Source organism: Streptomyces sp. NPDC054794 (genome assembly GCF_053611585.1).
Genome location: NZ_JBSHAQ010000017.1, coordinates 110,806 through 167,477 on the forward strand (window position 1 = coordinate 110,806; position 56,672 = coordinate 167,477).

The 56,672-nt window shown below is 69.2% G+C and carries 49 protein-coding genes and 7 pseudogenes (1 of these 56 running past the window's edge); 31 read left to right on the forward strand and 25 right to left on the reverse strand.

The annotated features are described in order from the left end of the window. Positions 1-281: 281 nt before the first annotated feature. Positions 282-533: pseudogene (locus ACWGKT_RS19925) on the forward strand (protein-L-isoaspartate(D-aspartate) O-methyltransferase); the annotation flags it as partial. A 184-nt stretch (positions 534-717) separates the two neighbouring features. Here the strand turns inward: ACWGKT_RS19925 and ACWGKT_RS19930 are convergent. After that, positions 718-1,170 (reverse strand): YbhB/YbcL family Raf kinase inhibitor-like protein, encoded by a 453-nt coding sequence (locus ACWGKT_RS19930; RefSeq protein ID WP_453274710.1) that lies wholly within the window; start codon positions 1,168-1,170, stop codon positions 718-720. Between the two features lie 110 nt (positions 1,171-1,280). On the opposite strand from ACWGKT_RS19930, the gene ACWGKT_RS19935 reads away from it, so the two are divergent. From ACWGKT_RS19935 to ACWGKT_RS19945, 3 genes are all read left to right on the forward strand, one after another. Next, a complete protein-coding gene (locus tag ACWGKT_RS19935; RefSeq protein WP_453274711.1) occupies positions 1,281-1,841 on the forward strand; it encodes a nucleoside-triphosphatase in 561 nt (186 codons plus the stop codon). A 499-nt stretch (positions 1,842-2,340) separates the two neighbouring features. Further along, entirely contained in the window at positions 2,341-2,592 is a 252-nt protein-coding gene (locus ACWGKT_RS19940) for a YlcI/YnfO family protein (RefSeq protein ID WP_453274712.1), read from the forward strand. 3 nt (positions 2,593-2,595) lie between these two features. Then, positions 2,596-2,967 (forward strand): toxin Doc, encoded by a 372-nt coding sequence (locus ACWGKT_RS19945; RefSeq protein WP_453274713.1) that lies wholly within the window; start codon positions 2,596-2,598, stop codon positions 2,965-2,967. 188 nt (positions 2,968-3,155) lie between these two features. Here the strand turns inward: ACWGKT_RS19945 and ACWGKT_RS19950 are convergent, their stop codons facing one another. Further along, positions 3,156-3,344, reverse strand: a complete 189-nt coding sequence (locus tag ACWGKT_RS19950; RefSeq protein ID WP_453274714.1) for a hypothetical protein — start codon at positions 3,342-3,344, stop codon at positions 3,156-3,158. A gap of 64 nt (positions 3,345-3,408) precedes the next feature. Between ACWGKT_RS19950 and ACWGKT_RS19955 the strand changes: the two genes are divergently transcribed. Continuing rightward, on the forward strand, positions 3,409-3,627 hold the full coding sequence (locus ACWGKT_RS19955) for a LexA family protein (RefSeq protein ID WP_453274715.1): 219 nt from the start codon (positions 3,409-3,411) through the stop codon (positions 3,625-3,627). After that, positions 3,624-3,833, forward strand: a complete 210-nt coding sequence (locus ACWGKT_RS19960) for a hypothetical protein (protein ID WP_453274716.1) — start codon at positions 3,624-3,626, stop codon at positions 3,831-3,833. Before ACWGKT_RS19955 ends, ACWGKT_RS19960 begins: the two co-directional genes overlap by 4 nt. 341 nt (positions 3,834-4,174) lie before the next feature. Here ACWGKT_RS19960 and ACWGKT_RS19965 read toward each other — a convergent pair. The 9 genes and pseudogenes from ACWGKT_RS19965 to ACWGKT_RS20005 form a co-directional block, all read right to left on the reverse strand. Further along, positions 4,175-5,627, reverse strand: a pseudogene (locus ACWGKT_RS19965) (IS4 family transposase). Between the two features lie 223 nt (positions 5,628-5,850). Further along, on the reverse strand, positions 5,851-6,114 hold the full coding sequence (locus ACWGKT_RS19970) for a hypothetical protein (RefSeq protein ID WP_453274717.1): 264 nt from the start codon (positions 6,112-6,114) through the stop codon (positions 5,851-5,853). A gap of 44 nt (positions 6,115-6,158) precedes the next feature. Further along, positions 6,159-6,356, reverse strand: a pseudogene (locus tag ACWGKT_RS19975) (1,3-beta-glucanase); the annotation flags it as partial. Between the two features lie 200 nt (positions 6,357-6,556). Continuing rightward, complete coding sequence (locus ACWGKT_RS19980) at positions 6,557-8,083, reverse strand: glycoside hydrolase family 64 protein (protein ID WP_453274718.1); 1,527 nt, start codon at positions 8,081-8,083, stop codon at positions 6,557-6,559. Positions 8,084-8,098: 15 nt separating this feature from the next. Next, positions 8,099-9,526: a glycoside hydrolase family 16 protein gene (locus ACWGKT_RS19985; RefSeq protein ID WP_453274719.1), complete on the reverse strand. Its 1,428-nt coding sequence runs from the start codon at positions 9,524-9,526 to the stop codon at positions 8,099-8,101. Between the two features lie 133 nt (positions 9,527-9,659). Beyond that, a pseudogene (locus ACWGKT_RS19990) lies at positions 9,660-9,882 on the reverse strand (hypothetical protein); the annotation flags it as partial. A gap of 63 nt (positions 9,883-9,945) precedes the next feature. Further along, positions 9,946-10,239, reverse strand: coding sequence for a hypothetical protein (locus tag ACWGKT_RS19995; protein ID WP_453274720.1), 294 nt, complete (start codon positions 10,237-10,239; stop codon positions 9,946-9,948). Positions 10,240-10,439: 200 nt separating this feature from the next. After that, on the reverse strand, positions 10,440-11,087 hold the full coding sequence (locus ACWGKT_RS20000) for a hypothetical protein (RefSeq protein WP_453274721.1): 648 nt from the start codon (positions 11,085-11,087) through the stop codon (positions 10,440-10,442). Beyond that, positions 11,087-12,244: a serpin family protein gene (locus ACWGKT_RS20005; RefSeq protein ID WP_453274722.1), complete on the reverse strand. Its 1,158-nt coding sequence runs from the start codon at positions 12,242-12,244 to the stop codon at positions 11,087-11,089. Before ACWGKT_RS20005 ends, ACWGKT_RS20000 begins: the two co-directional genes overlap by 1 nt. Here ACWGKT_RS20005 and ACWGKT_RS20010 point away from each other — a divergent pair. From ACWGKT_RS20010 to ACWGKT_RS20045, 8 genes are all read left to right on the forward strand, one after another. Continuing rightward, positions 12,218-12,754 (forward strand): helix-turn-helix domain-containing protein, encoded by a 537-nt coding sequence (locus tag ACWGKT_RS20010; RefSeq protein ID WP_453274723.1) that lies wholly within the window; start codon positions 12,218-12,220, stop codon positions 12,752-12,754. The two genes, ACWGKT_RS20005 and ACWGKT_RS20010, sit on opposite strands and share 27 nt — an antisense overlap. A 475-nt stretch (positions 12,755-13,229) precedes the next feature. Next, entirely contained in the window at positions 13,230-16,997 is a 3,768-nt protein-coding gene (locus ACWGKT_RS20015; RefSeq protein ID WP_453274724.1) for a HAMP domain-containing protein, read from the forward strand. Between the two features lie 173 nt (positions 16,998-17,170). Then, positions 17,171-19,495 (forward strand): SpoIIE family protein phosphatase, encoded by a 2,325-nt coding sequence (locus tag ACWGKT_RS20020; RefSeq protein ID WP_453274725.1) that lies wholly within the window; start codon positions 17,171-17,173, stop codon positions 19,493-19,495. Positions 19,496-19,763: 268 nt separating this feature from the next. Next, a complete protein-coding gene (locus ACWGKT_RS20025) occupies positions 19,764-19,967 on the forward strand; it encodes a hypothetical protein (RefSeq protein ID WP_453274726.1) in 204 nt (67 codons plus the stop codon). 835 nt (positions 19,968-20,802) lie between these two features. Continuing rightward, complete coding sequence (locus tag ACWGKT_RS20030) at positions 20,803-21,282, forward strand: hypothetical protein (protein ID WP_453274727.1); 480 nt, start codon at positions 20,803-20,805, stop codon at positions 21,280-21,282. Then, positions 21,279-21,602 (forward strand): transcriptional regulator, encoded by a 324-nt coding sequence (locus tag ACWGKT_RS20035; protein WP_356158754.1) that lies wholly within the window; start codon positions 21,279-21,281, stop codon positions 21,600-21,602. The genes ACWGKT_RS20030 and ACWGKT_RS20035 overlap by 4 nt, the downstream gene beginning before the upstream one ends. Positions 21,603-21,859: 257 nt before the next feature. After that, positions 21,860-22,267, forward strand: a complete 408-nt coding sequence (locus tag ACWGKT_RS20040) for a transposase (RefSeq protein ID WP_453274764.1) — start codon at positions 21,860-21,862, stop codon at positions 22,265-22,267. Then, on the forward strand, positions 22,231-22,671 hold the full coding sequence (locus tag ACWGKT_RS20045) for a transposase (RefSeq protein ID WP_453274765.1): 441 nt from the start codon (positions 22,231-22,233) through the stop codon (positions 22,669-22,671). The genes ACWGKT_RS20040 and ACWGKT_RS20045 overlap by 37 nt, the downstream gene beginning before the upstream one ends. A 555-nt stretch (positions 22,672-23,226) precedes the next feature. Here the strand turns inward: ACWGKT_RS20045 and ACWGKT_RS20050 are convergent. Then, positions 23,227-23,400, reverse strand: coding sequence for a hypothetical protein (locus tag ACWGKT_RS20050; RefSeq protein ID WP_356158769.1), 174 nt, complete (start codon positions 23,398-23,400; stop codon positions 23,227-23,229). A gap of 811 nt (positions 23,401-24,211) precedes the next feature. Between ACWGKT_RS20050 and ACWGKT_RS20055 the strand changes: the two are divergent. Next, positions 24,212-24,367: pseudogene (locus ACWGKT_RS20055) on the forward strand (DUF1918 domain-containing protein); the annotation flags it as partial. Between the two features lie 12 nt (positions 24,368-24,379). Then, entirely contained in the window at positions 24,380-24,622 is a 243-nt protein-coding gene (locus tag ACWGKT_RS20060; protein ID WP_453274728.1) for a hypothetical protein, read from the forward strand. 177 nt (positions 24,623-24,799) lie between these two features. On the opposite strand, the gene ACWGKT_RS20065 is transcribed toward ACWGKT_RS20060, so the two are convergent. Together ACWGKT_RS20065 and ACWGKT_RS20070 are read right to left on the reverse strand one after the other, a co-directional pair. Beyond that, complete coding sequence (locus ACWGKT_RS20065) at positions 24,800-24,988, reverse strand: hypothetical protein (protein ID WP_453274729.1); 189 nt, start codon at positions 24,986-24,988, stop codon at positions 24,800-24,802. A gap of 75 nt (positions 24,989-25,063) precedes the next feature. Continuing rightward, on the reverse strand, positions 25,064-26,176 hold the full coding sequence (locus ACWGKT_RS20070) for a S8 family peptidase (protein WP_453274730.1): 1,113 nt from the start codon (positions 26,174-26,176) through the stop codon (positions 25,064-25,066). A 647-nt stretch (positions 26,177-26,823) separates the two neighbouring features. Between ACWGKT_RS20070 and pknB the strand changes: the two genes are divergently transcribed. The 5 genes and pseudogenes from pknB to ACWGKT_RS20095 all read left to right on the forward strand — a co-directional run bounded on the left by pknB (position 26,824) and on the right by ACWGKT_RS20095 (position 30,794). Beyond that, entirely contained in the window at positions 26,824-28,770 is a 1,947-nt protein-coding gene (pknB, locus tag ACWGKT_RS20075; protein ID WP_453274731.1) for a Stk1 family PASTA domain-containing Ser/Thr kinase, read from the forward strand. 685 nt (positions 28,771-29,455) lie between these two features. After that, positions 29,456-29,851 (forward strand): hypothetical protein, encoded by a 396-nt coding sequence (locus tag ACWGKT_RS20080; RefSeq protein ID WP_453274732.1) that lies wholly within the window; start codon positions 29,456-29,458, stop codon positions 29,849-29,851. A gap of 55 nt (positions 29,852-29,906) precedes the next feature. Continuing rightward, positions 29,907-30,374: a hypothetical protein gene (locus ACWGKT_RS20085; RefSeq protein ID WP_453274768.1), complete on the forward strand. Its 468-nt coding sequence runs from the start codon at positions 29,907-29,909 to the stop codon at positions 30,372-30,374. A gap of 38 nt (positions 30,375-30,412) precedes the next feature. Further along, positions 30,413-30,499 (forward strand): annotated as a pseudogene (locus tag ACWGKT_RS20090) (hypothetical protein); the annotation flags it as partial. Positions 30,500-30,617: 118 nt separating this feature from the next. Then, a complete protein-coding gene (locus tag ACWGKT_RS20095; RefSeq protein WP_453274769.1) occupies positions 30,618-30,794 on the forward strand; it encodes a hypothetical protein in 177 nt (58 codons plus the stop codon). Positions 30,795-30,840: 46 nt separating this feature from the next. Here the strand turns inward: ACWGKT_RS20095 and ACWGKT_RS20100 are convergent, their stop codons facing one another. From ACWGKT_RS20100 to ACWGKT_RS20120, 5 genes are all read right to left on the reverse strand, one after another. Further along, complete coding sequence (locus ACWGKT_RS20100) at positions 30,841-33,240, reverse strand: caspase family protein (RefSeq protein WP_453274733.1); 2,400 nt, start codon at positions 33,238-33,240, stop codon at positions 30,841-30,843. 3 nt (positions 33,241-33,243) lie between these two features. Continuing rightward, complete coding sequence (locus ACWGKT_RS20105; protein ID WP_453274734.1) at positions 33,244-33,603, reverse strand: effector-associated constant component EACC1; 360 nt, start codon at positions 33,601-33,603, stop codon at positions 33,244-33,246. Between the two features lie 104 nt (positions 33,604-33,707). After that, positions 33,708-34,130, reverse strand: a complete 423-nt coding sequence (locus ACWGKT_RS20110; RefSeq protein ID WP_453274766.1) for a transposase — start codon at positions 34,128-34,130, stop codon at positions 33,708-33,710. A gap of 12 nt (positions 34,131-34,142) precedes the next feature. Continuing rightward, positions 34,143-35,384 (reverse strand): IS110 family transposase, encoded by a 1,242-nt coding sequence (locus ACWGKT_RS20115; RefSeq protein WP_453274735.1) that lies wholly within the window; start codon positions 35,382-35,384, stop codon positions 34,143-34,145. Between the two features lie 336 nt (positions 35,385-35,720). Then, positions 35,721-36,098, reverse strand: a complete 378-nt coding sequence (locus tag ACWGKT_RS20120) for a transposase (protein WP_453274736.1) — start codon at positions 36,096-36,098, stop codon at positions 35,721-35,723. Positions 36,099-36,372: 274 nt separating this feature from the next. On the opposite strand from ACWGKT_RS20120, the pseudogene ACWGKT_RS20125 reads away from it, so the two are divergent. From ACWGKT_RS20125 to ACWGKT_RS20140, 4 genes and pseudogenes are all read left to right on the forward strand, one after another. Further along, positions 36,373-36,534 (forward strand): annotated as a pseudogene (locus ACWGKT_RS20125) (CU044_2847 family protein); the annotation flags it as partial. 70 nt (positions 36,535-36,604) lie between these two features. Next, positions 36,605-40,738 carry an nSTAND1 domain-containing NTPase gene (locus tag ACWGKT_RS20130; RefSeq protein WP_453274737.1) on the forward strand — a complete coding sequence of 1,378 codons (4,134 nt, stop codon included), beginning with the start codon at positions 36,605-36,607 and terminating at the stop codon, positions 40,736-40,738. Between the two features lie 67 nt (positions 40,739-40,805). Beyond that, complete coding sequence (locus tag ACWGKT_RS20135) at positions 40,806-41,078, forward strand: DUF6193 family natural product biosynthesis protein (RefSeq protein WP_453274767.1); 273 nt, start codon at positions 40,806-40,808, stop codon at positions 41,076-41,078. 637 nt (positions 41,079-41,715) lie between these two features. Continuing rightward, positions 41,716-43,824: a HEAT repeat domain-containing protein gene (locus tag ACWGKT_RS20140; protein ID WP_453274738.1), complete on the forward strand. Its 2,109-nt coding sequence runs from the start codon at positions 41,716-41,718 to the stop codon at positions 43,822-43,824. A 237-nt stretch (positions 43,825-44,061) separates the two neighbouring features. Here ACWGKT_RS20140 and ACWGKT_RS20145 read toward each other — a convergent pair whose 3' ends face one another. After that, positions 44,062-44,442 (reverse strand): hypothetical protein, encoded by a 381-nt coding sequence (locus ACWGKT_RS20145; protein WP_453274739.1) that lies wholly within the window; start codon positions 44,440-44,442, stop codon positions 44,062-44,064. 41 nt (positions 44,443-44,483) lie between these two features. After that, positions 44,484-45,566 (reverse strand): protein kinase family protein, encoded by a 1,083-nt coding sequence (locus tag ACWGKT_RS20150; RefSeq protein WP_453274740.1) that lies wholly within the window; start codon positions 45,564-45,566, stop codon positions 44,484-44,486. Between the two features lie 992 nt (positions 45,567-46,558). Between ACWGKT_RS20150 and ACWGKT_RS20155 the strand changes: the two genes are divergently transcribed. From ACWGKT_RS20155 to ACWGKT_RS20175, 5 genes are all read left to right on the forward strand, one after another. Beyond that, positions 46,559-47,992 carry a sensor histidine kinase gene (locus tag ACWGKT_RS20155; RefSeq protein ID WP_453274741.1) on the forward strand — a complete coding sequence of 478 codons (1,434 nt, stop codon included), beginning with the start codon at positions 46,559-46,561 and terminating at the stop codon, positions 47,990-47,992. A 74-nt stretch (positions 47,993-48,066) separates the two neighbouring features. Then, the gene (locus ACWGKT_RS20160; RefSeq protein WP_106960650.1) at positions 48,067-48,459 is read left to right on the forward strand and encodes a roadblock/LC7 domain-containing protein; all 393 of its coding nucleotides are present in this window, start codon (positions 48,067-48,069) and stop codon (positions 48,457-48,459) included. A 3-nt stretch (positions 48,460-48,462) separates the two neighbouring features. Continuing rightward, on the forward strand, positions 48,463-48,849 hold the full coding sequence (locus ACWGKT_RS20165; RefSeq protein ID WP_350838696.1) for a DUF742 domain-containing protein: 387 nt from the start codon (positions 48,463-48,465) through the stop codon (positions 48,847-48,849). Beyond that, a complete protein-coding gene (locus ACWGKT_RS20170) occupies positions 48,827-49,450 on the forward strand; it encodes a GTP-binding protein (protein WP_453274742.1) in 624 nt (207 codons plus the stop codon). The genes ACWGKT_RS20165 and ACWGKT_RS20170 overlap by 23 nt, the downstream gene beginning before the upstream one ends. Further along, the gene (locus tag ACWGKT_RS20175) at positions 49,413-50,027 is read left to right on the forward strand and encodes a GAF domain-containing protein (protein ID WP_235458098.1); all 615 of its coding nucleotides are present in this window, start codon (positions 49,413-49,415) and stop codon (positions 50,025-50,027) included. The genes ACWGKT_RS20170 and ACWGKT_RS20175 overlap by 38 nt, the downstream gene beginning before the upstream one ends. Positions 50,028-51,502: 1,475 nt before the next feature. Here ACWGKT_RS20175 and ACWGKT_RS20180 read toward each other — a convergent pair. Then, the gene (locus tag ACWGKT_RS20180) at positions 51,503-51,865 is read right to left on the reverse strand and encodes a hypothetical protein (RefSeq protein ID WP_453274743.1); all 363 of its coding nucleotides are present in this window, start codon (positions 51,863-51,865) and stop codon (positions 51,503-51,505) included. 445 nt (positions 51,866-52,310) lie between these two features. Then, a complete protein-coding gene (locus ACWGKT_RS20185; RefSeq protein ID WP_453274744.1) occupies positions 52,311-52,913 on the reverse strand; it encodes a TetR/AcrR family transcriptional regulator in 603 nt (200 codons plus the stop codon). 193 nt (positions 52,914-53,106) lie between these two features. Here ACWGKT_RS20185 and ACWGKT_RS20190 point away from each other — a divergent pair, with 193 nt between their 5' ends. Beyond that, a complete protein-coding gene (locus tag ACWGKT_RS20190; protein ID WP_453274745.1) occupies positions 53,107-54,915 on the forward strand; it encodes a protein kinase domain-containing protein in 1,809 nt (602 codons plus the stop codon). Positions 54,916-55,392: 477 nt separating this feature from the next. Here ACWGKT_RS20190 and ACWGKT_RS20195 read toward each other — a convergent pair whose 3' ends face one another. Beyond that, complete coding sequence (locus ACWGKT_RS20195; RefSeq protein ID WP_453274746.1) at positions 55,393-55,725, reverse strand: putative quinol monooxygenase; 333 nt, start codon at positions 55,723-55,725, stop codon at positions 55,393-55,395. 807 nt (positions 55,726-56,532) lie between these two features. After that, a protein-coding gene (locus ACWGKT_RS20200; protein ID WP_062039671.1) for a helix-turn-helix domain-containing protein crosses the window boundary here: on the reverse strand, positions 56,533-56,672 show its 3' portion. It continues 82 nt past the right edge of the window; 140 of the gene's 222 nt are visible here — the last part of the coding sequence; its start codon lies off the right edge, out of view; the stop codon is at positions 56,533-56,535.

The window sequence follows — 56,672 nt, forward strand, 5'->3', positions numbered from 1 at the left end:
ACACCGGGCGGGAGCGGCAGCGCGGCGTTTGAGCGGCGGATGGGGCCCATGGACAGTACGGCCGAGATCAGCAACACGCCGACGTCGAAGGGGATCGTGGTCAGACTGGAACGCACCATGACCGGGGCGCTGGCGCCACCGCCACGGCCCCGTGGTCCGACGGCCCATGAAGGGACCCCCGAGTACCTGGTCCGCGCGGCCCACGCCGTGGGCGTGGCCGACGCCGTCTCCTGGAGGCCGTACGGAGCATCCCCCGGGCGGAATTCGTTCCCGCGGACGAGGTGGCATCCGTACCGGGACACGCCCGTTCCGCTTCCCCACGGGCAGGTGCCCACCCAGCCCTCGCTGATCGCCATGATGGTCTCCGCTCTCGGCCTCACCGAGACGAACACGTCCTGGAGGTCGGGACCGGATACGGCTGGCAGACCGCGCTGCTGGCCCGCCTGGCCGCGTACGTCGCCGGCGTCGAGCGCTGGCCCGACCTGGTCGACGAGGCCCGCTTGTGGCTGGCCGGGCAGGGCGTCGGCAATGCCGAGGTCGTACTCGGCGACGGGACCCTCGGGATGCCGACCCGCGCCCCGTACGACGCCGTAGGGCGGGCAGGCGCGCGTCGAGCTGACGAGCGGCGGGCCCACAACTGGTGCACCGCAGGACGGTCACCGCGGCCCGGTTCGTCCGGCTGTACGGCGCCCATGGCTACGACCAGCGGTGACGCGCTCAGCGCTGATAGGTCCCGACCAGGGTGCCGGAGGCCAGCTCCCTACCCTTCAGAGCACGGTGCACGTCCTCGGCGCCCGGGTGGTCGTGCAGCGGCAGCGGCTCGGCCAGGGCGTACAGGCGGAAGAAGTAGCGGTGCGGCCCGTGCCCCGGTGGAGGCATCGGCCCTCCCCAGCCCACGCGGCCGAAGCCGTTGGGCCACGGCAGGCCCCCCTGGGGCTTCTGGCCCTCCGCCGCCCCGGTGGTCCCCGGATCGATGCCGGTCACCAGCCAGTGCAGGAAGGTCGTCCCCGGCGCGTCCGGGTCCTCGCACAGGAGCACCAGCTCCGTGGCCTCGTGGGGCACCCCCGACCAGGTCAGGGGCGGTGAGATGTTCTCACCTTCCCCGCTGTACCGACGGGGGATCAGCGTCTTGTCGTCGAACGCGGTGCTGCTGAGTTCAATTCCGCTCATGCGCGCCGCCATACCCGCAACGGCGGCACCGGCACCGGTCCGTATCCCAAAACCCCCGTTCGGCCGAGCTCACCCGGGCCCCATCCGCAAGCAGGGGCGAAGATGGCAGTGTGCCGACAAGGATCCTGCTCGAGGGCCGCCCTGGCGCGGGCAAGACGACCGCCCTGCGTCGGCTGGCCGCGCTGCTGCCCACCCACGCGGCCACCGGCTTCACCACGGAGGAGATCCGGCAATCCGGCGCCCGCGTCGGTTTCGCCCTGGAGACCCTGGCAGGCCGACGGGAAGTGCTCGCCCATATCGACCTGCCCGGTCCGCCACGGGTAGGGAAATACGGTGTCGACCCGGGCGTGATGGAACGACTGGCGCTGCCGTCGCTTCGGCCGGCAGCAACCGAGGAGGCAACAGGGCGGCTGGTGCTCATCGACGAGCTGGGGCGGATGGAACTGGCGTGCACGGCGTTCCGGCACGCGGTCGACGCGCTGTTCGTCGCGGAGGTCGACGTCGTCGCCACCGTCCACACGCACCGCGATCCGATCACCGACGCCCTCAAGCAGCGCGCCGACGTCGAGGTCGTCCAGCTCACCCCGGCAAACCGGGACGTCCTGCCGGGGAAGCTCGCGGCCCGGCTGCAGCAGCCCCGGACGCACGCAAGGCCTCCCTCTCACGGATGAGAGACCGGCCTCCGACCTGCTGAAAGCAGTGTCGACAGGACGTGAAGTCGTCCGGTCGGTGCGACCGGCGGCGCCCACTACCAAGGCTCAGTGCCTGCCCACCGAGAACGCGGCCGTCATCGCCTGCACCACCCGGTTCGGCGCCCGCCCCTCCCCGGCCGCCCTGCTGTGCCGCCCGTCACCCCCGGAGGCATAGGGGGCGTCTCAAGGACGGCGGCGATGCCCTGCCTCAGGTATGGGATCCGGTGCGCGGAGAGTCGTGGCGAGCAAACTCTCCGGATGCTGCCTAACGGCACAGGCATCGTCATCTGGTCGGCGGCAACGGCGCCCCTCACCGTGCAACAGACCGTAGCGCTCCGTAGTGGACGCTGGCAGGCGAATGCCATGTTCCGCGTGTTTCTGGACGTCTGCAGCCTCAACACGGATCAGATACACATTGCCCGTCTTCAACTTCGTCGCCCCCACTCCAGTGCTGTACACCATGCTGTACGGTCGGAACATGTCGAAGTCAGTGACGATCCGGGTCCCCGAAGAACTTCACGCCCAACTGCAGGAGCGTGCCGAAGCTGAGGGCACCACGGTCACCGCACTCATCACCGAGGCCGCGCGCAACGCGGTCCGCGATCCCCGCCTGGACGGCGCCGCAGAGGTCTTCCGTACGTTCATTGCCGACAACGCGGCTGCGTTCGACGAGGCATTCCCCGACGACGCTCCCGCCCGCTTGGACGCGTCTGGACGGGCTGCTGCCTGACCCATGGAGCTCCACATCGACATCCGCTGGCTGCTGGAGCGCCAGGCGGAAGTGCTGCCCAAGCAGCCCTCGGTCCACGACTTCTCCAACCTGGTGGCGGCCGTCGCCCGCCACCGCGTCAACACCCCCCAGGTCGGCGTCACCGTCGACAGTGCCTGGCGCGCGGCAGCCCTGATGCACGCCATCATCCGGCTGCGCCCCCTCCCGGCCCGCAACGCGCTGTACGGCGCCGCGATCGTCACGGCGTACATGAACGCCGCGGGCGAGACCGTCGACCCGCCGTACGGCGCGCTGATCGACCTCGCCCGCGACATCGACGCCGGACGCACCGACGGGTACGACGCAGCTGACCGCATCCGCTCCTGGCGCATCTGAACTCACCTCGTGCGGCAACGCCCTGGACATCCGTTGTCGGGGGCGTTGCTGCTGGTGCTGCTCGGCTGCAGAGAGCTGTGCAGCGGGGTGCTGCACGGGTAGCGGGCCCGTTGCTGCTCGGTGCGGCTGCAGGTAGTACGCGCTAAGTCGCAGCGCGCCCGGTACGCCATTGTCCAGGCCGTACTGGATCAGCCGGCCTGGATTGCAGAGGCGGTCGGTGTCCTCCCTGCGGCCGCTCGCCCCGGTCTCGACGACGGCCGCTCCTCGTCGGCGATCCGGCCGTCGATGACGGCCGGCTGCCGGGCGGCCTGCTGCTCGACGACCCGGCGGGCGAAGCGCAGCGCGTCGAGACGCGAGAGCGGCTGCCCACCACTCATGATCTTCGCCCCTTGCCGTGTTTTCCACTAGCCCAAGAAATCGAACACATACTCTAATCGACGTATGCATCGCGTGGACCACCTCACCGACACCCAGGAGCGCATCCTGCGCTTCATCCGTGAGCACATCGCCGATTCCGGTGAGGCGCCGACGGTGGAGCAGATCCGGGCGGCTGTCGGCATGCGCAGCAGGGCCTCCGTGCACTACCAGCTGGGCGAGCTGGAGGCCAAGGCAGCGATCGTCCGCGAGCCGGGGCGGTGGAGAGGGATCCACCTCGCATGACCAGCCCCGGCCGCTATCACCTGCTGCTCGACACGGGTGGCCGACCGGTGCAGCACGGCTGGTGGGGCTGCGAGGACACCGCCCGCAGGAAGTTCCGCAACTGGGTCGGTGAGTACGGCAGCGTGCGCGGCTCCCGTGTCATCGTCACCGACGAGGGCACCGGCGACGTACTGGCCACGTGGCCCGACCAGCCTGTCGGCCACTGAAGGACGGTGCTGCCGGGGCGGGGCGTGCGGGGAGGGCGAGACCAGGAGTAGGAGCACCTGCGCCGTCAAAAAGAGGAGGCGCAGGCCGGGCGGAAAAGCTGGGAGCTGGTTCTCCCGGTTCCGTACCCGGTAGGCGGTGGGGTGGGACTGGGTCGAGCCCGGATGCGGCACCTGGCCCCGGGCGTGAACCTGGGGCCACCATCCCGCCCGAGCACGATCCTCCGGGCGTGACTGCACTGAGGTTCCCCCGAGATGCGGGGAGGGTGACAGAGGGTCAGATAGGTCTCGTGAGAGGAGACCAGAGGATGCCTGCGCCGAGGAAGTACCCCAAGACCACGGAGTTATGGCCGGTCCGCGGCTGTCAACAGGGCCGGGGCAAGGGCTGGTGGGGGTCGGGGGTAGTCCACTCGGGTTCGAGGGCGTAGAGGCCCCGCCCTGTGCGGCGGAGGATTCCTTCGCGGACCCAGCGTCCCGGTTCCGCGCGTAGTCCTTGGACGTCGTCCAGTCCGATGCCGCGGGCGATTTCGCATGCGCGCCAGGTGCGGAGGGGATCGGTGCGCAGGAGTTGCAGCGTGCCGTCACGGCGTCCGTCGGGGCCGGGCCCGGCGGCCGGGTGCACGGCGACATTGATGCTGGTGATCCTGGAGGCGCCCAGGACTTGTGCCTGGTCGGGCAGGCGCGGTCCGGGTCCGTGCCGGGAAGCGTCTCGACGGCCTCGGCCATCGCCTGGCGCAGTGTCTGGTAGACGGTCAGGTGGGCCCAGAGCTCCTGCTGGACCCCGGTCGCGTCCTGGGAGCGCAGTACCAGGCCGCGTTGCAGGGTGTGGCGGAGCGAGTAGAAGGCCGACTCGATCTCCCATCGTTCGTGGTAGAGCTCCACCAGCTCGGCGGCGGGGTAGCGACGGTGGTCGGTCAGCGTGGTGGCCAGCCGGTAGTGGTCTTCCAGCCGCAGCCCCTTGGCGGTCGTCACCGTGATGTGCGCGTCGATGATCCTCAGCCGGGTCCCGTTGATCCTGGTCAGGAACGACCCGTCCGGCAATAGTGCCCAGCGGGCGGGTGTCCGGGTTCCCTTGAGGCGTACCAGCAGCTGTGCCCCGGTGGCCGCGGCCTTCGCGAGGAAGCCGTCGGAGTCGAAGCCCCGGTCGTTGAGCAGCAGCATTGTGTCGTCCAGCAGCGGGAGCAGTTGCTCTGCGTACCCGGTCTCCTTCTCGGGCGTCGGCCCGAAGACCGCGCCGAGCAGCGCCCGTGTCCCGGTCTCGCACAGCACCATGACCTTCAGCATCGGATATCCGTCTGTGCCGCAACGGTGTTTGTGTTTACCCAGCCAAGCACAGACTCGCGGCCGGTCAGGGGCCTTGGTGGAGCTGCATCCGTCGAAGGCGACCGTGCGCCAGCACCGGTAGCGCACCCCGGGTGTGACCGGCTGCGCCACGGGGCCGGCCAGCGTCTCGAACAGCAATCGCAGCGGCGCGACACCCAGCCGTCGGCGTACCTCTCGCAGTGCCTTCTCCGACGGATGCTGTGGAAGGAGCCCGCGCAGCCCGGCGGCCAGCTCGTCCCACACACGCACGTACCCCAGCTGCGGAAAGAGAGCCAGTGCCAGGATGAAGTACACACCCACCCTCGACGGCAGCAGCCGCAGCCTCCGCTGAGTGCCGCCGGTACGTTTCAGCACGTCATCGACCAATTCAAAAGGCAACTGCCGGGTCCGTTCGCCCAGATGCCCCGGAGCGAAGACGCCGTCGGCGACAGTGACGGACGACGTGAGGGTGACGGTGGGACACTGAACGGGCAACGGGGCTCCTTCAAGCAGGAAGACCTTGGTCGGCTTCCTCGCTCTACCAGGAGCCCCGTTGCCGTGACCGGCACTTCCCCTGACTTCCTCGGCCCTGTTGACAGCCGCGGACCGGCCATAACTCCGTGGTCTTGGAGTACTTTCTGGGGGCAGCCATGGTCGATGTTCCTCTCATGAGTCCCATCTGACCCGCTGTCAGCTTCCTCCGCATCTCGGGGGAACCTCAGGTGGCGTCCTTGGCGAGTTCGCGGCGGAGCCGCTCCAACAGGCTGGGACCGGCTTTGATCTTGTGGAGGTCGACCACATTGCCGCGGGTGTTGAGGATCCGGCGGAAACGGTCTTCGTCGAGAAGACGACGGCAGGTGTGAGGCGGGCCGTTCTGCCACTCCGCGCGGACGGCCTCGAAGTCGGATCCGGTGAGCCGGACACGCGTGCGGTAGCGGCCGTGGCGCAGGTGGATGCGCTGGTCTTCGATGTGCCACTGCACGGGAACGCCTGAGGTTTCCAACTGCTCGTAGGCCCACCGCTTTAGTTGGCGGTGTCGACCCCGGAGCCTGCGGAGCCGTTGAAGTCGTCGAGGAGGACCTGGGTCCAGCCCGACGGGGGCGTGGGAGCCGTGGCGCCGGCGGGCAGGGTGGCGGCCGTCGCCAGTACGGCGGCCAGACCGAACGTGGCGAGGACGGCGACGAGGGCCCGTCGTCGTCGGGGTATACCGGAGGTTTCGCTCATGGGGGTGCCTCTCGGGTACGGGGGGATGCGCGGGTGTCTTCGAGGGCGTCTGAGAGCGCTCCCAATGCGCTCTCTGCTCCTCCGGTCGTCAAGAGTTGAAACAAGGAAAGTCCTTGTTTCCCGACGGAGTTCATCCGGCGAAGCCGCCGCGTGCCGAGGGGGCGGGCATCGAGGCCCGCCCCCTCTTCAGTGCCTGTGGCTCACCAGCCGATGCCGAGTGTCAGCCCGGTCGGCGGATTCGCGTTGCCCAGGATCTGCACCGACGACTGGTCGTTGATGTCGTCGTAGGGGAAGGCGTAGGCACGCTTGTCGAGACCGACGGTGTGCAGGAACGCGGCGTAGTCGTTCTTGATGCCTCCGGTGTAGTAGGCGGACGGGGTGTACCAGGCCGAGGTGTCGAGGGCCACGCCCCGGTTGAACGCGGCGCACAACTCGGCGCCGAGCTGCTTCTCCGGATCGCTGCCCGTGGCCAGCGCGCCCGCGCAGGCCACGACGTCCGGGGAGGACGGCTTCGCGAGGGTGTAGGGACCGGCGCCGTTCTTGGTGAACGTGAGGGTGTTCCCGGAGACCTGTCCCGAGAAGGTCTCGCCGAGCCGGGTGAGCCTGAAGGGGTGGGCGGCGTAGTAGGACCAGGTCTGATCGATGTACGCCTGGAGGTAGTTCGCCTGGGAACCTCCCGCGAGGAAGAGGCCGGAGGAGCGCGGGGCGACGATGCGGTACGTGTTCTGCAGCGGTTTGAAGGCGGCGCCCACCGACGCGGCGTACTGCGACATGACCTGGGCACGGGTCAGCGTGATGCCCCGCGTGGTGTCGTAGCCGCTGGAGGTCTGCGTCAGCCGCGAGGTCATCGGGAAGCCGAACTGGTCGACCTGAGTGGTGTTGCCGCCGAAGGACACCTGTCCGAAGACATACGTGTACTCGTACCAGTCGTAGTAGACGTCGGTGTTGGGGTCGTTCGGATTGCGCAGGTCGGGGCCGCCCCAGCCCTGGTCGTCCGGGGAGACCGGGATGTACAGCGGGGAGCCCAGGGAGACGTAGATCCGTCCGCCGCGGATGGATGTGGGAGACGGCACCGAGCCGCCCGCCTGGGCCAGTGTGAACGACATGTTGGGGTAGTTCACGCCGTTCTTGGTCAGGTGTCCGGGCGCGGTGGCGTCCAGGTGGTCGATGTGCGTCATGGTCCCGTCGGACTTCATGTACGACCACTGACCGGGCGTCACCTGGCCGAGCACGGTGACGTAGATCTGCGAATCCGCATACGTGCCACGGGTGTTGTTCTGGAACGAGATCGGGAAGCTGCCGGTGCCGCCTCCGCCGCCACCTCCGCCTCCGCTGCCGACGGTGTAGCTGAAGTGCGGGGTGTCGTGGAGCGGGCCGCTCTTCTCGTATGTGAACCAGTACTCCAGGGTGAAGCCGCCGGGCAGGCCGCTGACGCTCTGCTGCCAGGTGTCCGCGTTGTTCGTCATCCGGAAGTTCTGCTGGCCGGCGGCCGGTGACAGGTAGTGCACATCGACCAGGGACGCGGGCGTGGCCGGCCTGAACCAGATCCGGACCGAGCCGGTGCCGGTCGGGGTGACCCCTTGGGTGTAGTCGGCGGCGGCCCTCGCGGGCGCCGCCTCGGCCAGGCCGAGCGCCAGCACCGTGAGGAGGGCGGTCAGGACGGCCGTCACCAGCCGCCCGGCCCCGTGGCCGGGCGCTCCGGACCTGGCCGGGGAGTGTGTGGTCATCGGTCGGCTCCCTCGTCAGTGGCCGAAGTCGAACCAGTTGACGTTCACGAAGTCGGCCGGCTGGCCACTGGTGAAGGTCAGGTAGACGTCGTGCGTCCCGATGACGGAGCTGATGTTCGCGGGTACCGTCCGCCAGGCCTGCCAGCCGCCGGTGTCCGCCACCGCGAAGCTGCCGATCGGCGCGCTCGTACGGCTGTCGAGGCGCACCTCGACCAGTCCGCTGACACCGCCCGCCGCGCCGCTCGCGACCCGGCCGTAGAACTGCCTGGCCGCCGTGGAACCGAAGTCGACGCCCTTGTACAGCGCGTAGTCGCCGTTCGCGAGCGTGCTGATGTTCTGGCCGCCGCCCGTGTCGGTGGTGGTCTCGGTGCCGACGCCTGCCTGGCCGTCGTACGACTCGGCCTGGATCGCGCTGTACGCGTCACGGTTGCCGGACGGCGGCGGGGTGGTGGGCGGCGGGGTGGTGGGCGGCGGGGTGGTGCCGCCACCGCCGGTCGACCGGAGCACCTGGACGTAGTCGACCACCAGCGGGTGACCAGGGTCCGTGCCGCCGTCGGGACCGCCGCCGAAGGCCGCCGGGAACTCACCGCCCATCGCGACGTTCAGAATGATGAAATAGCCGTGGTTCGTGGCGTTGGCCCAGGTCGTCGCGTCGACCTGATTCTGCCTGACCGTGTGGAAGTTGACGCCGTCGAGGTAGAAGCGCATCTCCTCGGGGCTGGTCGACCTGTCCCACTCGACGGCGTAGGTGTGGAAGCCGCCCTGGCAGGTCGTGCCCGCGCAGGCCTTCTGGCCGCCGATGCCGGACTTCTCGTTGCAGGGGCCGCCCGGGCTGGTGCCGCAGTGCATCGTGGCCCACTCGTTGTTGATGCCCTGGACGTTCTCCATGATGTCCAGCTCGCCGACGCCGGGCCAGTTCCACCAGTTGCCGCGGTAGGGGGCGCCCAGCATCCAGAAGGCGGGCCAGTAGCCCTTGGCGGCGGCGCCGGTCACGTTCGGCATCTGGAGGCGGGCCTCGACCCGCAGCTTGCCGCCGGCGGGCGGCTGGAAGTCGGAGCGGTTCGTCTCGACACGGCCGGACGTCCAGTTGCCCGCGGCGTCGCGCCGTGGGGTGATCCTGAGGTTTCCGGCGCCGTCGAGCGAGACGTTGCTGGTGCTGGAGGTCATCGTCTCGACCTCCCCGGTACCGAAGCCGGCGGGCCCGCCGGGGTAGCTCGTGCCCGTCGTGTACCGCCAGTCGGCAGTGTTGATGCCCGATCCGGCGGGCCCGTTGAAGTCGTCGAGGAAGACCTGGGACCAGCCGGACGGAGGGGTGGGGGCGGACGCGTTCGCCGGGAGGGTGGCGGCCGTGGCGACGGCGGCCGCCAGGCCGAGTGTGCCGAGCACGGCGACGAGCGCCCGCCTGAGCGGGCGTCGTCTGGGTATGCCGGAGGTTGCGCTCATGGGGAGGCCTCTCGGGTACGGAGGGGTGTTCGCGGGTGCCTTTGAGAGCGCTCTCAAGGTGCAGTCACTGTGCTCTCGCACCCTCCGACCGTCAAGTGTTAAAACAGGGAAAGTCCTTCTGGCGCGGGGGAGTTCACTGGGTGAAGGCGTGGACGGGCTGGACCGCGCTGCCCGCCTTCCAGTCCGTCCAGGACAGGTTCCAGCCGTTCAGGCCGTTGGACGGCTCCACGGTCCTCTCGCCCGTAGCCCGCGACGGAGCTGTCGTCCGCGCTCTTGGCGTCGTGCAGCCCGATACAGGCGTGGCTGGTGTTCCGGTGCCCGAAAACCGCGGTGGACGCCCAGGTGACGCCCAGGACTTGGGACGGCTACAAGACGGACCCCCGTATCGCGCCGCACGTCGTTGTGGTCTGCGGGGTGGATCACTGGCCGCGGGGCGTCATCGACGCCTTCCGGGACACGCGCCCTGGCAAGGAGGGCGCGGCCGGCAGGCCGAAGGGGAGCTCCAACGCGGTACCCAGCGGCGAGCTCCGCGACAAGGTGGCGGCCCTCTTGGACGCGTTGCCGGCGATCACGATTGCCGAGGTCGGGAGGGTGTCGTGCAGCGTGACTGTGGTGCCGTCAGTCGGGGCAGTCGCGTTGTTGCCGACGGTGATGGTGTAGGCGGCGGGCCGGTCCGGAATGAAGTTCCCGGTATGGCTCTTGGTGATGGTCAAGGAAGGCTGGGGGCCGGGGGGCAGGGTGATCGCGATGCACGGGGGCGCCGGAAGGTCTTGATCGTTCTCATCGGCATTTTCTGTACGCCAACTACTGAGTGCAGCCGGACAGGGAACCAACGGGGTTCCCCTGCCGGTAGGTTGAGATTTCGAACGCCCTCTCTCAATGTTGCGGAAGCCTGGTGTGTCGCGGATCGGTCTCACCGTGCGTGGACCGTGCATCCTGTTCCAGCGGGCGGCGGCGGGCGGTTGGCATCGAGGACTTGCATGTGGACGCCGCTCGGGGAGCGGCTGTAGTAGATGTCCATGGCACAGCCTTCGCCCTTGGAGATCCCGGTGCGGTACTCCTCGAACAGCTTGACCGGCTCCTCTGAGACCAGTCCGCTGACCAACGATTCCAGCGCGCAGTGCGGGCATGCCTCCAGCGCTGCGTAGCGGCGCCGACCCCATCGGCCGTTCAGTTTCACCGCGACCAGCAGGTCACCGCTCAGATCGAGCTTCAGGGTCATCCCCGGATGGCTCAGGCGGGGATCGCGCAGCCACCCGAGCAGGTCCTGCCCGATCCCGTTCGGGTCGGCTTCGACGCGTGGTATCCGGTCCCAGAGCTTGGCCTCGTAATACGGGGCGAGCGCGGGGCTGTGGGCAGCCTGCAGAATCGACAGGACCAGGAGCCAGTCGGCCACGTACCACACCAGTCGCCAGCCGTGCATGTCGCCGCCGGCGTAGAGCAGGACACCCAGGAGGACGAACAGCACGGGCAACAGGACCCGCCCCCGCCACTGCTGCGTCACAGCGAAATAGGAGACCACCGGCATGCCGAGCAGGCCCAGCAGTTCCAGTACCAGCATCACGCGCCTCCCCGATCGGCGCCCCTGGGCGCGGTCGATTGCCATGCGGTGAACAGGGGTATCCCGCCGCCGTCGAAGACCACGACGCCGAACGGTCGGTCAAAGGCGATGTGTCGGATCACGGGAGGACGGTCGGAGACACTGCGCACGTGGCTGTAGCCCGTTACCGCTGCGGCTTCCAACCCCCGCTCGTTCACCTTCAGCGAGGACTCCTGTACTATCTGGCTGATCATCAGGGATTCGGGCGACATGCCGGAGAAGTCCGCGAGTTCCGAGACGGCCTGCCTCACCCCGAGCTCCGCAAGGTGTCGCGTCACATCAAGTCCCGTACGCAGGCGCAGCCGTGGGAGTGCGAGGGTGACCGCGTCCGCCTCCACCGGCTGCCGTAGCCCGTGCGGCGCCCAAGCGGCGGGCAATACGTCGGCAGCGGGCAGGCCGGGCTCACCGAGAACGAAGCGCACCTGAACGGGCTCCTGGCCCTGCCTCGCCTGACAGCGCAGCGCCACCACATCCACCGGGCTCCCGGACGTTCCGGGAGCTGTCCACGCGTGGGTCGGCCGGGGCAGGGTCTGGAACATGGTCGGCACTTGGTGCTCAATCCCGCGCCCGTCGGTGAAGGGCAGGTCCGTTGTGTCCTGCGGCCGGAAGGGGGACACCCAGTCCGCCTTCAGGGAAAGCGCGTTGACCAGGACGAGCAGTACTTCCTGGTTCACCGCGAGCGGCAGCGTGCCGATCAGCCCGCGCGCCGCCCTGCGTACCCAGGCGTCCACAGCCGCCAGGGCATCCAGGCTGTTCGGGTCCAAGTGCCCGAAGCTGATGTGAGGCAGCGATTCGCGGTAGTCCCGGTACAGGGGAGTCCGAGCCCACATCCCGGTGGCAACCGTCAGGCCGCCTGTCCCCGCCAGCTCACTTGTCACGGAGGTGGCCGTCGCGCCGGCGTCCGGCCCGGCCATCCCCAGCAACGACCGCAGCTCCTTGGCCGTCCCCGCACGGGCGCCCGCCGCAGCAGCTGACAGGGCGAGCCACAACCCTGCCGGTGAGCACACGAAATCCCCGTCCCCGGCCCCCACCACCGGGTCACTGGCAACCTGAGCCTGCCAGCGCTCGGCCAGCTCGCGGATTGCCGGAACGTGCTGCGGCAGCCCGGTTTTTGTCACACGTTCCCCCTGGGCTCCAGCCTGCTCACCGATTCGTGCAAACGTACCAGTCCGGTCGGACAACGCTCAGCGAATCGGCACCTACACCGCCTCCGGTGGCATCGTGAACGCATCCACTGTCAGCTGCCGTTCTCACGCGGTGTCAAGCGGTGGCTCGACCAGAATCTCGCAGCTCGCTACGACCTGTCGGCCCTCGCCGAGGCGTTTCAGGTGAGCACGCGCACCATGCTCCATCGCTTCGGTCAGGAGGCCGGTCAGACCCCGCTTGTGTACTTGCAGTCCGCTCGGGTCCGCCGTGCTTGTCACCTCTTGGAGACGAGCGACAGGACCGTCGCAGGCATCGCCGCCGATCTCGGGTGCGCGGACACGAGCACCCGGACACTGGCCGACGGGCCTGGTGTACACCTGGCAGCAGTCCATCGGACAGTCCTCCCAAGCGAGACAGCTCTCCCCGGCCTGGAGAAGGAGCAAGGCGTCGGGCGACCCGCGTGGGGGCTCCCGTTCGATTGACAATTCGGAGGGGGCCTGCCGACGAGGGGCCCTGGCCGGCTGTGGCCGTGTCGTACGTGGCGTACTCCAGTCCGATGGAGAGGGTGGGCGGCGTCGTGGGTCCAACGCGGTGGAGCGCGGCTCCGGCCGTCGTAGCAGGCCTCGGAGATGAGTGCGGCTATCCGATCGTCGATCTTCCACGAACTGCCGATCATGCGGGAAAGCCCGGCAGGCTGGAAGGCAGGAGAGGGGCGGAGAGCGTCGTCGAGTCAGCTGCGTCGATGGCCTGCGCGGGAGGTGGCCTGACATGGGGGAGGGCGGCCCAAGGGGACCGCCACGGTGGCACTTCGGACGTGCGGTGTCCGCCATGCCTCGGCGGCGGCACACTGGAGGCAACGGGGCGATCGGGCGTGCCCCTCGGGCGGGCCGAGGGCCGCAACCCCCAGCCGGACTGTCGGCCGGTCGCCCTTGGTGGATCAGTACGGCGGGAGCGGAGATGGCTGAGGCTTCCGGAGCGGCCACGCGGCATGGACCCGCGGCCTGCCACATGGACGAGACCGGGTTGCGCCGCTTGCTCGCCGGTCTCACTGCGGTCCGGGACGGCGATTTCCACACCCGGATCCCCGAAGACGGCGACGGGCTGCTTGGCGAGATCGCCACCGTTTTCAACGGCATGCTGGACCAGTTGTCACGGTTCACCTCCGAGGTGACCCGGGTGGCCCGCGAGGTCGGCAGCGAGGGCCGCCTCGGCGGGGAGGCCCGGGTGCCGGACGTGTCGGGGTCGTGGAAGGACCTCACCGAATCGGTGAACGCGATGGGCGGCAACCTCACCACTCAGGTGCGCAACATCGCGCAGGTGGCCACCGCCGTGGCCTGCGGCGACCTCTCCCAGAAGATCACCGTGGACGCTCGCGGGGAGATCCTCGAGCTCAAGGAGACCATCAACACGATGGTCGACCAGCTTTCGGCATTTGCCGACGAGGTGACCCGGGTGGCCCGCGAGGTGGGCACCGAGGGCAACCTCGGCGGCCAGGCCACCGTCCGCGGGGTCTCCGGCACCTGGAAGGACCTCACCGACAACGTCAATGTCATGGCGTCCAATCTCACCGGCCAGGTGCGGAACATCGCTCAGGTGGCCACCGCCGTGGCCCGGGGCGACCTCTCCCAGCGGATCGGCGTCGAGGCCAAGGGGGAGGTCGCCGCCCTTGCCGGGGTCATCAACACCATGGTCGACACCCTGTCGGCATTCGCCGACGAGGTCACCAGAGTGGCCTGTGAGGTGGGCACCGAGGGCATTCTCGGCGGCCAGGCCCGGGTGCCGCATGTGGCGGGTACCTGGAAGGACCTCACGGACAGCGTCAACTCCATGGCGAACAACCTGACCGGCCAGGTCCGCAATATCGCCCAGGTCACCACCGCCGTCGCCCAGGGCGACCTCACCCGCAAGATCGACGTGGACGCCCGCGGGGAGATCCTGGAACTCAAGACCACCATCAACACCATGGTGGATCAGCTGTCCTCCTTCGCCGCGGAGGTGACACGGGTGGCCCGCGAGGTCGGCAGCGAGGGTCGCCTCGGCGGGCAGGCTGAAGTGGAGGGCGTCTCGGGCACCTGGAAGCGGCTCACCGAGAACGTGAACGAGCTGGCCGACAACCTCACCCTGCAGGTCCGCGCAATCGCCGAGGTCACCAGTGCGGTGGCAGAAGGCGATCTCACCCGCTCCATCACCGTGGACGCCTCCGGAGAGGTTGCCGAGCTCAAGGACAACATCAATGCCATGGTGAAGTCGCTGCGCCAGACCATCCAGGCCAACCAGGAGCAGGACTGGCTCAAGACCAACCTGGCCCGGATCTCCGGCCTGATCCAGGGCCGTCGCGATCTCGCCGACGTGGCCAGGCTGATCATGGACGAGCTGGTGCCGCTGGTCTCGGCCCAGTACGGCGCCTTCTTCCTCGTCGAGGACACCGACGAAGGCGTGCAGCTGTGCCTCATCGACTCCTACGGACGTCCCGAGGGCTCCCACCGCCCCACACGGTTCCGGCTCGGCGAGTCACTGGTGGGTCAGGCCGCCCGCAGCCGACGCACCATCGCCGTGGACGACGTACCAGCCGATTACGTCACTGTCTCCTCCGGTCTTGGCAGTGCGGCCCCCAGTAGCCTGATCGTGCTGCCCCTCACGGTGGAGGAGCAGGTTCTCGGCGTCATCGAACTGGCCTCCACCGGCCGCTTCACCCCGGTGCACCGGGACTTCCTGGACCAGCTGATGGAGACCGTGGGCGCCAATCTCAGCACCATCCTCGCCAACGCCCGCACCGACGAGCTCCTGGGCGAGTCCCAACGCCTCGCGGGCGAGCTCCAGGCCCGTTCGGAGGAACTCCAGGTCCGTCAGGAGGAGCTGCAGCACTCCAACGCCGAGCTGGAGGAGAAGGCCGCGCTGCTGGCCAGCCAGAACCGCGACATCGAGACGAAGAACCTGGAGATCGAGCAGGCGCGGCAGGAGCTCGAGGCCCGGGCACGGGAGCTCGCCCGTGCCTCCAAATACAAGTCGGAGTTCCTGGCCAACATGAGCCACGAGCTGCGGACGCCACTCAACAGCCTGCTCATCCTCGCCCAGCTGCTGGCCCAGAACCCCACCCGCAACCTCACCCCGAAGCAGGTGGAGTACGCGGAAGTCATCCACTCCGCCGGCTCCGACCTGCTCCAACTGATCAACGACATCCTCGACCTGTCCAAGGTCGAGGCGGGGAAGATGGGCATCAGCCCCGAGCGCTTCGGGCTGCGTCAGCTGCTGGACTACCTGGAGGCTGCCTTCCGTCCCCTGACCGCCCAGAAAGGGCTGGAGTTCCGGCTCCTCACGGCACCCGGAGTCCAGTCCGAACTGGTCACCGACGAGTCCCGGCTGCGCCAGGTCTTGCGCAACCTGCTCTCCAACGCGGTGAAGTTCACCGAGGCAGGCCACGTCGAGCTGCGGGTCGAACCCGTCGACACAGCCTCCACCGACCTGCCCGACTTCGTCCGCCGCGGCAGCGCCGCCCTGGCCTTCCGGGTCAGCGACACCGGCATCGGCATCTCGGACCAGCAACTGGAGAGCATCTTCGGTGCCTTCCAGCAGGCCGATGGCACCACCAGCCGCAGATACGGAGGAACCGGCCTGGGCCTGTCCATCTGCCGCGAGATCGCCTACCTGCTCGGCGGCACCATCAGCGCCAGGAGCACCCAGGGCGAGGGCAGCTGCTTCACCCTGTACCTGCCGACTGTGCACCCCGCCGTCCAGCACACCGGGGCCCCACCCGCAGCCGCCGCATCCTCACCGGCGGCAGTGCCCGGTGCCGAGCTCTGCGAGGACCGGGGCACCGTGGCCGGCGGCCTGGAACGCCCCGGCGAAGCCGGCCTCGCCCCGGACACCCACGGCGCGCCCACCGCGCTGTTCCGCGTGCTGGTCGTCGAGGCCGCGCCGCGAGGACTGCTGTCCCGGCTGACCGAGAGCGCCGTCGCCGAGCTGCCCGGACTCAACGCGCCCGTTCTGGTGGACACCGCCACGGATCCCGGTCAGGCGGCGGCCGCACTGGCCGACCGGGCACACCACTGCGTAGTAGTGGACCATGGCCCGTCGAAGGAAAGAGCAGGTGAACTGCTGGAGCTCCTCGACGCCGACCCGGCCCTGCGCCACGTTCCCGTCCTTGTCTACGGTAGCCACCCGGCCCCCTCGGCCGAGGAGGAGCATCGGCTCAGGGAACGCGCCGGCGCCCAGCCGCTCGAAGTGCTCACCAGCCTGGACGAGCTGCGCGAACGCGTCGTGGCGCACCTGAGCGCCGAGCGCCCCGGCGACGCCCTGTCACTGGGCCGCGCCCCGGTGACCAGGCCGCAGCCCGCACCTCAGGAGTCCGATCCCCTGGTCGACCGCACCGTACTGATCGTCGACGACGATGCCCGGAGCGTCTTTGCCCTCACCGGCATCCTCGAACTGCACGGTATGCGGGTCCTGCATGCCGAGAACGGCCGTGAAGGCTTGGAGGCACTGGCCGATGAGGACATCGACCTGGTCCTGATGGACGTGATGATGCCGGAGATGGACGGTTACGCGGCCACCGCGGCGATTCGGGCGGTGCCCGGGCGCCGCCGGGTGCCGATCATCGCGGTCACCGCCAAGGCCATGTCCGGTGACCAGGAGAAGTGCCTGGCCGCCGGGGCCGACGACTACGTACCCAAGCCCTTCGACGCACAACAGTTGGTCGACTGCATGCGCCGCTGGCTCGACCTGTGATGTGCTTGGAATGGGTACCAGGCGAGCAGTCTTCCGCCGGATCCCCGGGCCGAGGAGCACCGCCGAGGAGCACCGCCGAGGAGCACCCCATGGTGGAGCAGCAGCGCGAGCCCATGGGGCAGCGTCCCCCTAACGAACCCGGAGTGTGTCCTTCACAGCACGGTGAGGCCGCAGTGGCTGAGCTGGCGGCGACCGTCGACCGGCTGAGTACCGAGATTCGCGCTGGGCGCGAGGACCGCGAGGCCCGGGTTCTGGTGGCACTCGCCCAGGGCATCCTGGTGGAACGGCTGAACTGCGCTCCAGCCGAAGCCGCGCGGCAGCTGCAGAGGCTCGCCTCCGACGCCCGGATGGCTCTGCGCGAGCTGGCCGCCGACATCGTCAACCAGGCAGCCGCGGACGCCACCGCCTGCGCGGTCGCGGAAGCCCGCTCTACGCAGGCCATATCCCGTAGCGGCCGGACGGAAGAGGGAGCCGCGGGTCCGCAGGACGGAGGGACCGCCCTGCGGCTGCGTATGGCGGAGGCCGCCGCCATCCTGGCCGGTGACGACGCCCAGGCGCTCGCCCGGGCCCTCCTCGACCGGTCGCTGCGGCCATTGGGCGCCACCGCCGCCGCCGTGTGGTCGGCCGCGCCTGACGGCTCTCTCACGCTCGCGGGAGAGGCAGGGTTCGGCCCTGCTGAGGCCACCCGCTGGCGCTATGTCCCGCCCGGACTCGGCACGCCGGCCCAGCAGGCCATCAGCGAGGACCGGACAGTGTGGATCAGCGAGCCCGGCGACGTTCTGACGCCCACCATCGGCGGCGGCAGCAGCGGCTCACGAGCCGTCGTGCCCGCTCAAGGCGGCGATCAGCGGGTGGCCGTCCTAGAGGTCCACTGGCCCGGCGCCCACCCCGGGCTCGCCCTCCAGCGGCAGCTGGATGCCCTGGCCCAGCTGTGCGTCCTGTCACTGTCCGACCAGGGCGTGGCATTGGGCAGGCCGCCCGGAGAAGCCGCCGCCTGGCTCGTCGGTTTGCTCGACGGCCTGCTGGACTCCGCCGCTCTGCTGCGGCCGTTGCGGGACCACGCCGGCCGGATCACCGACTTCATGATCGAGCACACCAACGAGCGGTTCACCGATCCGGCCGGTCGTCCCCGTGGCGAGGTGACAGGGCTCCCGCTGCTGGAGGCGTATCCGCTGTTTGCCGCGGAGGGTGGGCTGTTCGACCGGATCAAGCAGGTGCACCGCACCGGGGCCACGTATCGCAGCCAGAGCGCGGTGCTCAGGTTCCCGGGCAGTCCGGTGCCCCCGGCCGTCGTTGCCGCCGTGGGGCTGGCCCGCTTCGGCGATGTGGTGCTCCTCAGCTGGCGGCTCCCGGAGGGCGACGCCCGGCTGGCCGACCTGCTGAAGCACGCCCAGCGGCTCAGTCAGATCGGCGCCTTTGAGGAGAACCTGGCCACCGGTGAGATCACCTGGACCGAGCAGCTGTCCACGCTGTACGGGCTGCCACCCGGCGCGGCCCCGGTTCCGCTGCACCGGCTCTCCGAACATGCGCACCCCGACGACACCGGCGCCGTGGGGCGCTTCCTGCGCACCGTGCTGCACCAGCGGGAGGAGAGCGCCATCACCTTCCGGCTTCGGCGCGCCGGTGACGTGGTCCGCCACCTGCGGGTGGTCGCCGAACCCGTCTGCGACGCCTCCGGGCTCTTGGTCGCAGTACGCGGCGCCTACCAGGACATCTCTCCGCACCGATGGACCGAGGTCGCGCTGGCCGCCACCCGGGACCGGTTGGCCGGTGCCGAGCAGCAGGCCGCGGAGCGTCATCGACTGACTCGGCAGTTGCAGCGGGCGATCATGCCCCCGACCGAACATCCGGTGTACGGGGCGAGGCTGCGGCTCGCCGTCCGCTACCGCCCGGCAGAGGAGGACCAGCGGGTCGGCGGAGACTGGTACGACGCCGTCGTGCTCCCCGATGGCCGGGTGCTGCTCACGGTTGGCGACATCGCGGGCCACGGCATTGCTGCCGCGACGGGCATGGTCGTCCTGCGCAACGCCCTGCGCGGCCTGGCCATCACCGGTGCGGGACCGGCCCGGCTGCTCTCCTGGCTGAACGGCGTCGCCTGCTGCCTCACCGAGCAGGTCACTGCGACCGTCGTCTGCGGCCTGTTCGATCCCGCCGTCCGCACCCTGCGCTGGGCCAATGCGGGACACGTACCTCCGATCCTCGTCAGCCGGGGGAAGGCCCACGCGCTCAAGCCGCCGGACGGCGTGCTGCTGGGCGCTGTCGACGCCGCCGCGTACGAGGAGACCGGGCACGAGCTGCAGCAGCAGGACATCTTGCTGATGTACACCGACGGCCTGATCGAGCGCCGCGACAGCAGCATGGACGAAGCCCTCGAACAGCTCCTGGACGCCGCCAGCCGCCCGGTGGACAACCTTGAGGACTATCTGGACCTTCTGCTGTCCTGTGACATCGCCGACACCGATGACGACACCTGCCTGATCGCCGTTCAACCGACCTGATCGCTGTGCTGCCAGTGGAACGACATCCGCGCCGAGCGCTCGGTGGCGCCGCATCGCCATGCGCGCTGTGCTTCTCCACACCGTGAGGTGCCGGCACCGTGCGCCGGCAGCGCGACGGACATGGGTTTAGAGCTCGTTACAGAATGAGCCGTCCGCGACCAGTCGGGTTTCCGCCCCGTCCTTTGTCTCGGGCGCCGCAACCTACCCGTCGCCGACCGTTGGCCACCGATCTTGGATAGGCTGCGCGGGGAGCATTTAAGGAGGGGTCATGGCGAAGGTCACCATCAGTCTGGACAGCGATCTGGCCATCGAGGTCATGCTGCTGGCTGGTACCAGGAGTCCTCAGGACGCTGTCGAGTTGATCGTCCGGGACTACCTGGCACGGGGTCACCGCACCGAGGCTCGTACGGGTAACGTCGCCGACCAGGATCGCCTCGCCGACCGGCGGTCAGTGCCGGAAGAGGGTCGATGAGCACTTCGGGTGCGATCGGCGTGTCGGCTGGTGGTTGAGCATCACGCCGTTATCTGAGCGTTCTGCGTGTCGGACGGCGCGCCGAGTGAGGCCAGGGACCGATCGACTGAACTACCGGCCGCGGCCTAGTCAGTAGTTGGAGAGGGCTCTTTCGTCTCCAGTCTGCCGAGTCGATCTGGCCGAAGGCCGGCATGCGGAGGCTGACCGCATTGGATCGGAGGGTCGCCTCGGCATCGAGCTGCGCGAGCTTGTCCTGGGCGCTGGCGAGGCTGCCCTGGAAGCCCTCCACCTCACCGAGCCAGCCTTCACGCTCGGACTCGGCGATGTGGGCGATCAGGTTGTTACGGATGTTGGCGAGCCGTGCCCGTTGGGCCGGAGATCGGGTCAAAGGAGTGAGCATCTGACACAGGCTTCTCCGAACCAGCAATCGCTACTCAGGCCCCTGGGTAAACCGCTGGCAGCAGGGCCCTCGCCGGGCAAAGATGCAGCCTTGCGCTAGAGGCCATCCGCTTACCGATCAAGCGCGTTGCCTGGTCGAACAGGGGTCTTGACCGGGTGATCGCGGGACTCCGCCCCGGGGTGTCGGGGTCCTTCCCCGGCGCCTTGATGGTGGCCATTGCCGGCGTACTGGTGCACGCGCAGAGCTGTATACGGGCGAACTCACAGAGCTTCGGCATCACCACTGTTCGGTGATCCGCTTTATGCGGGAGGCGAACGATCTTGCGGTAGCAGCGTCCGGCCGCGTGAACCCCCGTCCCTGACCCCCGGCCGACAGTGTTGACTTTCCTGACTGGAAAGCCAACACTGAGCTTTCCAGACAGGAAAGTGAGGCGTCATGGACGAGCTGACACCTGAGCAGGCACGAGCCGCGCTGGACACCGTGGAGCGATCCCGCCGCAGGGTGATCGACGAGATCGACGTGCCGCGCTGGTACTGGGCGGGCCTGGCCACAGGCTGGCTCGCGCTCGGCGTGATCGCCGACCTACATCATCCGCTGGTGACCACCCTGGTCACGCTCGCCTTCGGGGCCGCGCACTCCTCGATCGCACCCCGGGTGGTCAACGGACGGCACCGCAACAGCCAGATGAGCGTGCGCGCTGACATCGCCGGCCCACGGCTGGCAGCCTGGGTGCTGGGCAGTCTGGTCGCCCTGGTCGGGGTCACCATCGCCGCAGCGCTCATCCTGAACGCCGACGACGCGCGTCACCCGGTCACCGGGGCGGCCGTCCTGGCCGCGGTCATGCTCGTGCTGGGCGGGCCGCTGCTGCTGGCCGCGGCACGCCGCCGCGCCGTACGGACCGGCGCGGCATCATGACCATGCCACGGTTCGACGAGCTGATCCATCCCAGCACCCGGCTGTCCATCGTCTCCCTGCTTGCGGCCGCCGACTGGGCCGACTTCGGCTACATCCGCGACCAGCTCGGACTGTCCGACTCCGCACTGTCCAAACAGCTCTCGACGCTGGAGCAGGCCGACTACGTCACCGTCGACCGCTCCATCAGACGCCGCGTACGCGCCCGCCTGACCACCGACGGTCGAGCCGCCTTCCAAGGCCATGTAGCCGCACTGCAGGCCATCGTGGCCACCGCGAACGCCCCGTCCGCCGGCTCCGTCGGCGACAGGCCACGCAACTGACCGCGGATGGTGTCTCAGACGCCACCCGCATACAGCGCGGCAGGCTTGATCAGTCGAACACGGTTCCTGTTCGGGTGATCTCTCGGTCGTCGGGGCATACCGGCAGGGCCTCCTGGTAGCTCGGGGTTGCGATCCCAACCGAGCAGCACCAGCAGGCCCTGTGTCGCAGTCTTTCGTGCTCGCGTGCGTGGAGTCCCACTCGCCGTCACGGACATGTGACTGTCTCGCGCACCGGTTCGGGAACGCGGCGGACGGTGGTGCGGGAATCGCTGCCTGTTCCAGCATGGTTGGCGGGCCGGGGCGGCCGGCCGGATGGCTACTGCCACCGACAGATGGTCGATGCTGTGCGCTATGTCGTTGACAACGGTGTGAAGTGGGCGAACCTGCCGATGGACTTCCCGCCGTTCAGGCGGGTGCACGCCTTCGCCCGCCGCTGGCAGGTCCAGGGCCTGCTCACCGAGCTCCACGACCGGCTGCGCGACCGCGTTCGTGTGATGGAAGGACGCCCACCGGATCCGAGTGCGGCGATCGTGGACTCGCAGTCGCTGCGGGCGGCGGCGACATCCCGCGTTCGACGTCCGGGTGGGACGGCGGGAAGAAGGTGGGCGGACGCAAGAGGCACCTGGTGGTGGACTGCCTCGGCCTGGTCCTGGCCGTGGCGGTGACCGCGGCAAGCGTGCAGGACCGCGACGCCGCCGTCCCGCTGCTTCAGCGGCTGCGGGATCTGTACTTCTCCATCCGCCTGGTGTGGGCGGACGGCGGCTATGCCGGCAGCCTGGTCGACTGGGCCCGCGCGAACTTCTGCCTCACCCTCGAGATCGTCAAACGCACCGACGACACAGCGGGGTCCGTGGTGCCGACGCGCAGGTGGGTGGTGGAGAGAACACTGCGCTGGTTGATGCGCTCGCTTCGCCTGGTGCGTGACTACGAGACGCTGCCCGCCATGCACGAGGCCATGGTGCTGTGGTCGATGACCATGCTGATGAGCGGCTGCCTTGCCGGGCGTCGACCGGGCGCCTTCAGCCGGCCCGGCGTCTTGAGCGGGGCGAACACCCCCGGCCGCGGTTGAAGCGCCCACCCCCGCTCCACCAGGCATTTCGCCTTGGACTGCAGCCCCTCGACCTTCGCCGGGACCACCTGAAGGCCCAGGGCTGCGGTCAGCTGCTGACAGCGCATGCCTTTCCGGCCCGCCTCCGACTCCAGCACGGACATGATCCGCTGGTAATCCGGAGGCAGGGCCGACGCTGTCATACCCTCGGTCCAACGCGGGACCGCCGACGCCGTCGCCGCGCTTGCCACCGGCTCCGCGGCCGCGGACGGCGGCTCGGCCAGCACCTCGGCCACCGTCACCCGGGCATCGGCCGGCCGCGCCAGCCTGCTCTCCGCCTCAACGAGCGCCGCCCGCACCCGCTCGGCCTCCTCCTGCAGCCGCGCAACCTCTTCCCGGACCTTCATCTCCCGGGCCTCCAGCAGTCCAAGCACCGACGGCACCAGCCACCTCCACGAGCGAGACGAACGGACGAACCACGGCCATCTCTCCCGCCGCCAGCCGGAGTTCATGCCCACCCAGCCCGAACCAAACGATCACGTTCGAAAAGCGGATGGCGTCTAACACTCCCTGAAATCAGCTGCTGTCGTGGGACTCATGTTCAGTGGGGGACTGGCAGGCCTGGCACAGTTCGTGCCGCCCCTGGAAAGTGATCACGCTTCCCCAGCCGTTGCACACCTCGCAGTCGGCAGCCAAAGCGGCGTTGGCGCGGGTGTTGGACTCGGGAGCGGCCATCGTTCCGTAGGTCATTGAGATTCTCCTGGCGTCGGGACTGTCCCGGTGGTGCACCCCTTGGCTGCACAAAGCCCAGTTTATTCCGCTTGATGTCTGATTGTGCCCGTTCATGTAGATTTTATGACCGTTTTACCTAGAGTGGCAGCCGGACTCGCCTGCGCCCGGGGAATCGACCCCTGAAGTGGTGCCGCGGCGGGGTGGCCGGCCGACGGTCGAGGGGGCGTGGCAAGCAGGGTCGTGCCGCTCTCGTGCCAGAACGGACGGGGACTTACGGGGAACCGAGGTACACAGAGGTGAGTCCCGACGGGCTCCGCCCAAGCCAGGAAACCCGCAGTTCAAACCCGTGATCACCCAACGTCGCTCCTAAGGCGGGGCTCTAACGTCTGGGGCCGTCGCTCACGTCTGACAGTCAAGCACTGTGCCCTCCGCGTGCCCGCCGCAGAGGGACTGCACGGGGAACAGCGGGGAGTCGCGGCGACTGCACTGGAAACACTCAGGTCAGCGTCTCCCCTGGTCAGCACCCACCCGCATACGCGATCTTCAAAACTAATGATCCGGGACCCGCGTAGCGGCGTTTGACCGGGTCATTGAAACTCCCGGCGGCACGGCGGCCCGGGGATCACCGCTGGTCAGCGTCGCCCTTGGGGCCGGGTTGTGTGCGCATGTTGCCGTCGCGTGCGGGGTCAGGGCGCCGGGAGCACACTGGGGTGGATCTTTACGTCCTGGGCCTGTGGCCGGGGGTACCGGGTGCAGTGAAAGGGAGACCGGGATGCGGGCGAGTGTGGGTGACGTGCTGAGGTCCACGGGCTGAAATGTCGGCGCGGCCGAACGCCGCGCGGCGGTGATCGAGGTTCCTGGGCCGGGCGGTGAGTCGCCGTACCGGGTGCAGTGTGACGGCGGCCGGCAGACGGAGATCTTCCCCGGCTCCGGCTGTCTCGTCGATACGCACGAGGCCCGCCTGACCGGCCGGCGCCTCGATTGAGTTGAGGCGGACGTGGTGGAGTGGGTGGTGTCGGTGGAGCGGGAGCCGGACGGGTACGTGATCTCCTGCCCGGGCTCCGGGGTGGTGGGAGATGGGCCGACCGAGTCGGACGCCTGGTGGAACTTCTGGGGCGCGGCGCGGGCGAGCTGGAAACCGCCTGGGGCAGGGAGCACGGCGCCCGGTGACCGGCTGCCGCAGCGTCGGCACGAGCGGGCGCGGGTCCGCACGATCCGGGTGCGGGACCTGTTGGGTTGACCGGCCGGGCCCGGCCATGGCACCGCACCGCCCCACCCCCGCGCCCCAGAGCCCTTGGGCCGTCCTGGGATGCGGCCCGTCCCCGGCGCCGACGCGTGGTGGAGGTGGCGCAGCCGGGGGACGGTGCATGAGAGGGGCCGTGATGATGTCCGGCCCGTGCGGCAGCAGACAGTGCTGTCAAGCCTCGGGCCGGGCCTGGCCTGCGGCTGTGTAGGCCTGTTCGGCCTGCCAGGTGGTGGGGATGCCCAGAGCGGTGGGCGCGTCGGCGATTCCGGCGCCGGTGCGGGGGCACGTGCCGGGCAGGGGGCGGCAGGTGGTGCGCAGCAGCAGGTACAGGTGGTCGGCGCGCGTGGCGGTGCGCGGCATCACGTGGGTGCGCAGATGGTCGTGGTGGGCCAGGAGCAGGACCGAGGCCCATCAGCCGCTCGCGGCCGGGGCCTGTCAGAGGCCGCCGGTGTTGAGCAGCCGGTTGGGGGTGTCGGAGCGGACGCCGTGCACGGCACCGCGGGTGGCCGTGTGGTCGAGCCAGACGTGGACCTCGTTGGTTGTGGCGTGGGGGTGTGCCGACAGGTACAGCGCGATGACGCCGGTCGCGTGCGGCGCGGCCCAGGACGTCGCGCCGAAGTCCTGGGTGGTCGTATCGCCGCCGGCGAGGGCGGCGGTCACCTTCTGGCCGGGGGCGTACAGATTGACGCACCGTCCGTAGTCCGATCCGTAGGAGCCGCCGTCGCTCCATACACGGTCGTTCGAGGTGGAGGCCGCCACGACGATCGTGCCGGGGACGCCGGCCGGGGAGTGCTTGCAGGCGTCGTCATGGAAGTTGCCGGCCGACACCACTGTCGGGATCCCCGCGTCGACCATCTTCTTCACGGCGGAATCCACGGCCGCCGACCGGTGGTCGAAGTTGAGCGACATGTTCACCACCGCGGGCTTCTGCGCGTGCGCGGTGACCCACTTGACCGACTTCACCACGGCCGCCTCGGCCGCCGCCGGGGAGCCGCCGCCCTCGCTCTCGCACAGGATGCCCTGGACCCGTACGAGCTCCGCCTTGGGTGCCACCCCGTACTTCGCCCCGCCGATGATGCCCGCGACGAACGTGCCGTGCCCGATGCCGCCCTCGTCGGGGCAGTCACGGGAGTCCTTTGGGCCCACGAAGTCGGCGCCGAGGTGGGCGCGTCCGCCGAACTCCTTGTGGGCGATGTCCATCCCGGTGTCGATCACGTAGACGTGAACGCCCTTGCCCGTGGCGGTGGTGGTGAACTTGCCGTTCAGCGGCCGCGACCGCTGGTCCAGAATGTCCAGGTTCCACGGTACGTGCCGGGTGATGGGCGACACCCCGGTCTTCGCGACCCCGGACAACTTCCCCACGGCGTCGGAAGAAGTCGGCGCCGAGTCGGACGACGTGCCGTCCCCGGCGCGCGCCGCGGACTTCCCCTTCGCGTGCGCGGGGAGCTTATCGCCACTCCCCCCGTCCGCCGCGCCGGATGCCCCGCCGCAGGCCGAGGCCCCGAGCACCGTCACCGTGGCCACCGCCACGAGACCGGCCTTCGTCACGTTCCCCTTCACAACGTCCCCCACATCCCGCTTCGAACACAGCCAGCACACAAGACGATCACAGGAGGCGGGCGGTTCCAGCGGAGCGTGCGGTGGATCAGCTCACGTCCTGGGCCGGGAAGTGATTGCTTCCGTGGCGTCGGACTCGCGGTCCTCGACGTGTGCGTACCGCGAGCAGGTCGCCGGTCGCGGCGGTGGGCCCTGTCCGCCATGCGCAGGAGTTCGGGGACACGGCCGGCGTGCTGCCTGCGGCGGCAGATGATGCCGCCGAGCTGCACGGGCAGGGCGAAGTGCTGGCTGGTGACCGTTGGTCCCGTTACACGACAACTGCAGCGCCCCGGCCTCGCCGATCACGTGCAGTATGCTCACCGCACCCGGGCCACAGTGCATACGCGGCTTCCGATGTGACCGTCCGTCACAAAGGCGCATCTGGCGACCAACCCGGGGAACGCGGAGATGACTCGTCCTGTGTCGCGGCGCCAGCCGGGCCTCGGAAGAGGTCCTCAGTTGGGCCGGGAGGCGCAGCTCGCAGTGGCGGGGCTCGCTGAAGCTGGGGACGTCGGGGACACCGCGTGGAACATGACCATTCTTGACGGGGGCGGCCGGTTATGCAGGTGGGGCGCGGCCGAGAGGGAAGGACGCAGGCGATGGATGCCGTAAGAAGGGAGCCGGGGTCCGCAGGGGAACCGGTCGGTGCGGTCGGGCAGGGCCGGTATGCGCTGCAGGCGCCGTTGGGCGAGGGTGGTATGGCGTCCGTGTTCCGTGCGCATGATTCGGTGCTGGGCCGTACCGTCGCAGTGAAGACTCTGCATTCGGAGCTGGCACGTGATCCGTCTTTCAGAGCACGGTTCCGGCGTGAGGCGCAGGCGGTGGCCGCGCTCAGCCATGCCAACATTGTGGCGGTCCACGACAGTGGCGAGGACGCCGGTGACGGCGGTGTGGTGCAGTACATCGTCATGGAATACGTACGGGGCCGGTCGCTGGGGGAGCTGATCCGGGACAGCGCGGCCAGCGGCGGGACATTGCCGTTGGACCGGGCGCTGGCCATGACCGCGTCGGTTCTGGACGCTCTGGAGTACAGCCATCGGCGTGGGCTGGTGCACCGGGACATCAAGCCCGCCAATGTAATGGTGACCGACGAGGGCACAGTGAAGGTGATGGATTTCGGCATCGCCCGTGCCCTGCTGTCGGACGCGACGGCAATGACCCGGACCGGGACAGTGCTCGGCACCCCGCACTACCTCTCCCCGGAGCAGGCCCAGGGCAAGCCCGCCGACGCCCGCTCGGACCTCTACTCGGTCGGCTGCATGCTCTTCGAACTGGTCACCAACAGGCTGCCGTTCGACGGTGAGTCCACGATGGCCGTGCTCTACCAGCATGTTCAGCAGCCGGCACCGGTACCGTCCTCGGTCAACGCATCCCTTCCGAGTGCCGTCGACGTGATCGTTGCCCGTGCGCTGAGCAAGGATCCCGCAAACCGGTACCCCAGCGCCGAGGCCATGGCCGACGACATCCGCCGGGCCGCATCGGGCCGCACTCCCACCATGCAGGTGCCCCTCCACGACATCCCCACCATCACAGCCCCTGCCGACACGAACCCTGGCCCCGTGTTCATCAACACCAGCACAATCGACCCTCACTCAGGCAACGGTGCACCACACACCGTCACCGTCGATTTCCGTCGCGCGGGCCTGAACGTTAGCGGCACAGCGTGGGCCCGGCGGTCGGTCAAGGTAAGCATCGGGATCTCCACGGCAATAGCACTCGGCTCGGTGGCCATCGCCGTCTACTTCGCACAGTCCCTGTTCTCAGGCTCCTATTCTCCCGATCCCCGGGCGACCGGAGCACTGAGCGGCTGCAGCGTCGACTATTCCTGGGGAGACACAGCCATGCCTCCCTCGTTCACGGGTATGTCACCCGCAGAAGCGAAGTCCTGCGCCGAGATCGCGGGGCTGAAAGTCGATCAGAAGACCACCCTTGGAACGAAGTCCGACAAGGACACCGTGGTCAAGCAGGATCCGGGGTCGTCCCAGGAGGTCGAGGAGGGCAGCACAGTCACGATCTACGTGTCTACCGGAGGCGACCCCCGGGCCACCGGCGACCTCGCCGACTGCGAGGTGGAGGAGATCCACGGCAAGATTTTGACGCCGGCGTTCACAGGCAGGACCAAAGCCAAGGCACGCCTCTGCGCGGACATAGCCCACGTGAAGCTGCAGGAAGCCGGGACTGTGCGGGACAAGAACACCGCTCCCGGACAGGTGGCGAAGCAGGAACCGGTCAGCTGGGAAAGCATCCAAGCGGGCAGCACCGTCAAGATATGGATATCCAGCGGAGGCGACCCGAGGGCCACGGGGAACCTGTCCAACTGCGACACCTACGTCTCGAGCGAGCAGCCCTATGCACCGAACCTGACCTACATGACAACCGCCGAAGCACGGCTCTGCGCGAAGATAGCCCACATCAAACTCGAAGAGCACACCATCCCTGATCGATTCACTGCGGTCGGCAACGTCGTGAAGCAGGAACCCGACAGCAGCACACACATAGAACCCGGCGGCACTGTCAGGATCTGGATCTCCGCAGGCAGCCCGTAGTATCCCTTTTCTCGACGATGGCGGCTGCGGGGTGACCAGCGTCACGCCGGCACCCGGCGACACAATGACGGACCGGCGCCTTTTCACCCGTTCACCGTGCGCCCGCGGCGCACCCGTGGTTTGGCCCACCGTTCCGGCATCCTGGAACCGAGCGTGGCGCCGTCCTCGGTGACCACAATTGACGCCCAGCCCGGTGTGCCGGTTCACCTGAGGGGGGGGCGGAGAGGCTGCCGGTCACGGAGGCGGCGAGGGTGATGGCGGCCGGGAAGGTGGTCGCGGCGCGCATGACGGCCGCTGGCCAGGTGGCGCCGTCCATGCGCGCGAGCTTGCCCGCGCCGGCAGCGGCCAGCAGCGCGAAGATGACGATCACGGCGGTGGTCAGGAGAACGACAGCAACGAACACGATTGAATCCCGGTACACGGTGGGGTGTTGACGTGGTCGAAGGTCGCGGAAACGGTGTGGGCCGGGGTTCGCCCGGACGAAGATGAACACTGGCGAACACACCACGGCCCGGGGGCGAATACGTGCACGACGAGGAGAACGGCCACGTGCCGGCACTCACCGGACTCCGCAGCAGACTGGAGGACGCTCTGGCCCGCATGAAGTTGAGCAAGAAGGATCTGGCGGCCCGGGCGGGGGGTGGGGCGTACGACCGTGCAAGCGGCGTTCCAGGCCGGTGGGCCGGTGCCGTCGGCACAGACGGTGGCGGCGCTGGCCCGCGCGCTGAGGCTGCCTGCCGAGGAGCTGTTGGAGCGGCGGCGGAAGGCGGCCGACGACGGCGAGCGCGAGGACGGTGACCGGCCGGGGCCGGGCCGTCCGATCGGGCAGTGGGATCCGCTCGATCTGGAGGTCCACCCCGCCGGGCCCAGCATTACTGCAGCAGGCGTCGGCGCCCCCAGGGGGCAAGAGCTGCCCGGGTACGCACCGCGCGAGCACGATCGGGTGCTGGCCGAGGCGGTTCGGCAGGCTGCGGCCGGCCGCAGCCGCATCGTGGTCCTGGCCACGGCAGGCGCAGTGCCGGGCTGCAGACAGTGCTGGAAGTACGCGAGCGCGGCTGCCCCGGCGGCGAGAGCGTCGTGAAGGCCGCGCGGACTTTCCGTCCGCCCTGCCCCGCAAGGCTCCTTCCGTGCGGGACGTGACCAGCTGGCTCACCTGTCATCCCGACCGTCTCACCGGCGACCAGGCCCAGCAGCTCAAGGCGATCCTGGCACGCTGTCCCCTCCTCGACCGAACCGCCCACCACGTCCGCGCGTTCGCCGAGTTGATGAACGGCCGCCAGGGCAGACACCTCGACCAGTGGATCACCCAGGTCCAGGCCGAGGACCTGCCCGCCCTGCACACGTTCGTCACCGGCCTGGGCCAGGACCTCGATGCCGCTCCCGTTCGGATGATCACGGATTGGCCGGCGCATGAAGGAAGGGCCTCCTGCATAGCTCGGAGATGTCGGCTCAAACAAGCACCCAGGAGGCCCATGTGTCACAGTCTTCCGCGCCCGTCGCGTCGGTATCCAACTCGAGTGTGTCGCGGTGCGATTGCCTCGCTCACCGGTTCGGTAACGCCGCCGACCATGAAGGCCGCGAGCGCCGCTACCCCAGCGATCTGACCGACGCCGAGTGGGCGGTGGTCCGCGACGCGCTGCCGATGCCGCGCCGGCTTCAGGGACGGGGCGGCCGACCGGAGTCCTACTGCCACCGCGTGATGGTCGACGCCGTGCTCTGCCTGGTCGACGGCGGCATCAAGTGGCCTGCGATGCCGGTCGACTTCCCTGGCTGGGTGGCCGTCTACAACGACGACGGCTGGCAACCGTTGCCGCCTGAGTTTGGTTCGGCTCCGGACGGACCTGCTGGTGCCAGCTGCCCGGTGGTACGAGGCCGGCGTCTTCGACCGGCTGCACCGCAGCCTGCTCGCCGGGCTGCATGCGGCCGCCGAACTGGACTGGACCCGAGCTTGCGTGGATGCCTCATACATCCGTGCGAAAAAAGGGGGTGAGGCCACTGGCCCGTCGCCGGTGGCCCGCGAGTAGCCGGGCGGTGAACACCATGTGATCTGTTACGGGAAGGGCACCTCGTTCAAGGGGCGTCGTCGCTTGGCTGCCAGGCCGATCCGGCGTGTTTGGCCAGGACACGGGCGATGTGCCTCGACTCGGCGGCTATCCCGTCTTCGTCCAGGTCGACAACCCGCAGTCCACCGGAGTATGGCGTGAACCAGGGCTGCCAGCGCCATTTGCGGGGTGGCGCCGCCCCGTTCCTCAGCCACACGACAACCGCGTGGGTGTGCCTACTGCCCTTGGGGACGCGGACCACCGAGACCTGGCTGATGTCGGCCCAGGTCAGGCGTGTCCGCCGCCACCTGCTGGCGAGTTTCACTCCGTCGGCATCGATGTGCAACTCCAGGCGCATGCGGAGACGTTCCCCCATGGTGGCCAGGGGAATCATGGCAAGGAGCAATAGTGGTAGGACAGTAAAGCCTGCCCATGAATCACCGATAGCGGAGACCAATTCCAGATACAACCACGTCATCATCAGCCATGAGGCGAGCCCGAACACGAAGGCCACGGGACCGAACGGACGACCGGTGAACCGTGCCTCCTTTTCCATCGTCGGCGGCTCTGCGACCAGAGAAGCCTCGTCGACCCGGCCCTGCCATCGTCCACCGGCCCACCGTCGCAGGACGGTGTCGAGTTCGCCTGGGGTGACCGCATACGCGGTGGTGTCAAGCCGGAGCGCTCCCAGACGGGTGTCATATGGAATCGGTGACCTGCCCTCTAGCCGCGGTATCCGGAGCAGCAGGTGCACGCCCCCCTTCCCACCCCGGCCTGGCGTGTCGACCATAGCGACCTCGCTGACCTCTCGCCAGGAGATCATCTGGCTGGATCCACCGCTCCGTACGAGCACTCCGCGGGCATCCACAACGAGTTCTTGTGGAAGGAACGCACCCGCCATTGAGCGCAGGGCGAGAGCGGTGTTCGGAACGAACCACAAGCAGGCTGCGATCCGGGCAAAGACGGTTGGGGGTTCTACGATGAGGAACAGACAGACGGCGGACCATAGTCCGAAACCACACATCAACGCGGAACGTGCCAAGGTCACGGAGCGCCGTCGCCGGAAACGGGCTACGGCCGCCGTGGCCAGCCCATGGGTGCCGTCCCACAGCCCTCCGCCGTAGTGGGCGATCGATTGCTCGACAACAGCGGGCTCTGCTGCCAACCAGGTCAGATGGCAGAACAGCAGTACCCCGTCGCTGCGCCACGTGCGCGGTCCGTAGCGCGACCGGCGCGGTGGCACACAACCCTGCCGGACCCATACGACTACCCTGTCGGGACGGGCTCGAGCGTTTCGGGAACGCAGTGTCGTGATCCGTTCGACGTCGTGCCAGCGCAGGGTTCCTCTTTCGGATCCGAACCGGTACGTCATGCCCTCCGGGTCGACCCGCAACTCGTAGTGGACGGGGAGCCAGAGCAGCAGCCTCAGAACGATGGAGAGCAGGGCGTAGCCAAATAGGCCGACGGTGACGAATGGGACGAGGTCCCAGCCAAGGCTCCCGCCAAAGATGTGGGGGTAGGAGTGTTCCGTCTTCTCCACGAGGACCCACGTGCCGGATGCCGCGAGTACAAGGCTGAGGCCCTCGGCGAACAGGTGCTTCGGCCAGGCGCGCAGCTTGCGTATGCGGAACGTAACGGCGGCCTCGGCCTCCGGCACGGCTTCTGGCACCACGGGAGGCACGTTTTCCTGAGGTTGCCGATAGCGCGGGTTGGGTGCCAGAGCGAGTTGAGACACGCTGTCGCTGCCCTGCTGGCGGGGCTTCGGGTCGAGAGTGCGCTCCAGTTCCCGGAACAGATCGCCAAGGGTCACAAACGGCCCCGCGTCGTCGATGCCCCGCTCGACCAGGTCCAGCAGCGTACCGGTGAACAGTGTGCACGGCTCGCCGGGACGCGCAATCGAGGGCAGATTGGCCGACGTCGCGGTAAGGGTGTAGCCCCCGCGGGTATGTGTCTGGGCCAGAGCGACTGTGGTGACGTCGGGCCCCATCGCCTCCACGATGGCCCGACCACTGAAGCAGCAGTCCAAGATGAGTACCCGGTTGTGGGCGCCACTCGCCGACATGGCTTCCCGTAACTCGGAGAAGCGTACGGCTGTGTAGAGCGGATCGTCCGAGTCGCTGTGCGTCAGGGCCAGGAAGAGCTCGCCGACGTCGGGACTGAGCAGACCATGGCCCGCGAAGTAGACAAGAAGCAGGTCTTCGGCCTCCCTGGCCGCCTGCCTCACGGCCTGGCACACTTCACGATCGTCACGGCGGTCCAGCAGCGTCCGGCAGTTGTCGGTCGTGAGCCCCGTCATCGTCGTCAGTAGGCGACCGAGCCGCACCAAGTTACCCGTCACGCCGGGCAGCTCGCCGAGAGCCGAGTTGGCGGCGTATGACCGGGTGCCGATCAGGACTGCTCGCGACCGCCCTGGGTCCGGGAGCCCCATACCTCAGTCCATTGCGGGGGGCTGATCGAGCGTCTCCTGAATCAGCGCTTCGATGTTCCGTACGTTGCTCGCCTTGATGCGCACAGAATCGCCGGATTCCCGGGATATCTCGATCTCCACATCGGATCGCTGCTGGCGCAGCCAGATGGGCAGCGACCGGGCCAGCACACCCACCACACCCGATCCGGTTGCCACAACAAGCGCCTCCAGGACGCCTCCGCTCATGTGCCCGGGATCTGGCGCCGACCGAAGTGGGCTGATCCTTCCGCGCAGCTCGGGCTCGTCCAGGAGCCACGCACGTAACCGTTCCAACAAAGCGATGTCGTCTATGCCGGTCGTCCGCAAGGTGATCGAACCATCCACTCCATTTCCCCCAGTGCGGTGTCGACGTCATCGACAGTCTGTCAGGCGTCACTCGCCTGCGCCACGGCCGCAGGAGCCTTGCTGAGCTCGGGACAGTCCCCGTATCACGACCAATGGGTCTTCTTGAGGCGTCTCCAGCAGATGAGGCTGCACGCGAGTGAAACCAGGGCGTTGTGCAGGTCAAGGCGTCGTTCCCATCGGACGGCCAGGCGCTTGAAGTGGTGCAGGAGCGAGAAGGTCTGTTCCACGACGTAGCGGAGCTTGCCCAGTCCCTTGATGTTGGGGGCGCCCTTGCGGGAGATCACCGGCAAGATTCGGCGCCGACGCAGTTCACGGCGGTTGGGGTTGCTGTCGTATCCCTTGTCGCTGAGCACGGCGTCGGGTCGGCACCTGGGACGCCCAGGCTTGCCGGCCGCGGGCGGGATGCCATCGACCAGGGCCAGGGTCTGAGTGACGTCGTTGACGTTGGCAGCGGTGGTGATGACCTTGAACGGGGTACCTCTGCCGTCGCAGATCAGACATCCGATGCGTTTAAGGAGTCAAGCTGCGGTCGCGAGGACCGGTTCCGGCTGGGTGGGAAATGCGATGCTCTCGTCGTAGCGGACGCGGTTGTCGAGGCAGTGGTGGAGGCAACCGATCATGCGGTTGAAGAGATTGCGCAGGGCGGAGATGTGGCGGTCGCCGTGGGTGCGTCTGCGGTCGTAGTGGGCTCTGGCGCCGGATGAGGCAGTCAGGGAGGCGAAGGCCCAGATGTAGCCGGCAGCAGCGAGACGCTGGTTCTTGATGCGGCGAGCCTTGACGGACATGCTCTTGCCGGACGCCCGGGTCACCGGTGCCGCTCCGGCGTAGGACTTGAGAGCCCGGGCGTCGGCGAAGCGGGACCGGTCGTCGCCGATCTCGGCAAGTATCCGGGCACCGGTGAGCGAGCCGAGCCCGGGAAAGCTGGTGATGATCTCGGAGTCCGGGTGCCTCTCAAACGTCTCCACCGCCGCTTCGGCAAGCTCGTCCGCGCTGGTGCAGGCGGCATCCAGCTTCCGCAGCAGGGTCAGGGTCTGACGGCCCATCGCCTCCTCGACCAACGGGAGTTGGCGCATCTGCGGGCTGCGCAGGGCTGCGCGAAGACGTGTGGCCTCGGCTTCGATGCCACGCTGCCGCCCGGCCCGCTTCAGCACGGCTCGCAGTTGGGCTCGGGTCAGACTGGCGGCTCGGGCCGGAGTGGGCGCGGCGGCGAGGAGCGCGCGTGCGAGGGGAGAGCACAGCCCGCCAAGGATCGGTTGGACGGCGGCGAGGTAGCCGGGGAAGTACTCACGCAGGTGGGAGCGGAGTTTGTTGCCCGCCTGCGTGCGGTCCCAGACTGCGTCCTGCTGTGCGCGGGCCAAAATGGCGACGGCCTGGGCGAGTTCGCTGTTCGCGGGGAGCGTCCGGTGAGCTGCGGCATCGGTGCGCAGAATGTTGGCGAGGACCATCGCATCGAGGTGGTCGGACTTCTTGCGAACGACCGTGTGGCGTTCGCGGTATCGGGACGCTGCCAGCGGGTTGATCGCATAGACGGGCCGTCCGGTGGCTCGCAGGCAGGCCACCAGGAGTCCCCGGGATGTCTCGATTGCCACTGGTATGCGGGTTTCGCAGGTGTCGCCATGTTCGGCCAGCAGGCTGAGGAGTTGTTGGAGGCCGGCGATGTCGTCGCTGATCCTGGCCCGGGCCACCAGGGTGCCGTCGGCGTCGACCAGGGCGATGTCGTGGTGGTCGCTGGCCCAGTCGATTCCGCAGTAGATCCTCATGGGCTTGTTTCACGTCCTTCCGTCGGGAGTGCGTGTTGCTGGTGGTCACAGCCGTGGAGGCACGCGACTCCCTAATGGAAGGGCTCTGATGGCCCATCATCCGATCAGCCGTTCGTGACCCCAGCTGCCCGCGGGTTCCTCGGTCTTTGCAAGGGGCTCGGAAGCTCCCAGTGAGCTGAGAGGTGTTTCCCGCGAGGGGCTCGGACCACGAACATCATCGGCTGGATCGCGTGATCACTAGCGGCAGCACCGCAAGGACGGAGCCGGTGAACCCGTCTGATCACAGGGTTCCCGACCCGGTGGTGCTTCAGGTTTCACCGGCCCCGTGAGTCACCATTAGGTGGTGCTCCCGTCTTCCCGCGGTCGACCGGCGACGGGCCGGTGGCCTCGCCCCCTTTTCTTCGCGCGGATGTGGGAGGCATCCACGCAGGCCCGCGACCAGTCCAGCTTGTCGGCCGCGTGCAGTTCAGCGAGTAGGACGTGGTGCAACTGGTCGAAGACACCGGCCTCGTGCCACCGGCCTAGCCGGCGCCAGCAGATTTGACCGGAGCCGAACCCCAGTTCCGGCGGGAGCAGTTGCCAGCTCACGTCGTTATAGAGCACGTACAAGATGCCCTGCAGGCACAGCCGGTCGTCCACCGGCCTCGGGCCGGGCGCCTTCTGCGGCCAAGACGGCAGCAGCGGCTCGATCAGCACCCACAAGTCGTCATCCACGATCCATGGCCGGTTCCACACACCCTCACGAACCGCGGAATCGTCCCCCTGGCCACGGCCGAGGGGGTGTCGCGCGGCTTTCGGGTGGGTTGTGACGCCTCCTTCGTGCGGACTGCCCCGAGGTGCGGCAGATGCGGGAGTGCCGGATGCTGGCCGCGATTCCTGGTGAGCGCGCGCGAGCAACGGAGGAGGCGTCGTGGCACCTCTGACCCGGATCCCGCTGGAGGGCGGGGGCTACGTAGTGGTGGAAGGGGCGGCCGGCCTCGAGGGGCCGGTGAAAGCCGCACGGGCCGCGGATCTCGTCCGTGAGGTCCCGCGCACCTTCCAGGAGGCTCTGGAGCCGATCACCCAGGCGGCCCAGTCCACCCTCGACCAGTTGCGCAAGGCGCGGCCCGACGAGATCACGATCGAGTTCGGGGTGGACCTCGCGGTCGAGGCCGGTGCGGTGATCACCAAGGGCAGGGCCACCTGTCATCTGCAGGTGACCATGTCCTGGAGGAGCGGCCATGAATCGCGCAGGACGGCGGGCGGAGCAGGAGGTTCCGTCGGAGCTGCCCACGGCGGTGGCGCAGATCCTCGGGCCGGACGGAAGCGTGGCCGGGGCGGGCTTCCTAGTGGCCGAAGACGTCCTGGTCACGTGTGCGCACGTCGTCGTGGCCGCCGGGAGCGGGCCGGGGGGCGGGGTGGCGCTGGCTTTCCCTCGTGTGGCTGGTGCGGACGGGCTGGAGGGGGAGGTCCTTTCCGAGCGGTGGCGGGCGCCGGAGGACGAGGACGTCGCCTTCGTCCGGGTGCTCGGTATGCCGGCGGGCATCAGGGTGCTGCCGCTGGGCTCCGCGGAGGGCTGCCGCGGCCATAAGGTGCGGTCGTTCGGCTTTCCGGCCCAGGCGCCGTACGCGGGGCACCTGGGCTTCGGGACGGTGGGCGATCTGCTCGCGCCCTCGGGGCGCGACGGGGAGCGGCTCCAGCTGACCGAGGCCAACGACCTCACCACCGGATTCAGCGGCGGTCCCGTCCTCGACGAGGTGACGGGCCTGGTCATCGGCATGCTCACCGAGATCACGGCAACCGACATGTTCGGCAAGGGGCAGAACATCGCCTATGTGACGCCGTCACAGGTGCTGCGGGCGATCATGCCGGAGCTGGCCCCGCAGGACGTGTGCCCGTACCGGGGGCTGGAGCCGTTCACCGCGGAGCACGCCCGCTGGTTCCAGGGGCGAGAGGAGGCAGTGGGCCAGGTCCTGGCCGGCCTTGGCCGCCAGCAGCGGCTGACGCTGCTGCTCGGGCCGTCCGGGTCGGGCAAGTCGTCGCTGATCCAGGCGGGGGTATTGCCGGCGTTGGCGCGGGGAGAGGTGCCGGGAAGCGACCGATGGCTGCCGGTGCTGGCCCGGCCCCGGCAGGACCTGCTGGCGGAGATCGAGCGGGCCGGCCTGCCCGGGGCCCGGCGTGACGGGATCATGGCGGCCGTCGGCCGGCGGCTGCGAAGCGAGCCCGATCACCACCGGGTTCTGCTGGTCGTCGATCAGTTCGAGGAGCTGCTGCTGCAGGGCGCCAACGGCCGGCTGGAGGAGTTCCTGGGCGCCATCGACGACATCATCCAGGCCACCGACACGTCCACCGAGCTCAGCGTGATCCTGATCATGCGCGACGACTTCTATCCCCAACTGGCCGCCCTGGCTCCGCGGTTGCTGGAGGCAGCCACCCCCAGCCTCCTCAACGTGCCAGGCACGCTGAGCCGGAGGGAGCTCCACGACATCATCGTGCTGCCCGCCGAGAACGTGGGACTCCGCTTCCAGCCCGGGCTGCCGGAGCAGATCATCAGCGACGTCCTGGCGAGCAGCCCAGAACCGGCGGCCACCCTCCGGGCACCGGTCACCGTACTGCCCCTGCTCGAGATGACGCTCAAACAGCTGTGGCTGCGGCGGCACGACGGCTACCTCACCCACGGAGCGTACCGGCGGATCGGAGCGGTCAGCGGAAGCCTGACGACATGGTGTGACAGCGCCCTCAACGAGCTGCCCCCCGGCCGGCAGCGCATCGCGAAGCGCGTCCTGACCTGCCTGGTCCAGCCCGCGGACCGCAGCCGCCGCACCCCCGCCGTCCGTGCACAGGTCCCCCTCGACGAACTGCGCAACCTGGCGGCCGGCCCCGACGGTGCGCCCGGCAGTGATTTCGACGCTGTGATCGCCGCTCTCACCGGCCATCGCCTCATCACCACGCAGACGCCCCGCGACCCGGATCGGCCCGAGGCCCCTCTGGGCGCGCCGGTGGCGGAGCTGATCCATGACGCGCTCATCCGTGACTGGGGTGCGCTGCGGAAGTGGGTCGAGGAAGACCACCGGTTCCAGGAGTGGCTCAACCGCACCTGGGAACGTCAGCGCCGCTGGACCGAGAAGAAGGACCCGGGCGACCTGCTCGCGGGGACGGCGCTGACGGAGGGCGCCGAGTGGTCACGGCGTCGAGGTCTGCCCGACGACGTTGCAGCGTTCCTGTCCGCGAGTCGGCAACGCCAGGAGTCCATTGCCCAGCGCCGCAGGCAGCTCATCACCGTCCTGTCCACGTTGCTGGTGATCGCGCTGCTCGCTGGCGCGGGTACATTCTTGCAGTGGCGGCGGGCGGTCGCCGAACGGGAGGCAGCCCTGTCCCGGCAACTCGCCACCCAGTCCACCACCCTCCTCGACACCAATCCCGACCTTGCTGCGCTGCTCGCCATCCGCGGCTACCGCACCAGCCACACGTCCGAGGCCCTCGCGAGCCTCGAAGACGCCGCAGCCGGCCCCCTGAGGCAGCGCCTGGCGGGCCACACGGGCGGGGTCGGGGCGCTGGCGTTCAGCCCGGACGGACGCACCCTCGCCACCGGCAGCGACGACCACACCGTACGGCTATGGGACCTAAGCTCCGGGAAAGCCCGCACCACGTTGACCGGACTCACGGGCGACAGTGCTCAGGTGGCGTTCAGCCCTGACGGACGAACCCTAGCGACCACCAGCGGCAACACCGTGCAGCTTCGGGACGCGACGACCGGACGACTCCATACCACCCTGGTGGGGCATACCAGTGCGGTGCAATCGGTGACCTTCAGCCCCGACGGACGTACCGTCGCCAGCGGTGGCATGGACACGACGGTGCGGCTGTGGGACTCGGACACGGGCACATCCCGCGCGAAGCTGAGCGGTCATGCATATCCCGTTCTCGAGGTGACGTTCAGTCCTGACGGGCGCACCCTCGCCACGAGTAGCAGCGACTCCACCGTGCGGTTGTGGGACGTGGCCACCGAAAAGTCCAGCACCCCGCTGACCAGCTCCGGCGCCGTTCTCTCCATGGCGTTCAGCCCGGACGGAAGCACCCTGGCCACCGCTGGCGACGACTCCAGCGTGCAGCTGTGGGACGTCACCACCATGAAGGCCCGCGCTTCCATCGGCACGGAAGCGGAGCACGTCGGACGCGTGTTCTCCGTGGCGCTCAGTCCTGACGGACGCACCCTCGCCACCGGCAGCGAAGACAGGACGGCGCGGCTGTGGGACGTGACCACCGGCAAATCCCACACCGTCCTGTCCGGCCACACCGATGGGATCTGGGCCGTTGCGTTCAGTCCGGACGGGAGCACCCTCGCCACCGGCAGCGAGGACAAGACGGCGCGGCTGTGGGACCTGACGACCGGAAGTACACGAGCCCCCCTCGCCGACACCGATCCGGTGCAGTCGCTGGCGTTCAGCCCGGACGGGAGCACCCTCGCCACGGGCGGCAGCGGTGGTGCCGTGCGGCTGTGGGACGTGAAGACCAGAGAGCCCCGCGCCGCCCTGACCGGCCACACTGATGGGGTGTGGTCCCTTGCGTTCAGCCCTGACGGGCGCACCCTCGCCACCACCAGCGGCAACACCGTGCGCCTGTGGGACGTGCACACCCGCAGCACTCGCACCAGCGTACGCAGCAGCGAGGCCGTGGGCCCGGTCAGGTTCAGTCCGGACGGGCTGACCCTCGCCACCGGCGGCGATACCGTGCGCCTGTGGGACGGGGGCATCAAGAAGTCCCGCGACCTTCTGCCCAGCCACACCGACGCGATCTGGGCCGTTGCGTTCAGTCCGGACGGGAGCACCCTCGCCACCGGCAGCGAGGACAAGAAGGTGCGGCTGTGGGATCTCGCCACTGGAAAACTTCGCGCCACCTTGCCCGGCCACACCAGCCGGGTCTGGTCGGTGGCTTTCAGCCCTGACGGACGCACCCTCGCCACCGGCAGCTCCGACAAGACCGTCCGGCTGTGGGACGTGAAGACCAGAAAGTCCCGCGCCCTCCTGACCGGCCACACCAGCCGGGTCTGGTCGGTTGCCTTCAGCCCCGACGGGCGCACCCTCGCCACCGGGAGCGACGACCGCACGGCTCGACTGTGGGACGTCAGCACCGGCAAACACCGCGCCACACTAACCGGCCACACCAACGCGGTGACCGCGGTGGCGTTCAGCCCCGACGGGCGCATGCTCGCCACCGGCAGCGGAGACACCACCGTGCGGTTGTGGGACGCCGCCCTCCCCAAGCCCGACGCAGCGATCCAAAAGATCTGCCGCGCCGTCAACCGCGACCTGGCCCCGGACGAGCGGGCGTCGTACCTGCCCGGCCAACCGGGCCACGCATGCCCACCAGCATGATTCCCCGCCACGCGTTCAACGGCTTCGGGACGCGGACGCAACACTGGGGAGGCGTGCCCACGAGGAGCTGTTCCCCTGGACCGGCATGGGCGAGCTGCACTTCAGCTGCTGCACCGAACGACGGTGGACATGGGACATCCCCTACATTCAGCCTGCGGCCGGGGGCAGTTGCTGGGTGTCAGGTCCCCTCCGTTCACAAACCGGGGGACCTGCGGAGACGTCCGCGCAAGCTGTTGCCATGGTGTTGGAGCGCCTTCCGGTCGGCTGCGGGCCGGCCTTTCTGGGCATTCCGGAGGAACTCGATGTCCACGAGGCGATGCAAGAGCAGCTCGACAGTTAAACGGCAGGCGTACGTCCAGTAGTCCGGACGTCATCGCAGCTCAGAAGGGATGTGAACGATGTAACCGGGCGACAAGCTCAGGATAGCCAGCCGGTGGAAGTCCATACGCGCCGAGAATCCACCGGTCACCATCCGGCCCGGCGGTCGCCCAGGCGTTGACCTGCGAGGAGACCTTCGGCGGCCCCTTCGGCTCCGGCGTATCGCTGGTGCCGTATGCCGTACCTCTTGCGGGCCTCCACGGCGGCGAGCCGTTGCTCCAGCCACGGCCCCTCGGCGACCTTCCGCCAGTGAGGCGTTCCAGTTCTTGGTGTCCTCACGCTTGTTCAGACTGACGACTACCTGGCGTGCCTCTTCGACAGCCATCGGCCGTACCGCAGCGGTCCCACCAGTGCCAGCGGATCCTCGGTGCGTCTGCGCGTCGGACTGCCCATCACAGCACACCGCGGTGATCCGCAGCAGCGTGGCGACTGCCGTGGTCAAGCGTTTCATCCTGCCCCCTCACGCAATGAATCATCTGATCGTGCCTCAGAGGTGCGGGGAAGCGCCGCCGTGCGCTGGTGATTGCGGCTGGTTGCACTTCCTTCCGCCTCGCGCCACCAGCTGCCCGATGTCAGTGCCCTCCGGCATAGTGCCGCGCATGATCAACGACTTGGACAGCATCGACTGGTCGTCGATGAACCACGCCTACGGCCCGGCCGTCGATGTTCCACTGTGGCTGCGGGCGATGACCTCGCCCGATCCCGAGGTGCGGAAGAAGGCGCTCAACGACTTCTACAGCGCGGCCCACCACCAGGGAGACGTCTATCCGTGCACGGCGGCCAGCCTGCCGTTCCTGTTCGACATGGCCGACGACCCCGCGGCTGCGGACCGTGCCGCGATCGTCGAACTGCTGCTCAGCATCGGCCGCGAAGCCGTCGACCGAAGCGACGGCATCTATATCGCGCCGGACGGCACCGAATCAACGGCTGGCGCGGACAGCGCCGCACTGATACGCGAGCGCGCCGACGCCTTCGTCTCCTACTCCTCGGACCCGGATCCGCGGGTACGGAGGGCGGCGATCCAGGGACTCGGCCTCTTCCTGGACGACGACAGGGCGGTGGCGATACTGCGGGACCGGTTGGCGGTCGAGGACGGTATCGCGGAACGGCTGCTGGTCGTCCAGACGATGGCTGACCTGGCGCTGCGGCTGCCCGCCGCGCGGGCCTCCGTCACCGTCTTGCTCGACACCTGGGCCGGCGTGACGACCGGCAACCCTGACATCCGCCTCGCCGCCCTCGTCCACCGGGCCCGCTGTACCCCCGCCGACATCACCCAAGACACCGTGACAACGGCGATCAGTCTGCTACGCAAGCTCACCCCCGCGCTCCCGCCGGAGGCCGACGACGAGGGGCACCGGACCTGCTCCGGGGGGTGCGCGTGCACGGCCGATGCCGGGCCCGCGCCGGTTGAGGACGTACCGCCCCAGATAGCCGCCGCGTTCGCCGACATCGAACGGCACAACCGTGTCCACGCACCCACCACATCTTTGCTGCGCACCTTCCACGCGGTACTGGACGCGCGCCTGTGCGAACGCACGATCCTGCTCACGGAACAGCTTCGGAGCCCGGACAGCGCTACCCGCTACGACGCGATCCGCCTAACCCACGAACTGATCACCTCGTGGCGGGGCGACCACACCGACCTCGTCCTTCTCCTCGCACAGTGCCTGCTGCCCGACGACCCGTACACATCCGCCGCGGCCGCCGAGAGCCTCGGATCCCTCGTGCCCGTCTCCGAGCCGGCTTGCGAGGCTCTCGCCGCCTACATCGCGGCACACGGCCCCGACACCTGGGCAACGCCCAAACCCTTGCTGCGCCGCGCCCACCAGGAAGCCGTCATGGCGCTGGCCCGCCTCGGGGACGTACGAGCTCTGCCCAGCCTGCTCACGGCGCTGGACACCGATACCGATGCCTGGCGTGCCGTGCAGGTGGTTGGTCGTCTGCGCCCGGCCGCAGCCGACCTGGTGCCGAGGCTGTCCCGTCGCCTTGCCAGGGCCGACTTCTCGGGGCGCTGGCTCGACATGAGCACCAGCGCACTGATGTCCGCGCTGGCCGCACTTGACGACCCCGCCGCTGTTCCCCACCTCGCCAACACCGTCAGCACCGCGGTCCGGCACGAGCAATCGCACACCGCCGCCTCCGCCCTGGAGGCGCTCGCATCCTTCGGCGTCGCGGCTGCACCCGCCCTGGAGACGGGCCGCCCGCTGACCGCTGCGGCGGACGTGCACCTCCAGGCGGCCGCCACAACGACGGTGTGGGCGCTCGAGCGTGACCCACAAAGGGTAGTGCCGCAGCTATGCGTCCTGCTCGACAGCCACCAGAACCACAAGGCGGCCGATGCTCTCGGCCGGATCGGGCCGCCGGCCGCGGCCGCGCTGCCACGCCTTCGGAAGATGCTGTTCGCCGACTACGAGTGGACCCGGGTCCACGCCGCGACCGCGCTGTGGGACATCAACGGTGAAGCCGAGGCCTCCACCGTCGTGCAAGTCCTGCTGACCGCCTGGACCGAAAACGACGCCACATCGAACCACGTTCTGGCCTGCCTGAACCGGATGGGCGCGGCTGCCGCACCGGCCATGCCCCGCATTCGAACCGAACTGGCACTGCTCCGCCGCAGCGGCCGCTTCGCAGGCACCAATTTCAGGGGCATAGCCCAGGACGAAGAACTACAACGCACGTGCCGGGCAATCCTGGCGCGCCTGTCCTGACTGCCGAACCGGTTTCCCCCAGGCTCGCCGATGGCGGCATACCCCATCCGGACGCTCTATGCCGGGGCGACAGTTGGCGAAGCGGCCGGTCCGGCCGGGCCGTGGGCGTGGTCGGCGCTCCGGATGTGGTCTCAGACCGGCTTGGCGTCAGCCTGCGCCCGGTACCGGGCCGTACGTCCCACAGGCCGTCCGGGCGGGGCACCAGGCCTTCGTGGTCCGGGTCTTCGACGAGGAGCATCACCAGCTCGCCGCCCTGCACGGGGGCTCCCCGTCGTCTGCCACCGTGGCGTTCGCGCGGCGTCCGCCACGGCGTCCCGCTGCCCGCGCCGCGGCCTCGCCAAGACCGCCGACGTCTCGCTCGACTTCCTCCACCGGTCCACCGAGATCCGCCGACGCGTCGAGCAGCTGAGGTCCCAGCAGCGAAACCATCCGCCACAACCGGCCACGCAGCCGCCCGACGACTCGCCCAGCAGCGTCGTGCGCACCCTCACCGCCCAGCTCGCCGAGCTCAAGCGGCAGCACCGCGATGAGGTCCAGGCCCTGCGGCAGGCCCTTGAAGCAGCCCAGAGCGAGAACCTCGAACTGCGACGCCGCCTCGGCCCCCGGCACACCACCCAACCCGCGACGTCCTGACGGCGATCTTCTGCCGAAGTCTGGCCTCAGTGGGGCGCCGCGACCCCAGTGGTGCGCCAGGCCCGCCCGACCTCGGCGGCTGGAAATGGCGTCCGCTTGCTCTCGGTGAGCAGACGACGGGCGAATTCGCCCATGACCACGGCAGCTCGGGAATGCCGGTCGATGATCGCGGCGATCTCGCCCGGGACGCCCTCGGGCCGGTGGCCGGCGATCCAGTCGCGCAGGAACGCCTCATGTTCCATCCCGCCGCGCAGGCCATCGGGCAGGTGGTGGCGGAGCAGATGGCTCGCGGTGTGGCAGCGGTCATAGGCGAGATGATCGGAGAGGAACTCCGCCTCGGCCGCTGACAGTTCGAAGCCGGAGCTCAGGGCGAGTCCGAAGTCCGCGAAGTACAGCAGGCGACCGTCGGTCAGGACATTGGCGAAGTGGGCGTCGAAGTGGACGAGTCCGTGCCCGCTCATGAAGGCAGTCCCTCGCGAGAGGGCCTCCTCCACCCACGGGTACGGCGAGCCCTCCCCGCCCTCCGGCGCGGCGGTCCGGTAGTCGTGCAGCCAGTCGCCGAGTGTCTGCGGGACGTGTTCCAAGAAGAGCACCAGGCTGACCGAGGAACGGCCGATAGCCTCAAGCCGCTCACGCACGGCCGATGATCCCTCCCAATGCGCGACCGCACCGTCGATGCCCCCGAACTCGTCGGCGAACCCCTCGGGAGGGGAGTCGGGCAGGATGCGCCAGTGGTACATCAGCGGAAAGCCCTCGTACTCGTTCCCGAGGACCCAGTTGGTGGTCATGACATGCACGGCCAGCTCTCGCCAGGCCCCGAACCCCGCTGAGCCCACCCCGTACTGGTAGAACATCGGCAGTCCGAAGAGGTTCGCCGTCGACCGCACGTTCTCCGACCGCAACTCGGTGTCCGTCAGGGGCACCCGCTTGACGAACACCCGCGTGCCATCGATGTCCAGCTCCGCCGACCTGCCGCCGATACCGGACCCGAACGGGTCGGCGGCAGCCACGACCTCACCGAGCCGACGGTCACTCAGCAGGGACAGGCGCGTGGCCACGGTCCCATACATGGCAAGCCGAACGGCATATCGCGGGTCCGGATGGTGCATCGACGACTCCTCGGTGCCCAGAACCAGGGCTTGGGCGCTCTCGCGGACCTGGTCGAGCCTATCCGCCGGGGCTGTCGAAGGATCAGATACGCGAAGTCGCCCGGAACGCCGGCCCCAGACGCCGCCTCAGACGATGACACGCCCGCTGGCACCGATCGCTCACGGACGCGACCGCAAGCGTTCTACCTGCACAAACGCTACCCTTCGCCCGTTTGCCCCGGATACCCTGTGGAACACCCGCTACCTGGACGCGGCCGTCGCCCAGCTCCGCGCGGAGGTGCGGCGTGAGGGCCAACCGTGACGGGCGCGACGGACGGCATGACGCAGCCGGCCCCGCCTCCTCTGGTCGCAGAAGGCGGGGCCGTGGGATGAGGGTGGCCTGTCGGCAGCCGGTGTTCCGGGCCTGGCCCTCCGCTCCCGCCGGTCAGGGGGATGACAGATGCGCGCCGACCAGATGGTCGACCGCAGTCGGCAGGTCGGTTGTCGGCATCGTTCCGCCGAGTACGAGATCGGCCCGATGCCGGGAGGGGGCGACGTGCGATCGGCGGCGCTCCGAAGTGATCACGCAGGCGTCGCCGGCGGCGGAGCAGGAGACACCGGTCCCCACCGCGGACTGACCGGGCGAACGGGATGCGGCGTCCCCGGCGGGCGTCGCGTCGAGCCCCGTCGCCGCACTGCCGGCAGTCGAGGAGCATCTCGTCCCGTGACGAGGGCCGGCGCAGGTTCGGGACGGGCGCTTCGTAAAACGTTCAAAGTGCAACGGTTCCATTTCTGTACGCGCCAGGGGCTGACACCGGGGTCCTGGTGCGCGATAACGTGCGCGCTCGGCCTGATCATCGTACTGCCCGGGGACTGTTATGCCTGATCCTTCCATGCCGCCGGACGACCGGCCGGCGTCGCCCGTGAGGCCCCGTGTGACGGCCGAGTCGCCGGCCGGGTCCTTGAGACGGCGTCTGGTGCTGTCGTCCGTGCTGCCGCCGAGCGTGGTCGCCGTGACTGGTGCGGTGGCCACCGCGCTGGTCGGCGATGGCCACCTGGACCAGGCGTACCAGGGCGCTGTGTTCGGCGGCGTTGTGCTCATCGGGACCATGGCGGCCGCGATCGCGGGCATGCGGGCTTCGGCGGAAGCACGAGCCCTCACCGAGCACTGGGAGGAGCTGTCCCGCGCAGCCGACCGAAACCGTGCCGAGTTGACCGAGTTGACGCGTGCCACAGCCGAGGGCAGAGCCGAACTGGAGTCGCTGTGCCGTCGGCTGCGGGCCGGGGAGCGCCCTGTGCGGGGCCGGCCGGAACTCCCGCCGCAGACCGGCCCGGACGAACTCTCCCGCCTCGGATTCGAGATCGCCGTGGCCCGGCACGAGGCGAAGGCAGCCCTGCTGGAGACCGCCGCCTCCGCGGTCGGCACGGAACACCACTCCCGGCTGGAGCAGTTCGAGGTGTTCGCCAACCTGGCGCGCCGTCTGGAGTCCCTGGTGCACCGCGAGATCGGCCTGCTGGACGACCTGGAGAACGAGGTCGAGGACCCCGACCTGCTCAAGGGGCTGTTCCGGGTGGACCACCTGTCCACCCGGATCCGCCGCTACGCCGAGAACCTGGCCGTGCTCGGCGGCGCGAACACCCACCGCCAGTGGACCCGCCCCGTCAGCCTGATCGACATGCTGCGTTCCGCCGTCGCCGAGATCGACCAGTACGCCCGGGTCAAGCTGGTCCCGCCCGTCGAGGGATCGGTCAGCGGCCACGCCGTGGTCGACGTCGTCCATCTGCTGGCCGAGCTGCTGGAGAACGCGACGGTCTTCTCACCGCCCCAGACCACCGTGCACGTACGGGTGGAGCCCGTCGCCGCGGGGGTGGCGATCGAGGTCGAGGACCGGGGCCTGGGCATGTCCCCGGCCGAGCGCGGTCAGATGAACACCGTCTTGAGCGCACCCGACAAGGTTGCGCTGGGCGAACTGCTGCAAGACGGCCGGATCGGCCTGTACGTGGTCTCCGTCCTGGCTCAGAGACATGACATCGCCGTGCAGTTGCAGAGCAACGTCTACGGCGGCACACAGGCCGTCATGGTGCTGCCCGAGGCACTGCTCGGTCCGCAGCCGGCAGCTTCCGCGCCGGCGCCCCACACCGTCCCGGCCCCCGAGGCGGAGCCGCACGACCGGACGGAGACCGAGGCGGTGGACCTCTCGGCGACGGAGACGACCGTCGTCGCGGATCCGAGCGTGTCAGATTCCGCACCCGGGCCCGCCCCGGCCCCCTCCGACGGCGAGGACGACCGCCCGCGGCTGCCTCAGCGCCGCCGTCAGGACCACGCCGCCGAAGTGCCGCAACCGGTCGGCGGCGCCGGTGCTGCCGAGGACATCGAACACGACCCCGGCCTCATGGCCGCATTCCAGACCGGACTACGCAGGGCCGAGGAAGCGGAGACGCCCTGATGGCCGCAGCCGCCCTGAAGGCCCAGGGTCCGTACAGCGAAACGTTTCCTTCTGCCGAATAGGAGTACACGATCGTGGCGAGCGAAGACCTTTCCTGGCTGTTGACGGGTCTGGTGAACCGGGTGCCGCACACCCGAAGCGCGTTGTTGCTGTCCTCGGACGGGCTGGTGAAGGCAGCGGAGGGGCTCGACAAGGACGCCGCGGACCAGTTGGCCGCGCTCGCCAGTGGGCTGTACTCGTTGGCGCGCAGCGCGGGCCGGCACTTCGACGACGGCGGTGACGTGCGACAGATCGTGACGGAGCTCAGCACCTCGCTGCTGTTCGTCTCGTCCGCCGGGCACGGCGCGGTGCTGGCGGTGCTGGCCGGACGCGATGCGGACGCGGCGGTACTGGGCTACGAGATGGGCATGATGGTGAAGAGCGTGCGTCCGCACCTGGCCACACCGCCCCGACACCCGGTGGGGTGACCGATGACGCCGGTCCTCCCAGACGGACCGCAGCTCGACGAAGCGGCCGGGCGGCTGGTCCGTCCCTACACGGTGAGCGACGGCCGGACCAGGGCCACGTCCCACTTCACACTGGTGACCACGGTGCGGGCCACCGGCGCCCAGACGCAGGGCGTTTTCGGCCTGGAGCACGCGCAGGTGCTGGCGCTGTGCGAACAGCCCGTGAGCGTTGCCGAGGTCGCGGCCCGGATGCAGGTGCCCGCCGCCGTGGTCAAGGTACTGCTGTCCGATCTGGCCGAGGGAGGCGCGGTGGTCGCAGGTGATACCCGCCCGGCGCCCACGGGCCACTCCGCACGACCTGATCGAGACCTCCTGGAAGCGATACGCGATGGCCTCCTCAAACGACTGTGACCCGCTGCCCGCCGACGTCCTGCCGGTGGGCGTCAAGGTGCTGATCGCCGGCGGGTTCGGCGTGGGAAAGACCACCTTCGTCAACGCGCTCAGCGAGATCGAGCCGCTGAGCACCGAGGAGATGCTGACTGCCGTCAGCGCGGCCACGGACCGACTGGACGGAGTGGAGAACAAGGCCACCACCACGGTGGCCTTGGACTTCGGCCGGATCACGCTCAGTCCGTCCCACGTCCTGTACCTGTTCGGCACGCCCGGGCAGGAGCGCTTCTGGTTCATGTGGGACGAACTCTCCGAGGGAGCGCTCGGGGCGGTGGTTCTCGCCGACACCCGCAGGCTGGAGCATTCCTTCGCGGCGGTGGACTTCTTCGAGCGGCGCGGCATCCCCTTCGTCGTCGCCGTGAACGAGTTCGACGGGGCTCACCGCTACCGCGGGGAGGAGGTGCGGACCGCGCTCGACCTCAGGCCGGAGGTGCCGGTGGTGCTGTGCGACGCCCGCGTCCAGAAGTCGGGCATCCGCGTGCTGCTCGATCTGCTTCAGCATCTGATCACGACAAGGAGTTCCCATGGCAGCGACACAGACCAACCCACCGTCCGGGCCTGAGTCCGGGATCGCCCTGCGCCATCTGCTCCTCCCCCCGGAGGACCCACAGGTGCGCGCCCGTTCCGAGCGGCTGCGCGAGCTGGGCATCGATGCTCGTCCGGACGCCGAACTCGACGCCTTCGCACGGGAGCTGGCACAACGTACCGGCGGCTGCTACGCCGGGGTCAACTTCTTCCTCGACGCAGACCGCCAGTACTTCGCCGGGTTGTACAGCGCCGCGCAGGACACCACGGCTCATGTGGGGCCGCCGTTGCTGGAGGAACCGGTGCCCGGCCGCGTCATGCCCCGCGACATCGACATGGGCATCTGCCCGCACGTGGTCAAGCGCCGCCGGGCGCTGGTGCTGGAGGACATCCGGGACTTCCCCCGGTTCGCCGGCAACCCGGTGGTCGACGCGATCGGCGTCCACTCCTACCTGGGCGCACCGCTGATAGACAGCACCGGCGTGGTGCTGGGCACCATCTGCGTGGTCGACCAGGACCCACAGCCGTGGGGGCGCGAAGGGCTGGAAACCATCAAGGCCATGGCTGCCGAACTGGTCGAGCGACTGGAGGAGTCGGCGAACCACCGCGGCTGACCGGCACTGCCGGACGCGCACGCGGCGCCGAAGCCGGTGACCTGGAAGTTGACACGGGTGTGGGACTGCGGCGGAGAAAGTGACATCTGCTTCCTTCGCGTCTTGGGTCCACGGCCACGGCAGGCCGAGGCGCAACCAGGGAGGGTACGACGATCACCAGGGGACGGGCAGCGCGATCTTGAAGCGGCTCTCGACGCGCAGGGTGGGGTGTCGGCCCCTCGAATGCCGGGTGCGGGGAGTTGATGAGTGCGGCGGCTCCGTGGCGGACCAGCACGCCCGCGCATCGTTCGATCTCCGCGTCGAGAGCGCTCTTGGCCGCCGCTTCCCGGTGCGGGGCGAAGGCCAGTTCCCAGTAGTGCCGCATTTCGTCGGCCGCCTGCAGGGCCACGTGCGCGCCGCCCCGCGCCATGGCGCGCCGTACCTCTGACTGCGAAGCCGGGACGGGGTAACCGGTGACGTCCACGGTGAGCTCGATCAACGAACCTCCCGACCTCCGGTCCCGCTGGTTACGCGCCCCTCCACAGCCTCGTCGTTCACCAGTGCGGACGGCTGACGTGGTCCAGATCGTGAGGGTCTGGGCGACGTCTGCTGGTTCGCCGTCGCGGTCCCGGATGCGGTGGTGACTCCACGGTCTCGTCGACGTTGGGCGTCGGCGACGTATTCGCAGACCGGTTGGAGCCCGGCCCGTTGAGTGGTGGGGATTGTTGGTTGGGGTGGAGCCCTGCCGATACGAGTTGGTTGCGGATCCTTTCGAGGGGCAGCTGAGCTGGGAGGACGCTGATTGATGTGTGGGCGGTGCCGTCGTGCTCCTACCGTGGCGAGGTGGAGGTGGGGCGCCATGGTGTCTTTGCCGGAAGCGCTTCGGGCGCGGGAGGCTGCGGCTCGGCAGCGAGTCGAGGAACTCCAGGCTGAGGCCGCGGAGTTGGCTTTCAGGCTGGAGAAGGCGCGAGCGGTTCTGTCGCGGCTGGAGATCACGCGGGAGACTGTCACAGAGGTACTGGTGAACTGTCGTCCGCGGGGACTGACGTCGAGTTTGACGTGCCGACGGAGCATAGGTCGGAACACGAAGAGACATCCGCGCCTCACGGTGTGGGGGTGATGGTGGTGCCGCCGTGGCGGGAGGGCCTGGTGACGGCGGTACTGCCGGACGTGTACCGGGACATCGTGGAGGTCATCGCCGATGCGCCGGGCCCGTTGCAGGCCAAGCAGATCGTGCCGCGGATCGGGCTGTCGATTACGACGGGAAGATCGAGGGTCGGCGCGCGACGGGGCCCGGATGGCGCTCGCCTGCCGCAGCAAGGCACGGGGGAGTGCCGCGGTCGACCAAGTGTGGCCGAGGTCCTGGGCGTCCAGGCCGAGTGCGGACGGCTGGACCTCGGGGACCTGGCGACCGTACGTCCGATCCCTGTTGCTGTCCCGCTACGTCACCCCGGCCGAGATCCGCCAGGCCGGCCCGGCCCGCATCACCAACTGCCTCACCCGGCCCGCCGCCCAGGCCAGTGCGCGCGGCCGCGCTCGCGGAACCAGCGCAGCACCGGCACCGCCTGACGGAAGGGGCGCCAGCGCCCGCGCTCCGCGCGGAGTGCCGATCCGGCGGCGGTGGGCGGCGAGCAGGCGGGCGAGGAACTCGACGACGTGGACCGGCTCAGACCCACGCTTGGAGGGGCGGTCTCGGCGTCCCCGGTCTCCCACAGGCGCCGCGTCACGGCGCCGACGCGGGCGACGGAGGCGTCCAGCTGCCGTCCGAAGCCGGCGACCTGGTCGTCCGCGGCCGCCGCGCGAGCGGTCGTCAGGGAGATGGTTTCGATGAGCAGGCGCAGCCCCGCGCCGCCGTCCATGACGACCTTGCGGCCCAGCAGGTCGAGGCCGTGGACGCCGTGCGTCCCCTCGTGGTTGGGGTTTGAGGCGGTTGTCCCGGCTGCTCGACGTTGTACTCGCGGGTGTAGCCGTGGCCGCCGTGGACCTGGATGGCAAGGTTGTTGGCCTCCAGGCATCACGGGGAGGGCCGGCTCTTGGCGATCGGGGTGAGCATGTCCAGCAGAAGTTCGGGCCCTGGCCCGCTCGTCGGCCGTCGGGGCGGTGCGCTCGTCGTCCAGCAGCCGCTCGCAGTACAGGATGAGAGCCAGTCCGCCTTCGACGTACGACTTCTGGGAGGAGTATGCGCCGGACATCGGAATGCCCGACGATCGGGTCTGGGGGTGGTGGCGTCCCTGGCCATGAGCGGGCGCCCCGGGCGTATGAGGAACGCGGGTGTGATTTCGTGGCCCAGCGTTGTGCTGCGTTTTACCTCGGCTCCGCGCTGACCGACAACCAGATTCGCTCCGCCAGGATCCCCGCCGCCTCGTCGAGGTCGACGTCGTGGATACCGGAGAGCCAGCGGCGGGCCACGGCGACGACCGGGCCCAGCACGAGGGACTCGATGAGGGGCTGGGAGAGCGGGGCCAACTCACCGGATTCCACGCGCGGTTGGATCCAGCGGGCGAGGGCCGACACCCTCGCCCGCTGGGCGTCGCGCTGCTCCTGGCCGCTCCGCATCGGCTGGCGGTCGCCGTATGGGGAGTGCACGAGTCGTGCGGCGTCCGGGTGTTCCCGGACGAACGCGAAATAGGCCCGTACGACGGCCTCGATGCCGTCACGCGAGGTCGGTGCGGCCTGCAGTGCGGTGAGCAACTCGTCGAGCAGCCTGCCCATCCAGCGCCGCTCCGCCGCGATGACCAGGCCGTCGATGCTGCCGAAGTGGTGGTAGAGGCTGCCCAGGCTGACCCCGCTGGCCTTGGTGACAGCGCTGACGGTGAGGCCCTGTTCGCCCGACTCCGCGTAGATGCGCAGTGCGGCGTCGAGGAGGCGGTCCACGGTCGCCTCGCCGCGTTGCTGCTTGGGAGTCATGTTGTGCCGCCGATTCAGATGGTTCCGTTTACAGAGATCTAGAGTGTTTTTCTAGAAAGTTCTTCCAATTCTACTGCCGGCTGGCCCAGACTTGGCTGTGCGGGACACGAGTGACCGCCCGGCCGTTGGGGGGGGGAGCGGGCGGACACTCGTCCACTGCCGCGACGATCGCGAACGGGGAGACGGGTACGACGTGTTAGAGCTGCGCGGAAGCGGTGCCGAGCCGCTGGAGGACGACGATCCGCGGTGGATCGGGGGCATCCCCCTGCTCGGCCGGCTCGGGGCAGGCGGCATGGGCCGCGTGTATCTCGGCGTCCACGAAGGGCGTTACGCCGCCGTCAAGCAGGTGCTGTCCTCCGTCGCCGCCGAGGACAAGGCCTTCCTGCGCCGGTTCGGGCACGAGCTGGACAATCTCGCCAAGCTTCCCGCGCGGGCCACCGCGCCGCTGCTTGTCAGCGACCGCACCGCACAGCCGCCCTGGTTGGCCACCGCGTACGTCCCTGGATCTACTCTGCGCGAGGCGGTCGAGCTGAACGGCGCTCCGCTGCCCGCGGACGCGCTGTGGCTGCTGCTGCGGGAGGCGGCCTCGGGGCTGGCGGAGGTGCACGCGCTGGACATGGTGCACCGCGACCTCAAGCCGTCCAACGTCATGCTGACCCTCGACGGCGTCACCGTCATCGACTTCGGTGTCGCCCAGGCCGCGGAACAGAGTCAGCTGACCCTGTCCGGCATGGTGGTGGGCACGCCTGCCTATATGTCGCCCGAACAGGCCTCGGGGGCACGGAAGTTGACCGGCGCCGTCGATGTGTTCGCCCTCGGCTCGGTGCTTGCGTACGCGGCCTGCGGGCGCCCGCCCTTCGGCGACGAGTCCGGTCACGGAGTGCTGTACCGCATCGTGCATGAGGAGGCCGACCTCGACCCCGTGCGCGAACTGGCCCCGGAGCTCGCCGAGGTCGTCGCGGCCTGCCTTGCCAAGGACCCCGGTGCCCGCCCGACCGCCGCCGAACTCGTCGAACTCGCGGCGCAGCACGGGCCGTTCGCCGCCCCCCTGTGGCCGCAGGCAGTCACCGAGCGGCTGTCCGAACGGGCTGCCTTCGCCGCGAGGCCAGTCCTGGAGCTCGAGGAGCCGTCCGGCCCTGTCCCGACCCTGGCGTCCGCCGAGCCGGAGTCGAAGCCCGGGCCGGAGCCGGCGTCCACGCCCAGCCCTGAGCCGCGCGAGCGCCGCCGGCGTACCCGGATCCTGTTCGCCGCCGTCCCCGTTGTGGTCGTGGTCTCCGGTACGACCCTCGCGATCCAGCTCCTGCCGAACACCTCCGCACCACAGGCCGACGCCCGCGCCACGCCGTCGGTCATGGTCTCGGCGTCGCTCACCCCCACCCAGTCCCCCTCGGGCACGGCAACTCCGGGGAAGTCGCCGTCGGGCAAGGGCAAGGGCATGGGCAAGGGGATGAGCGGGGCGCAGGCGAACAGCGGGAGCCCGGGCACCGGCACCGGTAAGGGCACGGACGCGAGGGACGGCTCCGGCGACGCCGGCACCTCGGACGGCTCGGGCGGAAGCAGCGGCTCAAGTGGCTCGCGCGGTTCCGGCGGTACGTCGACGGGCACTTCGGACAAGGGCGCCACGGTGGGCAGCTACTTCCACCTCGTGAACGGGGACAACGGAGACTGCCTGACCCTGACGGCCTACGGCAACGGGCTGATCCACGGGAGCTGCGCGGGCGACGCGAAAAGCTCCTGGGCCTTTCTGAGCGCCTCGGACGGCTCGTTCAAGGTCGTCAACCAGGGCAGTAGCCAATGCCTGGTCACCCCCGTCTTCGGCAACAACGCCTCGGTCGGCTCGTGTGAGGCGTACGGCCAGTCCTCGATGTTCTGGATCAGGGGCTCCGGCGCGACCCTGCGTAGCGTGCAGAGCGGCCAGTGCCTCGATCTGGCCTCGGGCAGCAGCGTGACGGCGTACGACTGCGAGTCCGGGAAGGCGTCCCAGCGCTGGACGAAGGAGTAGCCGTCCGAACCCTGTCGTAGGCATTCGGAAGGAATGCGGCTGACAGGTCGCGGTACGTGAGACTTGCTGGCCAGGTGGTGCGTTCAATCGGGGGCTGCCCTTGCCGATAACCCCATCCGCTCTGGCGGCGAGTGGCTTGTCGTCGCGCCGCGGCAGCACCGCCTCCAGCGCCTCACCAGAGCAGCGATGCCGGGCCCTTCGACTCGAGGGCTGACACTCCGCCGCGCTCACGCCCCTGGCACCAGCGCTGCACCGTGCCGTCAGCCGCCGCGACATCACGCCAGGGTCGGTCGCCACCCCTGTTCCTGGTGGCCCAGATGGCCCAACGCTGGGTAACGAGCAAGGGCAGGACGGTGTGGACCGAACAACCACTGGACGGCACGTTCACCTGACCGTCTCATGCCCTGCCGGGTGACCCCGGATCCGCCGAGGATACGTGCTGTGCTGCTGCAGCGGCCGCACCCGGCTGCGGGACTGTTACTCCTGGCCGGAGACCGCCATCTCTCCCAGCAACGACCAGTCGTCCTGCGGAACGGTCAGGTTGACGATGCGCGGCGTCTCGGCCAGATGGGGCGGTAGCGTCTGCTGTGCCGCCTTGAAGTGCGCAGACTGCACATGCGCGGCCCCGGCCACGTCGTCGCGGAAGGCCTCGACCAGAACGTACTCCGTCGGCTCCTCCACACTGCGCGACCAGTCGAACCACAAGCAGCCGGGCTCGGCGCGCGTGGCGCGGGTGAAGTCGGCGGTGATCTCGGGCCAGCGGTCGGCGTGCTCGGGACGGACTCGGAACTTGGCGGTGATGAAGATCACGGGATTCCTTCGCTGATGTCTGTCGTCAATTCCACCGCGTGTGGCGCGGGGGAGGGGAGACGTTCGGGTCGGCGCGGTGCTGCCACCTTCGTCCCGCACGTGTCGCGTATGCGACGGTCAGGGTGACAAGCCGATCCGCGGGCGGCCGCGGCTTTCCCTGCTTTCCGGCCGAGGCTCGTCGCTACAAGATCGTACGATCTCCGCCTGCCATCGCTGCCTCGCGGACCCGCGAGAGCGGACGCGTCGCAATACTTCCGGCCCGGCCCTGCCGCCCCACGCCCCGTGGCGAGCCGCCCGGTCGGCTGTCCGCCACGGTGGCACGGGAAAGTGGTGCGGGCGTGCCCGCCGGGTCGTGACGACCGGAGTACCAACTCACCGTGCGCGTAGGGAAGGACTTTGGCGCCCGGCAGATGGACCAGGACCTCCGCGTCCGCCGGAACTCCTTCCTTCCGCGCCGTCTTGGTCCTGACGAGCTGCCCGGCCACCTCCACCTCGAGCACCCGCTGTGCGCCGTGGTTCGTAACGCTTCGACGTCTGCAGGTGAAGGTGTTGGGACCGGGGTCCGTGACGACCTTGACGTACTCGGGCCGGAGCAGGAAGTTCATCGCCGGTGAGCCGATGAAGTAGCCGACACAGGTGGACGAAGGTGCCTCGAAGAGCTGCTGTGGCGTGTCCTGCTGCACGGCACGGCCGTCCCTCGGCACCAGCACTTCGCCAGGCCCGCGATCCCCTCGGATACGGGCCCGGGGGGCTCGCGGAGTTGGTCAAAGACGGCGGGATCGGCGATGACGCGTCGGCAGACACGGTTCATTCGCCCGCGGCGTCCTCGGCCTCCCAGCGCAGCAGGTCGCCCGGCTGGCACTCGAGCACCTCGCAGAGGGCGGCGAGCGTAGCGAAGCGCACCGCCTTGGCGCGGCCGTTCTTGAGCACCGCCAGGTTGGCGGGCG

Bases quoted from the DNA above. Each gene is read 5' to 3' on its own strand.
- ACWGKT_RS19930 (WP_453274710.1), bottom strand. From the start codon at position 1,170: ATGAGCGGAATTGAACTCAGCAGCACCGCGTTCGACGACAAGACGCTG.
- ACWGKT_RS19940 (WP_453274712.1), top strand. From the start codon at position 2,341: ATGTCGAAGTCAGTGACGATCCGGGTCCCCGAAGAACTTCACGCCCAA.
- ACWGKT_RS19945 (WP_453274713.1), top strand. From the start codon at position 2,596: ATGGAGCTCCACATCGACATCCGCTGGCTGCTGGAGCGCCAGGCGGAA.
- ACWGKT_RS19950 (WP_453274714.1), bottom strand. From the start codon at position 3,344: ATGAGTGGTGGGCAGCCGCTCTCGCGTCTCGACGCGCTGCGCTTCGCC.
- ACWGKT_RS19955 (WP_453274715.1), top strand. From the start codon at position 3,409: ATGCATCGCGTGGACCACCTCACCGACACCCAGGAGCGCATCCTGCGC.
- ACWGKT_RS19960 (WP_453274716.1), top strand. From the start codon at position 3,624: ATGACCAGCCCCGGCCGCTATCACCTGCTGCTCGACACGGGTGGCCGA.
- ACWGKT_RS19980 (WP_453274718.1), bottom strand. From the start codon at position 8,083: ATGACCACACACTCCCCGGCCAGGTCCGGAGCGCCCGGCCACGGGGCC.
- ACWGKT_RS19985 (WP_453274719.1), bottom strand. From the start codon at position 9,526: ATGAGCGCAACCTCCGGCATACCCAGACGACGCCCGCTCAGGCGGGCG.
- ACWGKT_RS20000 (WP_453274721.1), bottom strand. From the start codon at position 11,087: ATGCTGGTACTGGAACTGCTGGGCCTGCTCGGCATGCCGGTGGTCTCC.
- ACWGKT_RS20015 (WP_453274724.1), top strand. From the start codon at position 13,230: ATGGCTGAGGCTTCCGGAGCGGCCACGCGGCATGGACCCGCGGCCTGC.
- ACWGKT_RS20025 (WP_453274726.1), top strand. From the start codon at position 19,764: ATGGCGAAGGTCACCATCAGTCTGGACAGCGATCTGGCCATCGAGGTC.
- ACWGKT_RS20030 (WP_453274727.1), top strand. From the start codon at position 20,803: ATGGACGAGCTGACACCTGAGCAGGCACGAGCCGCGCTGGACACCGTG.
- ACWGKT_RS20035 (WP_356158754.1), top strand. From the start codon at position 21,279: ATGACCATGCCACGGTTCGACGAGCTGATCCATCCCAGCACCCGGCTG.
- ACWGKT_RS20050 (WP_356158769.1), bottom strand. From the start codon at position 23,400: ATGACCTACGGAACGATGGCCGCTCCCGAGTCCAACACCCGCGCCAAC.
- ACWGKT_RS20065 (WP_453274729.1), bottom strand. From the start codon at position 24,988: ATGCCGCGCACCGCCACGCGCGCCGACCACCTGTACCTGCTGCTGCGC.
- pknB (WP_453274731.1), top strand. From the start codon at position 26,824: ATGGATGCCGTAAGAAGGGAGCCGGGGTCCGCAGGGGAACCGGTCGGT.
- ACWGKT_RS20100 (WP_453274733.1), bottom strand. From the start codon at position 33,240: ATGGGGCTCCCGGACCCAGGGCGGTCGCGAGCAGTCCTGATCGGCACC.
- ACWGKT_RS20115 (WP_453274735.1), bottom strand. From the start codon at position 35,384: ATGAGGATCTACTGCGGAATCGACTGGGCCAGCGACCACCACGACATC.
- ACWGKT_RS20130 (WP_453274737.1), top strand. From the start codon at position 36,605: ATGAATCGCGCAGGACGGCGGGCGGAGCAGGAGGTTCCGTCGGAGCTG.
- ACWGKT_RS20140 (WP_453274738.1), top strand. From the start codon at position 41,716: ATGATCAACGACTTGGACAGCATCGACTGGTCGTCGATGAACCACGCC.
- ACWGKT_RS20150 (WP_453274740.1), bottom strand. From the start codon at position 45,566: ATGCACCATCCGGACCCGCGATATGCCGTTCGGCTTGCCATGTATGGG.
- ACWGKT_RS20165 (WP_350838696.1), top strand. From the start codon at position 48,463: ATGACGCCGGTCCTCCCAGACGGACCGCAGCTCGACGAAGCGGCCGGG.
- ACWGKT_RS20170 (WP_453274742.1), top strand. From the start codon at position 48,827: ATGGCCTCCTCAAACGACTGTGACCCGCTGCCCGCCGACGTCCTGCCG.
- ACWGKT_RS20175 (WP_235458098.1), top strand. From the start codon at position 49,413: ATGGCAGCGACACAGACCAACCCACCGTCCGGGCCTGAGTCCGGGATC.
- ACWGKT_RS20180 (WP_453274743.1), bottom strand. From the start codon at position 51,865: ATGGACGGCGGCGCGGGGCTGCGCCTGCTCATCGAAACCATCTCCCTG.
- ACWGKT_RS20185 (WP_453274744.1), bottom strand. From the start codon at position 52,913: ATGACTCCCAAGCAGCAACGCGGCGAGGCGACCGTGGACCGCCTCCTC.